Origin of the sequence: Moraxella bovoculi 237 (assembly GCF_000696305.2) — a bacterium.
Taxonomy (GTDB): domain Bacteria; phylum Pseudomonadota; class Gammaproteobacteria; order Pseudomonadales; family Moraxellaceae; genus Moraxella; species Moraxella bovoculi.
On sequence record NZ_AOMT01000021.1, the window covers coordinates 1 to 54,554 of the forward strand.

General features: G+C 44.4%; 76 protein-coding genes (1 of these 76 running past the window's edge). 16 read left to right on the forward strand and 60 right to left on the reverse strand.

All coding sequences use genetic code 11. From position 1 onward, the window contains the following. Window positions 1-60: FAD-linked oxidase C-terminal domain-containing protein (locus tag MBO_RS10315; RefSeq protein WP_152545101.1), on the forward strand; the 60-nt coding region annotated here is incomplete at its 5' end. Window positions 61-155: 95 nt separating this feature from the next. Here the strand turns inward: MBO_RS10315 and groL are convergent. The 5 genes from groL to MBO_RS04190 all read right to left on the reverse strand — a co-directional run bounded on the left by groL (window position 156) and on the right by MBO_RS04190 (window position 3,029). After that, the gene (groL, locus tag MBO_RS04170; protein ID WP_036364132.1) at window positions 156-1,793 is read right to left on the reverse strand and encodes a chaperonin GroEL; all 1,638 of its coding nucleotides are present in this window, start codon (window positions 1,791-1,793) and stop codon (window positions 156-158) included. 50 nt (window positions 1,794-1,843) lie between these two features. After that, a complete protein-coding gene (locus MBO_RS04175) occupies window positions 1,844-2,128 on the reverse strand; it encodes a co-chaperone GroES (protein WP_036364135.1) in 285 nt (94 codons plus the stop codon). A gap of 101 nt (window positions 2,129-2,229) precedes the next feature. Then, entirely contained in the window at window positions 2,230-2,385 is a 156-nt protein-coding gene (locus tag MBO_RS04180; RefSeq protein ID WP_080702187.1) for a hypothetical protein, read from the reverse strand. Between the two features lies 1 nt (window position 2,386). Then, window positions 2,387-2,671: a hypothetical protein gene (locus tag MBO_RS04185; protein WP_152545100.1), complete on the reverse strand. Its 285-nt coding sequence runs from the start codon at window positions 2,669-2,671 to the stop codon at window positions 2,387-2,389. After that, window positions 2,655-3,029: a hypothetical protein gene (locus MBO_RS04190; protein ID WP_036364141.1), complete on the reverse strand. Its 375-nt coding sequence runs from the start codon at window positions 3,027-3,029 to the stop codon at window positions 2,655-2,657. Before MBO_RS04190 ends, MBO_RS04185 begins: the two co-directional genes overlap by 17 nt. Before the next feature lie 292 nt (window positions 3,030-3,321). On the opposite strand from MBO_RS04190, the gene MBO_RS04195 reads away from it, so the two are divergent. Beyond that, complete coding sequence (locus tag MBO_RS04195) at window positions 3,322-3,963, forward strand: DUF3108 domain-containing protein (RefSeq protein WP_036364403.1); 642 nt, start codon at window positions 3,322-3,324, stop codon at window positions 3,961-3,963. Between the two features lie 70 nt (window positions 3,964-4,033). On the opposite strand, the gene MBO_RS04200 is transcribed toward MBO_RS04195, so the two are convergent. Both MBO_RS04200 and wrbA read right to left on the reverse strand, forming a co-directional pair. Continuing rightward, window positions 4,034-4,438, reverse strand: a complete 405-nt coding sequence (locus tag MBO_RS04200) for a hypothetical protein (RefSeq protein WP_036364146.1) — start codon at window positions 4,436-4,438, stop codon at window positions 4,034-4,036. A gap of 12 nt (window positions 4,439-4,450) precedes the next feature. Further along, complete coding sequence (gene wrbA, locus MBO_RS04205) at window positions 4,451-5,047, reverse strand: NAD(P)H:quinone oxidoreductase (protein WP_036364150.1); 597 nt, start codon at window positions 5,045-5,047, stop codon at window positions 4,451-4,453. Between the two features lie 176 nt (window positions 5,048-5,223). Between wrbA and MBO_RS04210 the strand changes: the two genes are divergently transcribed. After that, entirely contained in the window at window positions 5,224-6,723 is a 1,500-nt protein-coding gene (locus MBO_RS04210; RefSeq protein ID WP_036364155.1) for a YihY family inner membrane protein, read from the forward strand. 61 nt (window positions 6,724-6,784) lie between these two features. On the opposite strand, the gene MBO_RS04215 is transcribed toward MBO_RS04210, so the two are convergent. From MBO_RS04215 to MBO_RS04225, 3 genes are all read right to left on the reverse strand, one after another. After that, window positions 6,785-7,939, reverse strand: coding sequence for a dihydroorotase (locus MBO_RS04215; RefSeq protein WP_036364161.1), 1,155 nt, complete (start codon window positions 7,937-7,939; stop codon window positions 6,785-6,787). Window positions 7,940-7,968: 29 nt separating this feature from the next. Further along, window positions 7,969-8,646, reverse strand: a complete 678-nt coding sequence (locus MBO_RS04220) for a tetratricopeptide repeat protein (protein WP_046698559.1) — start codon at window positions 8,644-8,646, stop codon at window positions 7,969-7,971. A 76-nt stretch (window positions 8,647-8,722) separates the two neighbouring features. Beyond that, a complete protein-coding gene (locus tag MBO_RS04225) occupies window positions 8,723-9,733 on the reverse strand; it encodes an aspartate carbamoyltransferase catalytic subunit (protein ID WP_036364170.1) in 1,011 nt (336 codons plus the stop codon). Between the two features lie 202 nt (window positions 9,734-9,935). Between MBO_RS04225 and MBO_RS04230 the strand changes: the two genes are divergently transcribed. From MBO_RS04230 to MBO_RS04240, 3 genes are all read left to right on the forward strand, one after another. Continuing rightward, complete coding sequence (locus tag MBO_RS04230; RefSeq protein WP_036364174.1) at window positions 9,936-10,940, forward strand: class 1 fructose-bisphosphatase; 1,005 nt, start codon at window positions 9,936-9,938, stop codon at window positions 10,938-10,940. Between the two features lie 93 nt (window positions 10,941-11,033). Further along, entirely contained in the window at window positions 11,034-11,831 is a 798-nt protein-coding gene (locus MBO_RS04235) for a TrmH family RNA methyltransferase (RefSeq protein ID WP_036364177.1), read from the forward strand. Further along, complete coding sequence (locus MBO_RS04240; protein WP_036364182.1) at window positions 11,828-12,694, forward strand: metallophosphoesterase; 867 nt, start codon at window positions 11,828-11,830, stop codon at window positions 12,692-12,694. Before MBO_RS04235 ends, MBO_RS04240 begins: the two co-directional genes overlap by 4 nt. 56 nt (window positions 12,695-12,750) lie before the next feature. On the opposite strand, the gene MBO_RS04245 is transcribed toward MBO_RS04240, so the two are convergent. From MBO_RS04245 to MBO_RS04295, 11 genes are all read right to left on the reverse strand, one after another. After that, window positions 12,751-13,683, reverse strand: coding sequence for an electron transfer flavoprotein subunit alpha/FixB family protein (locus MBO_RS04245; RefSeq protein WP_036364186.1), 933 nt, complete (start codon window positions 13,681-13,683; stop codon window positions 12,751-12,753). 122 nt (window positions 13,684-13,805) lie between these two features. Next, on the reverse strand, window positions 13,806-14,555 hold the full coding sequence (locus MBO_RS04250; RefSeq protein WP_036364191.1) for an electron transfer flavoprotein subunit beta/FixA family protein: 750 nt from the start codon (window positions 14,553-14,555) through the stop codon (window positions 13,806-13,808). 244 nt (window positions 14,556-14,799) lie between these two features. Next, on the reverse strand, window positions 14,800-15,012 hold the full coding sequence (locus MBO_RS04255; RefSeq protein ID WP_036364195.1) for a cold-shock protein: 213 nt from the start codon (window positions 15,010-15,012) through the stop codon (window positions 14,800-14,802). Between the two features lie 319 nt (window positions 15,013-15,331). Further along, window positions 15,332-15,763, reverse strand: a complete 432-nt coding sequence (locus tag MBO_RS04260) for a hypothetical protein (RefSeq protein ID WP_046698565.1) — start codon at window positions 15,761-15,763, stop codon at window positions 15,332-15,334. Window positions 15,764-15,939: 176 nt separating this feature from the next. Beyond that, entirely contained in the window at window positions 15,940-16,962 is a 1,023-nt protein-coding gene (gene ilvC / locus MBO_RS04265) for a ketol-acid reductoisomerase (RefSeq protein ID WP_036364200.1), read from the reverse strand. 57 nt (window positions 16,963-17,019) lie between these two features. After that, on the reverse strand, window positions 17,020-17,391 hold the full coding sequence (locus MBO_RS04270) for a type II toxin-antitoxin system VapC family toxin (protein WP_052585300.1): 372 nt from the start codon (window positions 17,389-17,391) through the stop codon (window positions 17,020-17,022). Window positions 17,392-17,403: 12 nt separating this feature from the next. Then, window positions 17,404-17,571: a hypothetical protein gene (locus MBO_RS04275; RefSeq protein WP_155399902.1), complete on the reverse strand. Its 168-nt coding sequence runs from the start codon at window positions 17,569-17,571 to the stop codon at window positions 17,404-17,406. Between the two features lie 105 nt (window positions 17,572-17,676). After that, window positions 17,677-17,961, reverse strand: coding sequence for a putative quinol monooxygenase (locus MBO_RS04280; RefSeq protein ID WP_036364205.1), 285 nt, complete (start codon window positions 17,959-17,961; stop codon window positions 17,677-17,679). Further along, entirely contained in the window at window positions 17,961-18,473 is a 513-nt protein-coding gene (gene ilvN, locus MBO_RS04285) for an acetolactate synthase small subunit (protein WP_036364209.1), read from the reverse strand. Before ilvN ends, MBO_RS04280 begins: the two co-directional genes overlap by 1 nt. Beyond that, on the reverse strand, window positions 18,473-20,191 hold the full coding sequence (locus tag MBO_RS04290; protein ID WP_227712669.1) for an acetolactate synthase 3 large subunit: 1,719 nt from the start codon (window positions 20,189-20,191) through the stop codon (window positions 18,473-18,475). Before MBO_RS04290 ends, ilvN begins: the two co-directional genes overlap by 1 nt. Window positions 20,192-20,605: 414 nt before the next feature. Beyond that, window positions 20,606-20,767, reverse strand: coding sequence for a hypothetical protein (locus tag MBO_RS04295; protein ID WP_160169663.1), 162 nt, complete (start codon window positions 20,765-20,767; stop codon window positions 20,606-20,608). Between MBO_RS04295 and MBO_RS04300 the strand changes: the two genes are divergently transcribed. Further along, window positions 20,766-21,131, forward strand: coding sequence for a hypothetical protein (locus MBO_RS04300; RefSeq protein ID WP_036364218.1), 366 nt, complete (start codon window positions 20,766-20,768; stop codon window positions 21,129-21,131). The genes MBO_RS04295 and MBO_RS04300 overlap by 2 nt on opposite strands. Before the next feature lie 65 nt (window positions 21,132-21,196). Here MBO_RS04300 and lysM read toward each other — a convergent pair whose 3' ends face one another. The 6 genes from lysM to MBO_RS04330 form a co-directional block, all read right to left on the reverse strand. Then, entirely contained in the window at window positions 21,197-21,688 is a 492-nt protein-coding gene (gene lysM, locus MBO_RS04305) for a peptidoglycan-binding protein LysM (RefSeq protein WP_036364223.1), read from the reverse strand. Between the two features lie 259 nt (window positions 21,689-21,947). Next, window positions 21,948-22,181 carry an acyl carrier protein gene (gene acpP / locus MBO_RS04310; RefSeq protein ID WP_036364227.1) on the reverse strand — a complete coding sequence of 78 codons (234 nt, stop codon included), beginning with the start codon at window positions 22,179-22,181 and terminating at the stop codon, window positions 21,948-21,950. A gap of 195 nt (window positions 22,182-22,376) precedes the next feature. Continuing rightward, a complete protein-coding gene (fabG, locus tag MBO_RS04315) occupies window positions 22,377-23,105 on the reverse strand; it encodes a 3-oxoacyl-ACP reductase FabG (protein ID WP_036364230.1) in 729 nt (242 codons plus the stop codon). Next, window positions 23,102-24,055: an ACP S-malonyltransferase gene (gene fabD, locus MBO_RS04320; protein ID WP_036364233.1), complete on the reverse strand. Its 954-nt coding sequence runs from the start codon at window positions 24,053-24,055 to the stop codon at window positions 23,102-23,104. The genes fabG and fabD overlap by 4 nt, the downstream gene beginning before the upstream one ends. Window positions 24,056-24,244: 189 nt before the next feature. Next, window positions 24,245-24,427: a 50S ribosomal protein L32 gene (gene rpmF / locus MBO_RS04325; protein WP_036364236.1), complete on the reverse strand. Its 183-nt coding sequence runs from the start codon at window positions 24,425-24,427 to the stop codon at window positions 24,245-24,247. Between the two features lie 237 nt (window positions 24,428-24,664). Beyond that, the gene (locus tag MBO_RS04330; protein WP_227712667.1) at window positions 24,665-25,225 is read right to left on the reverse strand and encodes a YceD family protein; all 561 of its coding nucleotides are present in this window, start codon (window positions 25,223-25,225) and stop codon (window positions 24,665-24,667) included. Window positions 25,226-25,375: 150 nt separating this feature from the next. Here MBO_RS04330 and MBO_RS04335 point away from each other — a divergent pair, with 150 nt between their 5' ends. Beyond that, window positions 25,376-26,119 (forward strand): elongation factor P hydroxylase, encoded by a 744-nt coding sequence (locus tag MBO_RS04335; RefSeq protein ID WP_052585301.1) that lies wholly within the window; start codon window positions 25,376-25,378, stop codon window positions 26,117-26,119. Then, a complete protein-coding gene (locus tag MBO_RS04340; RefSeq protein ID WP_036364245.1) occupies window positions 26,116-26,676 on the forward strand; it encodes a Sua5/YciO/YrdC/YwlC family protein in 561 nt (186 codons plus the stop codon). The genes MBO_RS04335 and MBO_RS04340 overlap by 4 nt, the downstream gene beginning before the upstream one ends. Before the next feature lie 63 nt (window positions 26,677-26,739). Here MBO_RS04340 and rplQ read toward each other — a convergent pair whose 3' ends face one another. From rplQ to MBO_RS04490, 30 genes are all read right to left on the reverse strand, one after another. Further along, entirely contained in the window at window positions 26,740-27,099 is a 360-nt protein-coding gene (gene rplQ / locus MBO_RS04345) for a 50S ribosomal protein L17 (protein ID WP_036364248.1), read from the reverse strand. Window positions 27,100-27,116: 17 nt separating this feature from the next. Next, window positions 27,117-28,121: a DNA-directed RNA polymerase subunit alpha gene (locus tag MBO_RS04350; protein WP_036364251.1), complete on the reverse strand. Its 1,005-nt coding sequence runs from the start codon at window positions 28,119-28,121 to the stop codon at window positions 27,117-27,119. 26 nt (window positions 28,122-28,147) lie between these two features. Then, a complete protein-coding gene (gene rpsD / locus MBO_RS04355; RefSeq protein WP_036364254.1) occupies window positions 28,148-28,789 on the reverse strand; it encodes a 30S ribosomal protein S4 in 642 nt (213 codons plus the stop codon). Between the two features lie 12 nt (window positions 28,790-28,801). Then, window positions 28,802-29,194: a 30S ribosomal protein S11 gene (gene rpsK, locus MBO_RS04360; RefSeq protein WP_036364258.1), complete on the reverse strand. Its 393-nt coding sequence runs from the start codon at window positions 29,192-29,194 to the stop codon at window positions 28,802-28,804. A gap of 20 nt (window positions 29,195-29,214) precedes the next feature. After that, window positions 29,215-29,571 carry a 30S ribosomal protein S13 gene (gene rpsM / locus MBO_RS04365; protein WP_036364261.1) on the reverse strand — a complete coding sequence of 119 codons (357 nt, stop codon included), beginning with the start codon at window positions 29,569-29,571 and terminating at the stop codon, window positions 29,215-29,217. Window positions 29,572-29,700: 129 nt separating this feature from the next. Beyond that, the gene (rpmJ, locus tag MBO_RS04370; protein ID WP_036364264.1) at window positions 29,701-29,817 is read right to left on the reverse strand and encodes a 50S ribosomal protein L36; all 117 of its coding nucleotides are present in this window, start codon (window positions 29,815-29,817) and stop codon (window positions 29,701-29,703) included. Between the two features lie 22 nt (window positions 29,818-29,839). Further along, complete coding sequence (gene secY, locus MBO_RS04375; RefSeq protein ID WP_036364267.1) at window positions 29,840-31,186, reverse strand: preprotein translocase subunit SecY; 1,347 nt, start codon at window positions 31,184-31,186, stop codon at window positions 29,840-29,842. A 4-nt stretch (window positions 31,187-31,190) separates the two neighbouring features. Next, window positions 31,191-31,631: a 50S ribosomal protein L15 gene (rplO, locus tag MBO_RS04380; protein ID WP_036364270.1), complete on the reverse strand. Its 441-nt coding sequence runs from the start codon at window positions 31,629-31,631 to the stop codon at window positions 31,191-31,193. Further along, a complete protein-coding gene (gene rpmD, locus MBO_RS04385; protein ID WP_036364273.1) occupies window positions 31,631-31,810 on the reverse strand; it encodes a 50S ribosomal protein L30 in 180 nt (59 codons plus the stop codon). The genes rplO and rpmD overlap by 1 nt, the downstream gene beginning before the upstream one ends. Before the next feature lie 17 nt (window positions 31,811-31,827). Next, the gene (gene rpsE, locus MBO_RS04390; protein ID WP_036364276.1) at window positions 31,828-32,325 is read right to left on the reverse strand and encodes a 30S ribosomal protein S5; all 498 of its coding nucleotides are present in this window, start codon (window positions 32,323-32,325) and stop codon (window positions 31,828-31,830) included. 2 nt (window positions 32,326-32,327) lie between these two features. After that, window positions 32,328-32,678 (reverse strand): 50S ribosomal protein L18, encoded by a 351-nt coding sequence (gene rplR / locus MBO_RS04395; protein ID WP_036364279.1) that lies wholly within the window; start codon window positions 32,676-32,678, stop codon window positions 32,328-32,330. A 15-nt stretch (window positions 32,679-32,693) separates the two neighbouring features. Then, on the reverse strand, window positions 32,694-33,227 hold the full coding sequence (gene rplF, locus MBO_RS04400) for a 50S ribosomal protein L6 (RefSeq protein ID WP_036364284.1): 534 nt from the start codon (window positions 33,225-33,227) through the stop codon (window positions 32,694-32,696). Between the two features lie 165 nt (window positions 33,228-33,392). Beyond that, the gene (gene rpsH / locus MBO_RS04405) at window positions 33,393-33,791 is read right to left on the reverse strand and encodes a 30S ribosomal protein S8 (RefSeq protein ID WP_036364288.1); all 399 of its coding nucleotides are present in this window, start codon (window positions 33,789-33,791) and stop codon (window positions 33,393-33,395) included. Window positions 33,792-33,802: 11 nt separating this feature from the next. Beyond that, window positions 33,803-34,108, reverse strand: coding sequence for a 30S ribosomal protein S14 (rpsN, locus tag MBO_RS04410; RefSeq protein ID WP_036364291.1), 306 nt, complete (start codon window positions 34,106-34,108; stop codon window positions 33,803-33,805). 10 nt (window positions 34,109-34,118) lie between these two features. Beyond that, window positions 34,119-34,655, reverse strand: a complete 537-nt coding sequence (gene rplE, locus MBO_RS04415; RefSeq protein WP_036364294.1) for a 50S ribosomal protein L5 — start codon at window positions 34,653-34,655, stop codon at window positions 34,119-34,121. A 20-nt stretch (window positions 34,656-34,675) separates the two neighbouring features. After that, entirely contained in the window at window positions 34,676-34,993 is a 318-nt protein-coding gene (gene rplX / locus MBO_RS04420; protein ID WP_036364296.1) for a 50S ribosomal protein L24, read from the reverse strand. 17 nt (window positions 34,994-35,010) lie between these two features. After that, window positions 35,011-35,379 (reverse strand): 50S ribosomal protein L14, encoded by a 369-nt coding sequence (gene rplN, locus MBO_RS04425; protein WP_029102638.1) that lies wholly within the window; start codon window positions 35,377-35,379, stop codon window positions 35,011-35,013. A 133-nt stretch (window positions 35,380-35,512) separates the two neighbouring features. Beyond that, a complete protein-coding gene (rpsQ, locus tag MBO_RS04430; protein ID WP_036364304.1) occupies window positions 35,513-35,785 on the reverse strand; it encodes a 30S ribosomal protein S17 in 273 nt (90 codons plus the stop codon). Continuing rightward, entirely contained in the window at window positions 35,782-35,979 is a 198-nt protein-coding gene (gene rpmC, locus MBO_RS04435) for a 50S ribosomal protein L29 (RefSeq protein ID WP_036364307.1), read from the reverse strand. Before rpmC ends, rpsQ begins: the two co-directional genes overlap by 4 nt. Continuing rightward, window positions 35,979-36,392 carry a 50S ribosomal protein L16 gene (gene rplP, locus MBO_RS04440; RefSeq protein ID WP_029102635.1) on the reverse strand — a complete coding sequence of 138 codons (414 nt, stop codon included), beginning with the start codon at window positions 36,390-36,392 and terminating at the stop codon, window positions 35,979-35,981. The genes rpmC and rplP overlap by 1 nt, the downstream gene beginning before the upstream one ends. Before the next feature lie 3 nt (window positions 36,393-36,395). Continuing rightward, the gene (rpsC, locus tag MBO_RS04445) at window positions 36,396-37,121 is read right to left on the reverse strand and encodes a 30S ribosomal protein S3 (RefSeq protein ID WP_036364310.1); all 726 of its coding nucleotides are present in this window, start codon (window positions 37,119-37,121) and stop codon (window positions 36,396-36,398) included. Window positions 37,122-37,123: 2 nt separating this feature from the next. Next, window positions 37,124-37,453 carry a 50S ribosomal protein L22 gene (gene rplV, locus MBO_RS04450; RefSeq protein ID WP_036364312.1) on the reverse strand — a complete coding sequence of 110 codons (330 nt, stop codon included), beginning with the start codon at window positions 37,451-37,453 and terminating at the stop codon, window positions 37,124-37,126. Window positions 37,454-37,462: 9 nt separating this feature from the next. Further along, window positions 37,463-37,738, reverse strand: a complete 276-nt coding sequence (rpsS, locus tag MBO_RS04455; protein WP_036364316.1) for a 30S ribosomal protein S19 — start codon at window positions 37,736-37,738, stop codon at window positions 37,463-37,465. A 12-nt stretch (window positions 37,739-37,750) separates the two neighbouring features. Continuing rightward, entirely contained in the window at window positions 37,751-38,578 is an 828-nt protein-coding gene (rplB, locus tag MBO_RS04460) for a 50S ribosomal protein L2 (protein ID WP_036364321.1), read from the reverse strand. Window positions 38,579-38,589: 11 nt separating this feature from the next. After that, window positions 38,590-38,919, reverse strand: coding sequence for a 50S ribosomal protein L23 (gene rplW, locus MBO_RS04465; protein ID WP_036364324.1), 330 nt, complete (start codon window positions 38,917-38,919; stop codon window positions 38,590-38,592). Then, a complete protein-coding gene (rplD, locus tag MBO_RS04470) occupies window positions 38,916-39,518 on the reverse strand; it encodes a 50S ribosomal protein L4 (protein WP_036364327.1) in 603 nt (200 codons plus the stop codon). Before rplD ends, rplW begins: the two co-directional genes overlap by 4 nt. Window positions 39,519-39,532: 14 nt before the next feature. After that, the gene (rplC, locus tag MBO_RS04475; RefSeq protein WP_036364330.1) at window positions 39,533-40,171 is read right to left on the reverse strand and encodes a 50S ribosomal protein L3; all 639 of its coding nucleotides are present in this window, start codon (window positions 40,169-40,171) and stop codon (window positions 39,533-39,535) included. A 48-nt stretch (window positions 40,172-40,219) separates the two neighbouring features. Further along, window positions 40,220-40,531, reverse strand: a complete 312-nt coding sequence (rpsJ, locus tag MBO_RS04480; protein ID WP_003656991.1) for a 30S ribosomal protein S10 — start codon at window positions 40,529-40,531, stop codon at window positions 40,220-40,222. A gap of 499 nt (window positions 40,532-41,030) precedes the next feature. Then, window positions 41,031-42,533, reverse strand: a complete 1,503-nt coding sequence (locus MBO_RS04485; protein ID WP_036364333.1) for an Rne/Rng family ribonuclease — start codon at window positions 42,531-42,533, stop codon at window positions 41,031-41,033. A 75-nt stretch (window positions 42,534-42,608) separates the two neighbouring features. After that, complete coding sequence (locus MBO_RS04490; protein WP_036364411.1) at window positions 42,609-43,217, reverse strand: Maf family protein; 609 nt, start codon at window positions 43,215-43,217, stop codon at window positions 42,609-42,611. A gap of 133 nt (window positions 43,218-43,350) precedes the next feature. Between MBO_RS04490 and gatC the strand changes: the two genes are divergently transcribed. The 6 genes from gatC (at window position 43,351) to MBO_RS04520 (ending at window position 49,916) form a co-directional block, all read left to right on the forward strand. Continuing rightward, window positions 43,351-43,644, forward strand: coding sequence for an Asp-tRNA(Asn)/Glu-tRNA(Gln) amidotransferase subunit GatC (gene gatC / locus MBO_RS04495; RefSeq protein ID WP_036364336.1), 294 nt, complete (start codon window positions 43,351-43,353; stop codon window positions 43,642-43,644). A gap of 75 nt (window positions 43,645-43,719) precedes the next feature. Continuing rightward, window positions 43,720-45,198 carry an Asp-tRNA(Asn)/Glu-tRNA(Gln) amidotransferase subunit GatA gene (gatA, locus tag MBO_RS04500; RefSeq protein ID WP_036364339.1) on the forward strand — a complete coding sequence of 493 codons (1,479 nt, stop codon included), beginning with the start codon at window positions 43,720-43,722 and terminating at the stop codon, window positions 45,196-45,198. A gap of 54 nt (window positions 45,199-45,252) precedes the next feature. After that, window positions 45,253-46,194, forward strand: coding sequence for a class A beta-lactamase (bla, locus tag MBO_RS04505; protein ID WP_036364342.1), 942 nt, complete (start codon window positions 45,253-45,255; stop codon window positions 46,192-46,194). Window positions 46,195-46,227: 33 nt separating this feature from the next. Further along, a complete protein-coding gene (gene gatB / locus MBO_RS04510) occupies window positions 46,228-47,697 on the forward strand; it encodes an Asp-tRNA(Asn)/Glu-tRNA(Gln) amidotransferase subunit GatB (protein ID WP_036364345.1) in 1,470 nt (489 codons plus the stop codon). Between the two features lie 633 nt (window positions 47,698-48,330). Beyond that, window positions 48,331-48,876: a hypothetical protein gene (locus tag MBO_RS04515; RefSeq protein WP_036364348.1), complete on the forward strand. Its 546-nt coding sequence runs from the start codon at window positions 48,331-48,333 to the stop codon at window positions 48,874-48,876. 233 nt (window positions 48,877-49,109) lie between these two features. Further along, window positions 49,110-49,916 carry an SIR2 family NAD-dependent protein deacylase gene (locus MBO_RS04520; protein WP_036364351.1) on the forward strand — a complete coding sequence of 269 codons (807 nt, stop codon included), beginning with the start codon at window positions 49,110-49,112 and terminating at the stop codon, window positions 49,914-49,916. Window positions 49,917-50,048: 132 nt separating this feature from the next. Here MBO_RS04520 and MBO_RS04525 read toward each other — a convergent pair whose 3' ends face one another. Continuing rightward, window positions 50,049-50,534, reverse strand: a complete 486-nt coding sequence (locus tag MBO_RS04525; RefSeq protein ID WP_036364354.1) for an FKBP-type peptidyl-prolyl cis-trans isomerase — start codon at window positions 50,532-50,534, stop codon at window positions 50,049-50,051. Between the two features lie 216 nt (window positions 50,535-50,750). On the opposite strand from MBO_RS04525, the gene MBO_RS04530 reads away from it, so the two are divergent. Beyond that, window positions 50,751-52,511, forward strand: a complete 1,761-nt coding sequence (locus MBO_RS04530) for a M61 family metallopeptidase (protein WP_036364356.1) — start codon at window positions 50,751-50,753, stop codon at window positions 52,509-52,511. Window positions 52,512-52,540: 29 nt separating this feature from the next. On the opposite strand, the gene MBO_RS04535 is transcribed toward MBO_RS04530, so the two are convergent. Both MBO_RS04535 and MBO_RS04540 read right to left on the reverse strand, forming a co-directional pair. Further along, complete coding sequence (locus MBO_RS04535) at window positions 52,541-53,284, reverse strand: pseudouridine synthase (protein ID WP_052585303.1); 744 nt, start codon at window positions 53,282-53,284, stop codon at window positions 52,541-52,543. Window positions 53,285-53,379: 95 nt separating this feature from the next. Next, on the reverse strand, window positions 53,380-54,554 hold the 3' portion of the coding sequence (locus MBO_RS04540) for an OmpA family protein (protein ID WP_080702188.1). It continues 484 nt past the right edge of the window; only the last 1,175 of its 1,659 coding nucleotides appear in the window; its start codon lies beyond the right edge, outside the window — the gene reads right to left on this strand; it ends in the stop codon at window positions 53,380-53,382.

Here is a 54,554-nt window from a genome sequence, read left to right on the forward strand (position 1 = left end):
AAGGCGGTGTTTGACCCTAATGGGATTATGAATCCCGGCAAAGTCTTTGACATGGATTAATCTTAACGCCATTATCATAAATTCAAATTAATAAAAAATCCTGCCATAACGACAGGATTTTTTTGTTGGGTAGTCAATAGCTGACAGCTAGGCGATTACATCATTCCGCCCATGCCACCCATACCGCCCATGCCAGCACCCATATTAGGGGCTTCTGGGGCAGGTTTGTCGGTAATCATCACTTCGGTAGTGAGCATAAGACCTGCCACGCTGGCGGCGTGTTCTAGGGCAGAGCGAGTTACCTTGGCAGGGTCAAGAATACCCATTTCTAGCATATCGCCATACTGACCTGTGGCAGCGTTGTAGCCGTAGTTGCCAGAGCCGTTTTTGACTTCATTGACAATCACAGATGCTTCATCGCCAGCGTTGGTTACGATTTGGCGAAGTGGGGCTTCCATGGCACGACGTAGGATATTAATACCTGCGTTTTGGTCGTCATTGTCGCCTTTGAGCTCGGCCAATGCAGACAACGCACGTACTAGGGCAACGCCGCCCCCTGGTACGATACCTTCTTCTACCGCCGCACGGGTGGCGTGTAGAGCATCATCAACACGGTCTTTTTTCTCTTTCATTTCGGTTTCGGTGGCAGCACCGACTTTGATGACCGCCACACCGCCAGAGAGTTTGGCAACACGTTCTTGCAGTTTTTCTTTGTCGTAATCAGACGTGGATTCTTCGATTTGACGTTTAATAGATTCAACACGGCTGTCAATTTGAGCCTTGTCGCCTGCTCCGTCCACAATCACGGTGTTTTCTTTGCCAACGGTGGTTTTCTTAGCTGTGCCTAGGTGCTCAAGTGTGGCAGTTTCAAGAGACAGACCCACTTCTTCTGAAATCACGATACCACCTGTCAAAATGGCAATATCTTGGAGCATGGCTTTACGTCTGTCGCCAAAGCCAGGGGCTTTAACAGCACAGGTTTTTAGACCGCCACGCAAGTTGTTTACCACCAAAGTTGCCAACGCTTCATTTTCCACGTCTTCGGCGATGATAAGTAGCGGGCGACTGGTTTGCATGACTTGTTCTAGTAGTGGCACAATCTCACGGATATTGGCAATCTTTTTGTCCACTAGCAGGATGTAAGGATTGTCAAATTCACACGTCAAGCTGTCTTGTTTATTGGCAAAGTAGGGGCTGATATAGCCACGATCAAACTGCATACCCTCAACCACTTCTAGGGTGTCTTCAAAGCCTGAACCCTCTTCTACGGTAATCACGCCTTGCTTACCCACAGTTTTCATCGCCTCACTGATAAGCTCGCCAATCTTGGTATCGGAGTTGGCTGAAATTGAACCCACCTGAGCAATCGCTTTAAAGTCATCGGCAGGGGTGGATAAGGCGTGGATTTGCTCAACCGCAACACGGGTCGCCTTGTCAATACCACGTTTTAAATCCATAGGATTCATGCCAGCAGCGACAGTTTTCATGCCCTCGGTTAGGATAGCTTGGGCAAGTACGGTGGCAGTGGTGGTGCCATCCCCTGCCACGTCATTGGTTTTTGAAGCTACTTCACGGACAAGCTGAGCACCCATGTTTTCAAATTTGTCTTCAAGCTCAATCTCTTTTGCCACACTCACACCGTCTTTAGTGATGGTTGGCGCGCCGAATGACTTATCGATGACTACGTTACGACCTTTTGGGCCTAGGGTAACTTTAACAGCGTTCGCTAGGATGTTTACGCCGTCAATCATTTTTTCGCGGGCGGTTGTGCCAAAACTTACGTCTTTTGCCATGTTTATTCTCTCTTTTAATGTGATTTAATGTAATTTAAGATGGGTTTAATTTATTCCAATACACCCAATACGTCAGCTTCTTTCATAATCAAAAGCTCTTCGCCGTCCACTTTGACGGTTTGACCTGCGTATTGACCAAATAGAACCTTGTCACCAACTTTCACATCCAGCGGACGCACGCCATTGTCAGTCACTTGACCATTGCCCACAGCGATGATTTCGCCTTGTTGTGGTTTTTCTTGGGCAGATCCTGGCAGCAGGATTCCGCCTGCCGTTTTTTGCTCTTCTTCGGTACGGCGTACCACAATACGATCATGTAGAGGACGAATTGACATAAACTTCTCCATTAACTTGTTAGGGATACTGGCAAAACCAGATTGTTTATAAAAATGGTGTTTAGGGGCAAATTTTTCAAGATAATTTTTTTAAAAATTTATCACTCACACAATATCACTTTTTTATCAAACTTGACTTTTGGGTTAAGCGAGTACGGCACCACATAGCCGTTCACGCACGCATTCATGCCCGATAAACTCACGGTATGCCCGTGATAAGGGGTGTAGATGAGCGTATCATCAAAGCGTTTTGCCATATTAACGGCATTGGCAAGCGGTGTGGCAAGGTCTTATTTTTTGGGCGACAAAGAGCAGGTTTGGCGTGTTATCCGTGATAAGCTTTTCATTTAAATCATCGGTCGCTTGCCATTGCCAATAGTAGCAAGCGTCCAGATAGTCATCAGAACGCTCTTTAATATCATCATAACGAGCCTCGTTATCGATGATTTTGGCTTGTTTGATGTAGTCGTCTCGGCTAAGTTTGGGGGCGGAGTCGGCAAAGTTTACAAGGGATAAAGCATCTTTACTAAACCCTTTTTTCACCAAATTCGGACAATCGTAGCTGAGTGTTAAACTCGCCCGTCTCACCCCTGTTAAGCTCGCCAAGCATTGTCATCATGTCCACCCCTGTGTGCTGTATGCAAGCGTCCATATAGGCTTTGGTACTCGTGTTGCCCTGCTCGTCCGTATCTTCCACGCCACCGTAGTCTATGGCAGGGGCAGACAGGGCAACGTCACGGGACATAGCCCAATACGTTAAAATTGAAGAATGCCAAGTAATATCGCCTTGTTTGGCAGACCCACTAATGAGATACAGATAAAAGCACAGTAAAATGGCGATAAGTGCGACGATAAAAATAGTGATATATTTTAAAAATGATTTTAATAATTTTAAAGTCATACAAAACCTACAAACTAACAAAATTTTTAAAAGTTATATGACAACATAAAATGTAACAAAATATGTATAATGATTAGTTTGCTTTATGATAATGGCAAATAAAATATGGTTTGAGAAATTTTTCTCACAAAATGCTACAAATTATCACGCCATCGCCCTTGTAGTTGTAACAAAAAATGTCAATAATAAGCTCATGTTTTAAATTAATTTGCAAAGCAAGAGAGTGATTATGCCTGTATTAAATAAATTTTTCAAAACTGCCACCACTGCCACTGTTGCCACAGGCATTGCCATGGGGGCAACCTTATCTGCCAATGCGACGGATTTATCGGGCTTTTCTGCCACTTATGTGGTCAAAGCAGACGGCAGATCAGGCACAGCGACTCGCACCCTGACTAAATCGGGCAATAACTACAACTATACCGTAAAGGCGTCGGCTGCTCGCATCGCAAGTGTCGATCAGTCGTCTAAGTTTGGTCTGTCAGGCGGCAGAATTCTACCATCGAGCTCATCAATGTCTGTGCGTCTATTTGGCGTGGGTAACACACACAGCATCAAATTTAATAACTCTGCCAAGACAGCTGTTTCAACTTATAAAGGCAAATCGACCACCCTAAAAATGAGCTCTCAGGCCTACGACGATCTAAGCCTAGAAGCCCAAATCCGCCAAGAATTGATTAACGGCAGATTCTCTGGCAACTATCATTTGGTGCGCAAAACCAACATCGATACCGCCAAATTCAAACGCTCAGGCACAAGTAAGCTGACCGTCCCTGCAGGTACTTATAATGTGGTTCGTATTGACCGAGTACATGACGATCGTGACCGTGCGACGAGTTTTTGGTTAGCGCCTAGTCTAAACTACCTACCCGTCAAAGTCAGCCAGACTAACGACGGCAAGACCATCTCTATGGAGCTAACCAAGACGAACTGATCTGATGGGTCAGCTACCAATAAAAACAGCAGGTTTGTCGCCATGCTGTCTTTATTATGTCTGCCTAAGATTATTTGTGCATCGGTGGTAGGCGTTTTAGTAGAATGAACAGATAATAATTAATAAATAACAAGACAATAAACTCTACCAATCGCATCCCCCAGATGCCAGCACTCACCCCTTCGTAATAGCGAATCAGCGCAAGCACGCCTGCCACGCTCAGATATACCAACGTAACAATACTGGCAAAAATCAGCACGTAAGGTGAATTGCCACGCATGATCGCAGGCGTAAATAATAACGCAGGCAACATCGCCAGAATCTGCACAACCACACCATTCATGACATTAACATCTGTTAGCATCATGATAGACAGCGGATAAATGATGATAGCAAGCACCACCCACAGCCACCAGAACAGCTTTAGGCGTTGATGGATGGGCTGGATGGGTTTTTCAACAAATGGTTTTTTCATGAGTGTGTTTTATTAATTGGCTAATTTTTTGGCGATATTGGCAAGGCGTACCCCCTGAGCGATGGCAAGCGCTCGCTCATCTGCCGTCATGGCGAATTCATGAGTCGCGCCTGCGACACTACTCACCCCATAAGGCGTACCGCCGCGATTGGTGCGATTAAGTTCCGCATGCGCATAAGGCAGACCCACCATGAGCATGCCATGATGCAGTAGCGGCACCATCATGGTTAATAACGTCACCTCATTACCTCCATGCATGGTACCACTGCTGGTGAACACACAGGCAGGCTTGCCCTGTAGATCACCCGCCAACCATGACGTCACCGTATTATCCCAAAAATACTTCATGCTGGCGGACATATTTCCAAAATGTGTCGGGCTACCCACCGCCAGGCCTGCACAGCTCGACAGCTCCTCAGCCGTACAATATAAATCTCCCTCATCAGGAATGACAGGTGCCATCTGCTCGGTGACGCTTGAGACCTTAGGCACGCGGCGTATCTTAACCGCTGCACCTGTATTCATCACCCCCTCTGCGATGGCATAGGCGAGTTCTTTGGTGCGGTTGTGATTGGTGTCGTATAGCACTAGGATGTATGAATCAGTCATTATTTATCTTTTTGGGTTATTAAATCTTGAACATTATAGCTTAATTTTAGCAAAATCCACGCATCAAATTTTTAAACCTGCTTAATTTATCTATTTTTTTGCCAAAAACACTTTAAAAATGCGTGATATTTGTTACACTAAGATTCATGAATTTTATTGGATGATTAGCTGAGATTATGATGAATTTTTTAAATAAACTGCCTTTTGCCCATTTTGGATGGTTCATGTATTTACGCCTTTTGGTGCGTCACTTTATTGAAGATGAATGCCAACAAAAAGCCGCCAGCCTAACCTACACCACATTACTTTCCTTAGTGCCGATCTTGACTGTAATCTTAGTGGTGTTCTCTAGCGTGCCTGCACTGTCCGACATGCGCGAACAATTACAGTCGGTCATCTACAGCAACCTCATGCCGTCATCGAGCGAGCAAATCAGCCAATATTTTGATAGCTTCGCCCAAAAATCCAGCAACCTTGGCGTAGTGGGTGTGGTGGGTTTATTCGTCACCACGATGATGACCTTGATGACCATCGAGACCGCATTTAATAAAATTTGGCGCGTCAAAGAACGTTCTGGCGGTGCTTCAAGCATCATTCGTTATTGGGCGCTGATCACGCTAGGGCCCATCGTTCTTGGCGTGGCGTTCGGTGCATCGAGCGCGATTCAGAGCGCGGATTTTTTGAATCGTCAGATTGCAGGCTATGGGATTGATTGGTCGATCTGGGCGTATGTGATTTCTGTGCTGTTTACGATTGCTGGCTTTATTGGCATGTATTGGTTCATCCCAAAAGCACAAGTTCCCTTCAAGAATGCCGCCATCGCAGGCATTGTCTCTGCCATTTTATTTGAGATTCTAAAGGCAGTATTTGGAACCGTCATGTCTAACTTCACCAGTTATGAAGCGATTTATGGTGCGTTTGCCGCCTTGCCTATTTTTCTATTATGGATCTTCTTGTCTTGGAACATCATTCTGCTGGGCGTGGAGATTAGCTACACGCTGACGATTTTTGATAACAAAGAAGTGCCTGTACGCCACCCATTATTAAGCCTGCTTGACATGCTTAACCTAACTTATAAGCGCTACCAAGAAGGCAAAACCGTCAGCGAACACGATCTTCGTCAGGTGCTAGGGCGCAAAGAGCTGCCAAAGTGGAGTCTCTACCTTGATCAGCTAATCGATGCCAAACTCATCACCCGCACCAAGGATGATGAATACCTGCTACAGACAGATCTTAGCAGCATGAGCCTATGGCAGTTCTACAAAACCCTGCCCTACCCGCTCCCAATCAAAGATGAGCTTGACGCCCTAAAAGCAGCAGACTACGACCCTTGGTTCGTTGAGATCTATAAGAACCTTACCAAGATCGAACGTACTGCCAAAGGCGAGCTTGACATGCGACTGTCTGAACTGTTTGATAGCGCGCCCGTACGCAAAAAAGAGGAAATCGTACGCATCACTGATGAAGATGCCAAAGACAAGAGCGATGCGGATGGATTCAAAAAAACCGCCCGCCGCGAAATTAATGAAAATGGCGAATCGTTCATCATCCCAGATGGCAAAGCTGCCTTTACAGAAAGCCGCCTGACTCAAGTCATTCGCCTACTCAAAAAAGCGCGCCATCTGTTTGGCAAAAGCAAGAAAGTCGCCAATGACTTCAAAAACGGCCTAAAATAAATACCCATACACCAATAATAAAGCCCGACCTAAAAATTGGCGGCTTTATTATTGGGTAAAATCAGTCAAAAAAAACTTGCTCTACTTTACCTGTCAATACCTGCCCCAAAAATGGTGTATTTTTACCTGCCGATAGTATGGTGTCTTTACCCACCGTCCAAGACTGATTTGGGTCAATCAGCACCGCCCCGCCAATGGTTTCATAATCTGTAATCCCTGCGATTTTGGCAGGGTTGGTGCAGATTTTCTCAACCAATTGCTCTGCGGTCAAAATACCATCCGCCACGAGTTTACAACCCAATGACACAAAGGTATCAAAGTTACTAATCCCTGCTGCACTCTCGGCAAAGGGGGCTTGTTTGCTACTGCTTGATAGTGGCTCATGATGCGAGCAAATCGCATCAATGGTGCCGTCTCGTAGTCCCTTGATAAGGGCTTGTTGGTCGGTATTGGAGCGAAGTGGGGGTAGGACATAGGCATGGGCGTTATAGCCTTCAATGTCGTCATCGGTCAGGTGCAACTGGTGCATGGCGACATCGCAAGTAATCGGCAAGCCCTTTTGTTTTGCCCAGCGGATGAGTTCCACAGATGTACGGCAGGTGATTTGACTAAAATGAGCAGACAGCCCCGTCTCTTCCACCATAAGGATTTGCTTGGATAAGGCAATGGTCTCGGCAAGCCACGGAATGCCCTGCAAACCATGAAAAGACGCAATGTAGCCGTCATGAGCCACGCCCCCTGCCGACAGGCTCGGCTCGTCAGGATAAAAAAACACTTTCAAATCAAAGGTAGATGCGTATTCTAGTGTACGCAGCATGACTAGGTCATTTTCAAAGCCTTTGGTGGCATTGGTTACGCCAATCGCTCCGCCTTGTTTTAGCCCTGCAAGGTTGGCAGGTTGTTTGCCGTCAAGCCCTGCGGTCAATGCCCCCAAAATGTGCAGATGAATGCCACCGTCCGCCCATGCTTTTTGTTTTAAGCCCTTGAGCAATGAGCCATTTTCTAGCACAGGGTTGGTGTCGGGCGGTAAGACAACGTGCAAAATGCCGTTCATGCGAGCGGTCTTGCCTTCGCTTGATAGCGTGCCATGCGGCTGATGCCCTGGTTCACGCAAACGTCCGCACAAATCTACAATGGGTGGTATCAGCCATTTGCCGTCTGTCGGAACATTATCTAGGTTTGGCGATTGCCAAGTGGGGGGAAGTAGGGTTTTCATAAATTTCTCTTTCACTGATGTTTTTAAAATTAGTAGCCTTGACTTTCTAAAATCTCGTATTGCTCACAGGCATCTTGTTTGCTATTTTTACAGGATTTACTAAACCACTCTTTGGCTTTGATCCGGTTTTTGGCAACACCATCTCCGTTTGCATACATACTTGCCAAATTAAATTGCGCTTTTGGATTACCTTGCAGTGCTGATTTTTGATATAATTCAAAAGCCTTATTCAAATCCTTCTCAACGCTTTCACCCCTTAAATACATTCCTGCAAGATTGTATTGGGCTTTTTCAAAGTCTTGTTGAGCAGATTTAGACCACCATTCTATTGCCTTATTATCATCTTTTTCTACACCACGACCATTTCTATACATATTTCCCAAATTAAACTGAGCCAGCACAAAATTCTGGCTCGCTGATTTGGTATGCCATTCTACCGCTTTGGCATCATCTTGGTGTACACCCAAACCATTATTGTACATCACACCAAGATTAAATTGAGATGTTGCAAACCCTTGATTTGCAAGTTTTTCCGTCCAATAAAATTCATTGATATAATCCTGTTGGTTATGATAATAATCCGCCAAATTTGCCTGAGCCACCACATCGCCATTCTCTGCGTTTTGAATTAAATCCTGTACATCACTGGCAAATACCGATACAGATAATAAAAATCCTGCGGTTAATATTGAAATTTTTTTAAACATAATTTTTCTCTTATTAAATGGTTAAAATGCGGTGCGTATTACACAACCAACAATTTAACCAAATTAAGCCAATGATTTATGCCAAATTTCTCAAACTCTCCTGCCCACGCATTGCCATTGCCATGACCGCCATACGCACCGCAATGCCGTTATTGACCTGCTTTAAAATCACCGATTGACTGCCGTCCGCCACGCCAGACGCTATCTCCACACCACGGTTCATGGGGCCGGGGTGCATGACCAGAGCATTTGGTTTGGCAAGAGCAACACGAGCCTCGGTAATGCCATACATCTTGTAATACTCAGACGTGGACGGCAACAGAGGCGAGCCGATACGCTCATTTTGGATACGCAAGCCGATAATCACATCAGCGTCCGCCACGCCTTTATCAATGTTCTCAAATACCGAGACGTTATACCGCTCAATACCTTTTGGCAAAAGGGTCTTAGGGGCAATCACACGAATATCACGCGCCCCCAAAGTCGTCAATGCCGAGATATCGGAGCGAGCCACACGGCTGTGCTTGATGTCGCCAACAATCGCCACAGACAGCTCATCAAAAGGCTTGTCCGCCTCACGGTAAATCGTGAGCATATCCAGCATGGCTTGGGTGGGGTGGGCGTGCCAGCCGTCCCCTGCATTGATGATGGCAACATTTGGGGTAACTTCGGTCGCCATAAAATGAGCCGCCCCACTTGATGAATGACGCACCACAAACATATCAGCACTCATCGCCTCCAAGTTCCACAGCGTATCACGCAAAGTCTCGCCTTTGGAAGTGGAGGATTTGGCGATGTCAAGATTTAGCACGTTCGCCCCAAGGCGTTTTTGAGCCGCCTCAAAGGTCGTGCGGGTGCGGGTGGAGTTTTCAAAAAACAGATTCATCACCGTCTTACCCGACAGCTCGTCAGTGTTAATAAGCCGTCCATTATCATCAAAATAACTCATCGCCTTATCAATAATCCCTTCAAGCTGTGGGCGTGTCAGCCCCTCAACGCCGATAAAATGGCGAATGGCGGTGTCGTCATTGGGGGTAAGCTGTGGACGGGCAAGGGTTTGGTTTAGGCGGGCGGTGATGTCAGTCATGGATTTTCCTTAGGTGCGTGGTCTTTGGCGAATTAAAAACAAATTAGGTTATTTTATCAAAATTCCATCCCAAACAGCAATGTAAATTTCACGAATCAATCTTACTTAGCATTAAAATATTGCTCATTTGCAACATGAAATTTGGGGTGTTTCATGATAGAATATTTTACATCATATTTATCATCATTATTAAGGAAAAATCATGTCACAGACCACCCTAGCCCAATACCTAGAATCGCACACCACGCCTGCTCTTGCCAGCACCATGACGACACTTGCTACCGCCAGCGTGGCAATCAGCCATCTGCTTGATAGGGGGGCATTGGCAGGCATTCATGGCGAGGCAGGTGGTCAAAACGTACAAGGCGAAGCCCAAAAAAAGCTGGACGTCATCTCTAACGACCTACTGCTAAACGCCCTAATCCATAACCCTAACTGCGCAGGCGTCGCCTCAGAAGAGCTTGACAAGATCAGCCCTGCCAATGATGACGGCACTCTACTGGTTACCTTTGATCCACTTGATGGCTCATCTAACATTGACATCAACATGACAGTGGGGACGATTTTTTCTATTTTGCCTTATCACAGTCAAGGTCAAAAAGCCACCGAAGCCGATTTCCTGCAAAAAGGTGAAAACCAGGTCGCGGCCGGCTACTTCATCTATGGCACATCCACCATGCTTGCGGTTACCTTTGGCAAGGGCGTTGCCATGTTTAGCTTTGATCCCATGACACAGACCTATATCCTGATCAATGATAACGTGCGCATCGGCGAAACCACCGCTGAATATGCCATCAACGCCTCGAATCGCCGTTACTGGCTTGAACCGATTCAGACATACATTGAAGAGCTAACCCAAGGAGACACAGGCGTACGAGCCAAAGACTACAACATGCGCTGGGTGGCAGCGATGATTGCTGATGTGCATCGTATTTTGATTCGCGGCGGGGTGTTTATGTATCCGTTTGACACCAAAATCGCGGGCAAGGCGGGCAAACTTCGTCTGATGTACGAAGCCAACCCGATGAGCTTTATCATCGAGCAAACTGGCGGCGCCAGCACAGACGGCGTACAGCGCATCATGGAAATTACCCCAAGCGAAATTCACCAACGTGTGCCTGTGGTCTTGGGCGCAAAAGAAGAAGTGACCTACGTTAAAGCCTTGCATGAAAAAGCAGGAATCTTAGCAAACGGGGATAAAGCTTAATAAAAAGAACAAAAACCGTAAATTTGGCGGTTTTTTTACCCTATCATGACAAGATCAAATATCCTATTTTGTTTAAATCAAAATTGCCCGCCCATGAATCTAATCACCTCAAAAAATAACCCCACCATCAAACACGCCCATGCTCTACTAACCCACCACCGCACCCGTAAAAAAAGCGGACAGACGGTCATTGAAGGCGTGCATTTGTTTGACGCACTCTTAAAGCAAGGCTTAACCCCCTCAAAGGTCATTCTGTCAGAATCTGCCTTTAAGAATGATGAGGTCACCCCATTGCTCGCTAACATCGCCAAAAAAGACATCATCATGACAAGCAATGCCCTGTATAAAGACATTCGCACGCTCGGGGATGGTGTGGACATCATGGCAATTATTGACACGCCCACACCCACACTTGGCGATGTGGTGGGCGACTGCCTGATTTTAGACGGCTTACAAGACGCTGGCAACATCGGCACGCTCCTACGCACCGCATCAGCAGTCGGAATCACCACCATCATCACCACACCACATACCGCCCATCTGTGGTCGCCTAAATGTTTGCGTGCTGGCATGGGGGCAAACTTCGCCTTAGATATTCATGAGCACATCAGCATTGATGACATCTTAAGTCAAGTCAAAACCCCTTTATATGCCACCAGCAGTCATACCAACAAAGTTATCTACAATCACGATTTGACATCACACATCGCTTGGGTATTGGGGCATGAGGGACAGGGGGTGTCTGATGTTTTTTTACAAAACGCCACGCCCATCGCCCTACCCCAGCCAAATGGTCAAGAGAGTCTGAATGTTGGTGTGGCAGGCTCAATATGTTTTTATGAGATGTTGCGTCAGCGTCAGTTTAACCAAACATTGGATTGTCCATCATGAAACATTTGTCAGTACACAAAATCTTAATGCTGCTCGCCATCTTAGCATCATTGACCGCCATCACACTCATTGCCATTGATGACAGACTCATCAATCAAGATTACACTGCCAGCCATGTCAACAGCCAACATGAAATTACCATAGCTATCATCACTGACCTGCACAGTTGTTTTTATGGCGATGAACAAAAAGAAATCATCACCCCTTTGAAGAATCGTCGTCCCGATATGATTTTGTTAGGTGGCGACATTTATGATGATGATTTGCCCCCGACGCATACGGACATACTGCTTCGCCAACTTACCAAAATTACGCCAAATGTATACTATGTCAATGGCAATCATGAACTGTATCTGCCTGCTGCTGACTATGCCAACATAGAAAATAAAATCAAAAGTTACGGCATTAAGATTTTACACGGTGAAAGCACTGTCCTATCGATTGATGGCAAACCCAGCAACATTCACATTCATGGCGTATCCGATCCTGTTTTTGTCGATAAATTCAACCAAGACTTACGCACCGTCGGAAATCTTGCCAACTCAGATCACATTAATATCCTACTGACTCACCGACCAGAGTACATTAACGATTATCTACAATACCCTTTCGACTTTGTCGTCAGTGGGCATGCACACGGCGGTCAATGGCGCATTCCCCACATACTCAATGGACTGTTTGCTCCAGATCAAGGACTATTTCCAAAATATGCCGGAGGAAGCTACCATTTTGATAATCAACAATCACACAGCCATCACACTCAATTCATCGTCAGTCGTGGACTGGCCAAAGAATCCACACGCTTGATACCCAGAATATTTAATCGTCCAGAGTTGGTATTCTTAACCATTCCCAACGGTTAGGTTAAATAAAATCCCCATTGAGTCATGGGGATTTTTATTCAGATGCTCAATGCCCATCATAGTTTTGCAGTCAGCTCTGGCAATGCCGTGAAGATGTCCGCTTCTAGGAAATAATCGGCCACTTGAGCGATTGGCGCTTCTGGGTCGTTATTAATAGCAACGATGGTCTTAGAGTCTTTCATGCCTGCCAGATGTTGAATCGCACCTGAGATACCCGCTGCGATATATAAGCTTGGCGCGACGATTTTACCAGTCTGACCAACTTGTAGATCATTTGGTACGAAGCCTGCATCCACAGCTGCACGGCTAGCACCAACCGCAGCACCCAGCTTGTCCGCCAAAGGCTCGATGTATTTGGTAAAATTCTCACCACTTGCCAATGCACGACCACCAGAGACGACGATATTAGCAGAAGTCAGCTCTGGACGGTCAGACTTAGCCAGCTCTTCTTTAACGAAGGTTGATTTGCCCGCATCACTGCCTGCGCTCACGCTCTCAACCGCTGCACTGCCGCCAGTCGCTGCCGCTGCATCAAAAGCAGTGCCACGCACGCTAAGCACAACTTTATCTTCAGAAGTCTGCACAGTTGCGATCGCATTACCTGCGTAAATCGGACGCTCAAAGGTCTTCGCATCGATCACAGCCGTGATGTCAGATACCATGCTAACATCTAATAGCGCTGCCACACGTGGCAAGAAATTCTTGCCTGTCGTAGTTGCAGGGGCGATGATGTGTGTATAGCCACCCGCCAACTCAACAACCAATGGCGCAACGTTCTCTGCCAATTGATGGGCAAAGGCAGCATTATCAGCAAGCAAAACTTTGCTCACGCCTGCCACTTGAGCTGCGCTGTCCGCGACAGCTCGGGCATTGGCGCCTGCCACCAATACATGCACATCACTATCAATCTTGGTAGCGGCAGTAATGGTTGATAAAGTAGCAGATTTTAATTCGGTATTATCATGTTCAGCATAAACTAGTACGGTCATGGTTTTATCCTTTTAGCAATTTTATAATACAATTTTGTCAAAGTTGATTGCTGACTTGTGAGACTCTGACAATTAAGATGGTTAATTTATCAGAGCTTAGATGCACAAGCCATGCTTTGGCATTAGATTACTTTCGCTTCATTACGAAGTTTATCGATCAGCTCATCAACGCTACCCACTTTCACGCCCGCACCACGCTCAGCTGGCACTTTGACTTTCAGTGTAGTTAGCTTGGACGTCATGTCCACGCCAAAATCAGCTGGCGTCTTATTGTCCAATGGCTTCTTCTTAGCTGCCATGATGTTCGGTAGTTTCGGAAAACGAGGCTCGTTCAGACGTAGGTCAGTCGTGATGATTGCAGGCAGTGCCAATTCAACCGTCTGCAAGCCACCATCGATCTCACGGGTTACTTGTACTTTATCGCCGCTCACCACAACCTCGGACGCAAACGTACCTTGTGATGCATTCATTAGCGCCGATAGCATTTGACCTGTTTGGTTATTGTCATCATCGATGGCTTGCTTACCCAGTAGAATCAGCTGTGCACCCTCTGCTTCAGCCACGCCTTTTAGAATCTTGGCGACTTGTAGCGGATAAGGCCTCTCATCAGTCTCTACCAGAATGCCGCGATCAACGCCCAATGCCAACGCCGAACGGATCTGCTCTGCAGCTTGTGCTGTGCCGATAGATACCGCCACAACCTCGGTAGCCACACCTTTTTCTTTTAGACGAACCGCTTCTTCAATGGCGATTTCACAAAATGGGTTTACACTCATTTTGGTGTTAGTCAATTCCACACCCGACTCATCCGCTTTAACGCGAACTTTTACATTATGGTCAACAACGCGCTTTACCGCTACTAATACTTTCATGATAGCTCCGTGATTTGTTATGGATACGCCCTTCTTTATATCATTTGCAGGCAGATTTGTAAATATCAATTTGCAAATAAAGGCTTGGCACCAATTACTTTGGTGTGCTTGGTATTTTGATTATCAGAAAAATCACCCAATTGGGTCAAATCATTTTTGTGAATCATCAGTCACTTATTTGTTTTGGCAATAAAAAACACCGCTGGATAAGCAGTGTTTTTAATCATAGGCTTAATTCTGTGAATTAAAGCGCTTCGATTTCTTCAGCTTGTGGACCTTTTTTGCCTTCGCCTAAGATGAAAGATACTTTTTGACCTTCGGCTAAGGTTTTGAAGCCAGAACCGGTGATTGCGCTGTAGTGAGCGAATACGTCTTGACCGCCGTTGTCTTGAGCGATGAAACCAAAACCTTTAGCTTCGTTGAACCACTTAACAGTGCCTTGAACTTTGTTTGACATGGGAAAATTCCTGTATGATCGAAAAAATGGCAAAATTGCCTGTTTAAAATATTTATGTTGCCAAAACGTGCAAAATAAGTCTTAATGTAAAAAGACGTCTAAATTTCAACCAATACAATAAACAACGTTCAAAGATAGTTCAAATACGCCCTAAAACCCACTTGTCCGCAAGTTTCAAAGTCGTTTTAACACTCGCCCAGAGGCGTCTTGCAAAAACTTACTACTGGTACATAAATACCATGGATGCCAGTATAACAGACTTTAGCCACAAAAGGGGGATTATTTTGGCACGTTGGAGATTTATTTGTAACCAAGGCAATTAAATGGGTAAATATGGCTTGGCAAGCACAAAGCCACACAGTAACGCAAAGACAAGAGCAAAAGAACGACAAAAATTTAGATAATTTGCAGGTAGTATGATGTCCTTTGGGTCGTCGATGTCCTTAGTAGAGATCAAACGTGCGCCATAAATCCACCCCATCAATGAATAGATCCCATAAGCCACAGGCACGCTCATCGAAAGCCCGTTAAAATCCAAGAAAAACAGCGCAAGCCCAGACACCACAAGCCATGATGAGGTCGCAAGACTGACCAGTGCAAAGATACTGGACTCAGGGAGCTTACCGTCATTATTCAGCACCCACGTTGATTCAAGCCAAATGAAAACGGCGATGATGTAGCTCGCCACAATATACAAAGTCTCAAACTCTGATAAAGCACTCAAAAGATTCGTAAAATTAATATCAACCATGTTTCGCTTATTTTGTATTTTCAGATGAAATTTAATGAGATAGGCAGCTATTGTACACCAGATTTGATTTTTATGTGCTTATTTGGGGGTTTTTAGAAAATGATTTAAACCACAAACAAACACCCAAACAAAACAGCCGCCCAAAAGGACAGCTGTTTTTATCTTTAAAAAGAAAATTAGTTTTTCTCTTTGTCGATGATTTTGCTCTCGGTAATCCAAGGCATCATGGCACGTAGTTTTGCACCAGTTTTTTCGATTTCGTGCTCAGCAGTTTGACGGCGACGAGCGGTCATTGATGGATAGTTCAACTGACCTTCAGAGATGAACATTTTCGCGTATTCGCCAGATTGGATGCGTTTTAGCGCGTTACGCATGGCCGCGCGGGACTGATCATTGATCACTTCAAGACCAGTCACGTATTCGCCGTATTCAGCGTTATTCGAGATTGAATAGTTCATGTCCGCGATGCCACCTTGATACATCAAATCAACGATCAGCTTAAGCTCGTGCAAGCACTCAAAATAAGCCATTTCAGGGGCGTAACCTGCTTCTACTAGGGTCTCAAAGCCCATTTTAACAAGCTCAACCGCACCACCACATAGAACGGCTTGCTCACCGAACAAGTCAGTTTCAGTTTCGTCTTTGAATGTCGTCTCGATGATGCCAGAGCGACCGCCACCCACGCCTGATGCGTAAGATAGCGCTACTTGCTTAGCTTGACCTGATGCGTCTTGGTAGACAGCAATTAGATCAGGAATACCGCCGCCATTCACGAATTCAGAACGTACAGTATGACCTGGTGCTTTTGGTGCAACCATAATCACATCAAGGTCAGCACGTGGCACAACTTGGTTGTAGTGGATGGCAAAACCATGAGCAAAGGCAAGCGTCGCGCCTTGTTTAATGTTTGGCTCGATCACTTCTGCGTATAGCTGCTTTTGGAATTCATCAGGTGTTAGGATCATTACCAGATCAGCACCTTTTACCGCATCACTAGTTTCAGCGACTTTTAGGCCCGAATTTTCAGCTTTTTTCCAAGATGCAGAGCCGGCACGCAAGCCCACAGTCACATCAACACCGCTGTCTTTTAGGTTTAGGGCGTGGGCATGACCTTGTGAGCCGTAACCGATGATGGCAACTTTTTTGCCTTGGATGATTGATAGATCACAATCTTTGTCATAAAAAATATTTAAGCTCATACGAGTTTCCTTAAAATAATGCCCATAGATAAATATCAGGGGCGGGGGTTGAATTATTTACCAAAGTAAATTTATATTAAACTTGGTTAATTTACTGTCTTTGCTAATCAAAGTTAAATTTTCACTCATTGCTTGAGCAACAAGCATTCTATCAAAAGGGTCGGCATGGCTTTCTTGAAATTGTCCTGCTAGGCGTGCGTGTTGTAATTTAATAGGCATTACTTCAAACTCATTTACCTGCACCAATTTTTCAAAATCACGAATTACCAATTTTGTTTCATCCCATTTACCTTTATGGTATTTAATGCTCATCTCCCAAAGGTTAATAGGACTAACAAAAATTTGATTGTATGGACCAATAATGGTTTGCAAAGCAATTTTTTGACAAACTATCTTGCTGTGTCCACTACCAAACCAGCGTGTGCGCATCCAACAAATATCTCATAAACTAATGCCATATTTATCGGTTTTATCGCCATTCCACCAAGCCAATTCTTCTTCACTCATTGGCTCAAACCAAAAATCATCATCGCTATGAATGTTCAAATGAGCAAGCAAACCTGGGGTTCTTGGCTTTGATGCAAATTGATGTAAGGGCGTTAAATGCACCTGTTCGCCTTGCACAACGAGCTGTACTTTTTGCTCATTTTAAATATAAGTCTGCACCGCAAGTGGTAGGCTTGCCTATTCTACAATCGTATTTTTCTCACAAAATCAATCAACAACAATCAAAGGCTCATAATATCTCTGTACACCACAAGAAACACGCCCCCAATCTGACAAATGCACACGAGCTTGATGCAAATCGAAGGCTTCTTTATTCACAAATTCTTCATAAACCCAAAACTTATCGGCATCGCTGTTGTCTTGTGTGATTTGAAATATCAAACAACCACTTTCTTGACGTGTTAAGTCAATGTGTTTTTTAAGTTCATCTAAAATAACTTGCCGATTGGTTTTAGGAATGATGATATGACCTTTTAGGACAACTTTTGCCATCACAAAGAAAGCGTGCGCTCGCCCCTTGCAATACCAATCACGCCAGAACGTACCACTTCTAGGATTTTATCTCGTCCAATGACTTCAATAAAGCCGTCTAGCTTGCCTGCATCGCCTGTAATAAGAATGGTGTAAAGGTTTGCCGACACGTCCACGATTTGGGCACGGAATATGTCCGCCGTGCGACACACTTCTTCACGGTATGCCCCTGTCGCTCGCACTTTGATAAGCATCAGCTCACGCTCAATCTGACTACCGCCAGAGACTTCGGACAGATTTTGGACTTTAACCACTTCAATGAGTTTATGCAGTTGTTTGGTAATCTGCTCAATCTTATCGGCGGTCGTAATCGTGGTTAGGGTAAGTCGTGACAACGTGGGGTCTTCGGTGGCGGCAACGTTTAGCGTATCAATGTTGTAGCCACGCTGACTGAACAGCCCAACCACACGAGACAGCGAGCCTGCTTCGTTTTCCATAAGTACCGAAATCAGATGTTTTTGTAACTGTGCCATTAGGTACGCTCCCCTTTTGATAACCACATATCACGCATGGACTGCCCTGCCACTTGCATGGGATAGACGTGCTCACTTCTGTCCACATATACATCAATAAATACCAAACCGTCCAGTTCTAGGGCTTCTTTTAGCTCTTGTTCCATGGTGGCAGGATTGGTGATTTTTACGCCTTTATGCCCATAGCTTTCGGCAAGTTTGACAAAATCAGGCAACGATTTCATATAGCTTTGGGCGTGGCGACCTTCGTACAGCATGTCTTGCCATTGCTTGACCATACCGAGCTGGGCGTTATTTAAATTCAAAATCTTAACGGGCAGATTATACTGAAAGCACGTTGATAGCTCCTGGATATTCATCTGAATGGAGCCCTCACCCGTAATACAAACCACCGTTTTTTCAGGACAGGCAAGCTTTGCCGCCGTGGCATAAGGCAAGCCCACGCCCATGGTGCCAAGTCCGCCAGAGTTTAGCCATTGGCGCGGCTCGTCATATTTATAATATAAAGCGGCGAACATTTGGTGCTGACCAACATCGGAGGTGATAATCGCCTTACCGTCTGTCAATTTGCACAGTGTTTCAACGACACGTTGTGGCATGATCGCATGGACGTCGGCGTCCGTGTCATCACTGTAGCGCAGACCATGACGCTTACGCCATTCGCCTATTTGCGTCCACCAATCAGCAAGAGCGTGTTCGTCTAAACGTTTATCACTCGACTTGATAAGCGCAACCATTTCGGTCAAGACAGGCTTGACATCACCTACGATAGGGATATGGGCACTGATGGTTTTTGAGATAGACGTTGGGTCAATGTCAATGTGAATAATGGTAGCGTTCGGGCAGAATTTTTTGACGTTGTTGGTAACCCGATCATCAAACCTTGCCCCCACCGCTAGGATAACGTCCGCATGGTGCATGGTCATGTTGGCTTCATAAGTGCCGTGCATGCCAAGCATGCCCACAAACTGCTCGCTCGTGGCAGGATACGCCCCTAGCCCCATGAGTGTATTGGTTACGGGCAGATTTAACAAATTGGCAAGTTCACGCAGTTCATCGGACGCACCACCTTGCACTACGCCACCACCTGAGTATAGCACTGGGCGTTTGGCAGAAAGTAGTACGTCTAGAGCTTTTTTGATTTGGCCGCCATGCCCCTTGGAAGTTGGCTGATATGAGCGAATGTTAATCTCACTTGGCATGACATAGTCAAATTTATCGGCAGGGTTCGTCATGTCCTTAGGAATGTCCACCACCACAGGGCCAGGACGGCCTGAGCTTGCGATAAAGAAAGCTTTTTTGATGATTTCAGGAATGTCAGCTGGGTTGCGCACGACAAAGCTGTGCTTGACCACTGGGCGAGAGATACCGATCATGTCGCACTCTTGGAATGCATCATCACCAATCAAGGTGCTTGGCACCTGTCCTGCCAGCACCACCATAGGAATGGAGTCCATGAACGCTGTGGCAATGGCGGTTACGGTATTAGTAACGCCAGGCCCTGACGTGGCTAGTACCACACCCGTACGTCCTGTAACACGGCTATAAGCGTCCGCCATATGTCCTGCCGCCTGCTCGTGGCGAACCAGGATATGCTCAATCTTGTCTTGCTTAAATAGGGCATCATAGATATGCAGCACCGCACCGCCAGGATAGCCAAAGATATGGGTCACACCTTCATCAACTAAGGCTTGCACAAGCAGCTCTGCCCCGCTCATGGCGACAGTTTCGCCACGGGCAAGTTTTTCTTGATTTTCACGGAAATGTTTGGCGGCGTCTGCCGTCTGAGTATGGCCCGTCATGTTGGGGGCTTGGGTGGTTTGCTCTGTCATTGTCAATCCTTTTTACCAGATGGGTAAATTAAACAAACACAATAAAGTTGCTACAGACAAAAGGCAGGTGCAAGTATGAACCGACAAAGACAAAAGAGTATTGACATGATGTTCGTCTTGCAGACCGATAAGTCTAAAGCAATGTCAGATCAGCATGAACAAACGGTAATTTGTTAAATTTAATCTGACAAACGCAATTTTGGATAAAAATCACGCCGACTTTAAATTCATTTATAACTAATTTTTATGATAAGTATGAATAAATACGAAATTAGTTATCAAAAATACTACGCGACTATATTAACCCAAAAGCCATCTTTTGCCAAGCCCATTTTGCACATATGTTCGGATTTTTTGTAATTTATCATCTTTCCAACCTTTAACCATGAAATAACCCGTCAAATCCGAACATTCTGATCGCATCAATGCTACAATACCCCAAATCCTAATGATGACACTCATGCGAACATCCCTTCATTACACCCTATCGTCTATCGCGCTGATGATGGCATCAGCCAATGCTCAAGCTGTCACTGTTTATCAAAGTATCGGTAAATATGGCGAGCCGCGTTATAGCCAGCTACCACCTCAAGGCAGTCACACAGCTCTTAATTTTTATCAACCAAAATCAGCAGCGCCACCAATAGACGCCACAAGGCAAAAACAATGCCAAATCCTGCGAGATAATCTAGCAACACTAAACGCAGGTGGCGACGTCCATGAGATTAGCGATGATGGCTCCCAAAAAGCCTTAACCGCCGATGAAGTTAGACATCGCATTCGCCAAACTCAAGATGCACTCAACCTCCACTGCCAAAATAGCTAAAACAGCAAAAAAAGACCGCACGATGACGGTCTTTTTAACTAACTTTTTAATCAATCTGGGTAAGATTATGCAGGGATTCGCAATACTTGACCTGGATAGATTTTGTCTGGATGTGAAAGCATAGGCTTGTTCGCATCGAAGATCTTCATGTAGTCATTGGCGTTGCCATACATTTCTTTAGCGATTTTTGATAGGTTGTCGCCTGATTTTACGGTGTAGAAACGAGACTCAGACTCTTGAGATTCTACTGTGATGTTATCAACAACCGTCTCAACGTGTTGGACATTACCCACCGCCAAGCGTGCGCGCTCGCGATCTTCTTGGTTCTTGGCTGCACCCGATAGTGTTACGGTGTCCGTATCGCTGTTATAGTTTACTGACAGATTGCTAATCTGAACGTTCTGAGCTTGTACGCGAGCCAATAGCAAGTTTGCAATTTCTTGTGCAGTTGGCTCAGCGGGTGCTGCTGTGTTTGCAGCTGGTGCTGGCGCTGCATCTTTCTTGTTACGATTAAAGATTTTATCGCCGATGTCTTTGGCAAAACTAAAAATACTCATAATAGACTCCTGTTTGTTTATTGACTGCCCTACACTTAACATTTAGTGGGCAAATTATTTGGATAACTCATCATAATGAGCTTAATACAAAATCGCTCATTAATTAAGATCATCCTACCAAAAACCAACCCGCAGAATCGCTAAGTTTTGCTATGAAATTGTTATCAATTGTAGTTTAGATTGCTACTTAGTATCAATTAATGGTAATAAAAAAACCACCCAAAATGGGTGGTTTTGTGATTTAACTTTAATCAATCAATTAAAGCTTAGCAGTCACGTAGTCGATTGCTTTTTGAACAGTAGTAAGTTCAGCAGAATCTTCATCAGGGATGGTGATGCCGAAGTTGCTTTCAAATGCCATTACAAGCTCAACTAGGTCTAGAGAATCTGCACCTAAATCGTCCATGAATGACGCGTCATTATTGATGTCAGCAACGTTTAGACCAAGTTGTTCAGCCACTGCGTCTTTTACTTTAGCTTCGATATCGCTCATAGGTATTTCCTTTAAATCGATGGATAAATGCTACTTATCAGCACCATACTGATTTTAACTATTTATCAGAAATTTAGCGTATCATAAAACATTTTCACGGATAGTGCAAGTTTTATGAATACAGTTGTACACAATTTAAGATAAATAATAATCAAAAATCAAAAATTTGTCAATTTTTTTATAAAAAATATTTGATTACATGTACATGCCGCCATTGACAGCCAACACCTCGCCTGTGATGTAACTAGCCTCGTCGCTCGCCAAGAAAGTCACCGCCGCAGCAATCTCTTCAGGCTGCGCCATGCGTCCTAGCGGCACAGCGTCTAGCATGGAATTGATTAAACGCTCATCAAGCTCTTCGGTCATGTCGGTCTCTACAAAACCAGGTGCAACGCAGTTTACAGTCACGCCACGCGATCCGATCTCACGAGCCAATGCGCGGGTAAAGCCCTCAGCACCTGCTTTACTGGCAGCGTAGTTAGCCTGACCAGCATTACCCATCTGCCCTACCACCGACGTGATGTTAATTATACGTCCAGAGCGAGCCTTCATCATGCCTTTAATGGCGCGACGAGAGGTGCGGTAAATAGAAGTTAGGTTGGTGTCAATAACATCGGACCAGTCTTCATTTTTCATGCGCATTAAAAGACCGTCTTTGGTGATGCCGGCATTATTAACAAGCACATTGACGTTACCATAAACGCTGTCGATCTCTTCAAATAGGTTATCGATCGCTTCTTCATCGCAAACATCTAACACGCGGCCGATACCACCAGCTTCACTTAAATATTCTTCGATAGCTTCAGCGCCCTTTTCACTGGTCGCTGTGCCGATAACAAAATGGCCTTCTGCTGCAAATTTTTGCGCAATGGCACGGCCGATACCTCGGCTAGCGCCCGTTACTAATACAATCTTTCTGCTCATGCTAAATTCTCCAATTTCTCAAGGCGCGCCAATTTATCAGTAGGCAGAGCTGTGATTGGCTCGGCCTGGCGCTTGGCAAGATTTGATAGGACATTACCAGGACCGCATTCGATGATAATATCGATATGTTTATCAGCCAGTTTTCGCATGGTTTTAGCCCATTGAACAGGCATAGACAGCTGCTCAATCAATGAAGTCTTAATGTCATTAATGTTATCATGGACGACAGCGTGGCGGTTCTGAATGACAGGGATCTCTGCTTGTTTGAATGCCGTGTCGCTCAGCAGTGCTGCCAACTTATCTGTTGCAGGATTCATCAGCTGACAATGTGATGGCACGGATACCTTTAGTGGTACGGCTTTTTTACCTAGGTTTTCAACCGATGTCAACACATGCCTAACACCCACTTCTGTGCCTGCGATCACTACTTGACCTGGGCTATTAAAGTTAGCGGGGTTCACGATGCCAGCATTCTGAGTTGCGTCCTCACACAGGCTGGATACTTGTTCATCATCAAGACCGAGCACGGCTGCCATTTGAGTGTCAATACCTGCAACCGCTTGTGTCATGTATTTGCCACGCTCGTGAACCAATTTAACAGCATCCGCCAAGCTTAATACACCGCCTGCTACCAAGGCACTATATTCGCCCAATGAGTGACCGGCCAGACATACGGGCTTAACGCCTTGAGCGCCTAATTTATCCTTAACAATATGCCAAATCGCAACACTCGCCGCTAATAATGCAGGCTGCGTGTATTCTGTCTTATGTAGGCGTGACTCATCCTGAGTGATTTCCCAAAGGTCAAATCCAAGCGCTGAACTCACCTCATCAAAGGTTGACTTTACAATAGGAAAATGCTCTGCCAGCTCATTCATCATGCCAACCGCTTGCGAACCTTGACCAGGGAAAACTACCGCAATGCGTTTCATGGTATTATTCTCTGCCATACGATACCTACTTTGTGCTTACGACTATTTATTTTATTGGATAATGAATCCAAATTAGGTGCATTCTAACATAAAAAGTAAAAATTTGTTTGCTAATTTTAGCACCTCAAGCTTAGTGAACTTGCCAAAATAAAAAGCCAAGCGCATTGAACAAACAACACGGCTTGGCTTATTGGTATTATCTACCGATTAGCTGTCTTGGCTTACCTTGAACAGCTGACGACCACGGTAAAAACCGTCTTTGGTCGCGTGGTGGCGAAGATGTTTTTCGCCAGTAGTAGAATCAATGCCTAGAGTGTTCACTACCATACGGTCGTGTGAACGACGCATGTCGCGGCGTGAACGGCTTTTGCGGTTTTGTTGAACTGCCATGATAGCTCCTAAAATTCGTCAGATCAAGACAATCATAATCGTCCCGATCGCCAAAATAAAGTGAAAATTGGTTTGCTTAGGATGATATTGTAAAAATACAGCCAAGACATAGCACCTTTTGTCTTGCTCATCTAACTTAAGCACAATAAACGCTGTATTATACCGAAAAATTTTTGATTTTTCAAAGCCTAAACATAAAAAATTACAAAACTTTTTCTAAACCAATCAAACATTAAGTTAATTTAATTGTCCTTTTAGTGCAGCCAATGCTGCAAATGGGTTATCGGTCACCTCCTCTTCATCTTCTACCATCTCAATTGGCATATCACAGTCGTCATGGCGTGGAGATAATGGTAGCACAAGCAAAAGCTCATCCTCTAGCAGATCCTTGATAGGCAGCATTTTACGAGAGTCAGAAGGGTTTAGTTCATCAACCAACACATATTCAGCGTCCTGCACTTGATCAGCCTGAGATTCATTGAATAAAATCGCCAATCGATAATCCCCCGTGACATCCACGGTCGTCGGTTCAAGGCATCGCTGACACGGGGTAATAAGCTTACCTACAACTTCATAGTTCAGCCACAGGGTGCCGTCTATTTTTTGCAGATTTACTTTAAGATTAAGATTCTTAACCTGTTGGTTTTGCTCTTGTAGAATTAAATTTTTTGAAAGTCGCTCGAAACTCTCTACAGCCACCTCGCCAGACCAAGAAAAACCAATATCAGCCCATCTCTCAAGCAGAATATTGGCAGGCAGCTCTTGGCTGGGATTAGATTGATTGATTGATTGCGTCATCATAGATTTCCTATTTTAATATTAGGTATATTATTTCATAAATTAGGAATATTTTCACGGCTATTTTGTATGAGCTTATTAACCCATCATCAGATTTCTCTTACAGGGACAAATAATGCTATAATACAAAAAATTTGCAATTCAATAATCATGACTTTCATTTCATTTTACGACCTCTCACCAGACCTTGCACTTAATCAGAATGACAACAAAAATCACGTTTTCAATCTTTGGCAAAATCTATTCAAGTTACTGTCAGATCAAGATGACATCAAAAAAATCACCCAAAATTTCACCGTCAGAGACTTAGGTAATTTTCGTGACACATGGCAGAATATCGATCATAACGATGATGATGCACTGACAGATTGGCTCATGAAACTATTCAACCAAATGTTTAATCAAAAAAACATTGATATCATGCCGACGATACTGGTGCGAGGCGAAAACGAACCCGAATATTTCCCAAGCGAAGCAGGAAGCCCTGCACGCATTGAATTTGCCCATGGATTCTTTGCCAGCGCCTTGCATGAGGTCAGCCATTGGTGTATCGCAGGCAAGCATCGACGCACACTTAATGATTTTGGCTATTGGTATGAATCTGACGGCCGTGATGAGCAGACTCAAGCCATCTTTGAACAAGTAGAAATCAAACCGCAGGCGATAGAATGCCTACTCAACCAAGCCTGTGGGCGATATTTTTATGTGTCGCAGGATAATCTAAACGCTGATTTTGATACAACAAAAAGTACTTTTGCCCATGATGTGTATGAGCGGGCCAATCAATATCTTAACCATCCTGACAAGCTACCAAGAGATGCTCGTCGGCTTATATGGATGTTTTTAATAATCTGTCAAAAATTTCAATTACCCAATCAAAAAGGACAGCCATGAATACAATTTATCTACATCCAAAAAACCCTCAGCCAAGACTACTAGAGCAAATTAAACAAGCACTCCAAAACGGGCAGATCGTCGCATACCCTACCGAAATCGGCTACATGCTATTAACGCACATCTCTGCTAAAGATGCATTGGCAAAGGTTTCAAAAATACCCGCCGTTAAACAAAAAGATCAGTATGTGATTGTTTGCCGAAGTATCAGCAATGCGTCAGCCCATGCCGACATTAACGATGAACAGTTCCGCATCATCAAAAACAGCAGTCAAGGGAATCAATTCATCCTACCGTCTAGCAAACAAACACCCAAATACCTTATAAATCCAAAAAATAAAAACATCGGTATTCATATCACGGCATATGAGCCATTGCTGGCATTGCTTGAATTACTTGACGATACAGTGGTCATTCATAAACTTGATGATGAAACCATAGAAGTAAGCTCACCTTATGACATTGAGGATCTACCAGATGGTCAAATTGATGTGTTGGTTAATGTTGATGTCATTAATACAATAGATCATGAGGTATTAGATCTTTCTGACTTGTAGGTTTTAGAAAAATAAAAAACCCCGATAGGAATCGGGGTTTTATTGAGTCTAAATCACCATAAATTATGGGCGATCCACCAACTCAACATAAGCCATCGGCGCGTTATCGCCATCGCGATAGCCACACTTAATGATGCGCAGGTAGCCACCTGGGCGAGTTTGGTAACGAGGGCCAAGTTCGTTGAATAATTTACCAACGATAGCCTTGTTACGAGTGCGGTCAAACGCCAAACGGCGGTTGGCAACGCTGTCTTCTTTTGCCAAAGTGATCAAAGGCTCAGCTACACGGCGTAGCTCTTTTGCTTTAACCAAAGTGGTCTTTATTAGCTCATGTTCAAACAGAGAGTTAGTCATGTTTTGGAACATTGCCTTACGATGGCTGCTGGTGCGACCCAGCTTAACGCCACTGTTACGATGTCGCATGGTCAGTATCCTTTAAATTAACGGCTACGATAAGAAAAGCGATCATCAACTCGTAGGTCGCTTGGTGGCCAAGTTTCTAAGCGCATTCCAAGTTCAAGACCTTTAGATGCAAGAACATCTTTAATTTCAGTCAATGATTTCTTACCAAGATTTGGGGTCTTAAGCAGTTCAGTTTCAGAACGCTGTACCAAATCGCCAATATAATAAATGTTTTCAGCTTTCAAGCAGTTTGCTGAGCGAACCGTTAGTTCAAGATCATCCACTGGACGTAGCAGCACAGGATCAATCTCTTCTTTTTCTTTGACAGGCTCAACGACTTCCTCAGCTTCCAAATCAACAAAGATTGCGATTTGCTGTTGAAGAATAGTTGCTGCTTTACGAATCGCTTCTTCAGGGTCAATCGTACCGTTAGTTTCAAGCTCAATAATTAGCTTGTCAAGATCAGTACGTTGCTCAACACGAGCATTCTCAACATCATATGCCACACGTAGAATTGGGCTAAAGCTTGCATCAAGCTTTAGACGACCAATTGTTTTTGAGCTAGCATCTTCACGACGTTGATTGGCAGGCTCGTAGCCACGACCAGTTACAACACGTAGGCGCATTTTTAGATGGCCGCGCTCACTTAATGTACCAAGCACCAATTCAGGATTAGCGATTTCTACATTATGTGGCAACTCTAGGTCAGAAGCAGTAACAATACCTGCGCCCTGCTTATCCAAAGTCAAATATGCTTCATTCTGATCGTGCAAAGTGATTGCTAAACCCTTCAGGTTTAATAGCAAATCCATCACGTCTTCTTGCAGACCTTCAAGTGTTGAATACTCATGATCAACACCTTCAATCTCTGCTTCGATGACGGCAGCGCCAGACAATGAAGAAAGCAAGATGCGGCGAAGAGCATTGCCTAGCGTATGCCCAAAGCCACGTTCTAACGGCTCGAGCGTGACCTTAGCAGTCGTTTCATTAACCGCATCAACGTGAATGGCGCTAGGTGTTAGAAACTCAGTTGCATTTGTCATAGTGTCACCTCGATGATTAATTCGGATTATTTAGAATATAGCTCAACAATCAAGCTTTCGTTGATTTCAGCAGGTAATTCACTACGTTCTGGAGCAGTCTTGAAAGTACCTTGAAGTTTGCTGTGATCAACTTCTAGCCATTCTGGAATACCACGTTGTGTCGCTAGCTCAACAGCGTTTTTAATACGTAGTTGTTCCTTAGATTTCTCATGAACAGCAATTACGTCGCCATCTTGAACTTGGATTGAAGGAATGTTCACACGAACAAACTCATCACGACCTGCTTTTTTTAGCAGAATTGCACGATGGCTGACCAACTGGCGAGCTTCTGCACGAGTAGCACCAAAACCCATACGATAAACAACGTTATCCAAACGACGCTCTAGCATACCAAGCAGGTTTTCACCTGTTGCGCCACGCATACGAGCAGCTTCTTTATAGTAGTTAGAGAATTGACGCTCAAGTACACCGTACATACGTTTTACTTTTTGCTTTTCACGAAGCTGTGAAGCGTATTCAGAAGTTTTGTTTTGGCTGTTGCCATGCTGACCAGGCGCACGACTTGCTTTTTTAGTTTTCACATCATAAGGCTTAACGCCTGATTTTAGTTGCAGGTCAGTACCTTCACGACGTGACAATTTTAGTTTTGGACCAATATAACGGGCCATGTGTCTTTCTCCTTAAACGCGGCGCTTCTTAGGTGGGCGGCAGCCGTTGTGTGGAATTGGTGTTACATCGCTGATGCTGTTAATTTTATAACCCAATGCACCTAATGCACGAACCGCAGACTCACGACCTGGTCCTGGACCTTTAACCAAGACATCAACATTTTTTACACCATAGGTTTCTTGAGCTGCTTTACCAGCAACTTCAGCAGCAACCTGTGCAGCGAAAGGCGTTGATTTACGTGAACCACGGAAGCCTTGTCCACCTGAGGTGGCCCAAGCCAATGCATTACCTTGACGATCGGTAATGGTTACAATGGTGTTATTAAAAGACGCATGAATATGGGCGATACCTTCAGATACCGAACGACGTGCCACTTTTTTGCGGCTACGAGTGTCTTTTGCCATCTTTTAGCTTCCTAAATTAGTTACTTTTTAATTGCTTTGCGTGGACCTTTACGGGTACGCGCGTTAGTTTTTGTACGTTGACCATTTACAGGTAGACCACGACGGTGGCGAAGACCACGGTAGCAACCCAAATCGACCAAACGCTTGATGTTCATTGAAATTTCGCGGCGAAGGTCACCTTCGGTAGCGTAATTTGCAACTTCTGCACGGACAGCATCTAGCTGTGCATCATCTAACTGACCAATTTTGGTAGTTTCGTTGATACCAACAGCAGCAAGAATTTGCTTAGCGGTAGTACGACCGATACCAAAAATATAAGTTAGTGAAATCACTGCGTGTTTGTTGTCCGGAATGTTTACACCGGCAATACGAGCCATTGATTTCTCTCCATTAGCACAAATGCATGGCATTTGCTAAGTTTACTCTACTGTTGTAAATAACAACAGCATGGCAAGTAGCGGATAATACATTATCCGCTACTAATTTGCAAGTATTAATTTGTAAAATTAACCTTGACGTTGTTTGTGGCGTGGTTCTGAACTGCAGATTACAAGAACTTTGCCTTTGCGACGAACGATTTTACAGCTGCCGCAAATCTTTTTAACTGATGCTTGAACTTTCATGTCATGCTCCTATGATGCACCATTAGTTATTTGGTGCTTTAATTAACGTTTGATCATGATATTGATGGGTCATCAAATGTGCTTGAATTTGTGCAATGAAGTCCATCAATACAACCACCATGATCAACAAAGAGGTACCACCTAAAGGCAAGGCTTGATTACCAAACCATGACTGTACAACCATTGGCATCAAGCAGATGATCGCCATGTACATGGCACCAATGAAAGTTAGGCGATTTAAAACAAAGTCTAAGTAACGTTTTGTCTGTTGTCCAGGGCGAATGCCAGGGATGTAAGCGCCGCTACGCTTTAGGTTCTCAGCCACTTCTTTTGGGTTAAACATTAAAGCTGTATAGAAATAACAGAAGAAAATGATTAGTGCACCAAAAATTAAAAGATACAACGGCTGACCTGGCTGCAATACCAAAGTCATATTTTGAATGATGCTTTGGAAAGTCGTTGGATTCTCAGTTGGTACCGATAAATGACCAAGACTGGCTGGCAGCATAAGCAAAGAGCTGGCAAAAATAGCTGGAATAACACCTGCCATATTAATTTTTAACGGCAAGTGAGATTGCTGCTGCGCATAAACTTTACGACCCTCTTGCTGCTTTTGAGCATAGTTGACAGGCACACGACGCTGAGCTCGCTCAATGAATACAATCGCTGCAGTAACAGCAACACCCAGAAGGATAAAGATAAATGCAGTTAATAGCTCTTTACTACCACCTGTACTGCTGGCAAACATACCACCAATCATTCCTGGCGCACTCGCTACAATACTCGCAAGGATTAGCATTGAGATGCCATTACCAATGCCACGCTCAGTAATTTGCTCACCAAGCCACATTAAGAACATGGCACCAGCGACTAAGGAAGTAACTGCAGGAATATAAAAACTTAATCCTGTAGAAAGGGTTAGGTTTTGTGAAATAAGACCTGCAGACATACCAATCGCTTGCACAAATGCAAGGGCTAAAGCACCTTGACGAGTGTACTTATTAAGCGTTCTACGCCCTGCCTCGCCCTCTTTTTTGAGCGCCTCTAAGGATGGAACCACCACCGACATCATCTGCACCACAATCGATGCTGAAATGTATGGCATGATACCTAAAGCCATGATCGACATACGCTCAAGTGAACCACCTGAGAACATGTTAAACATACCTAAAAAGGTATTCTCGCCAGCTTTAAAGAATTCTGCCAAACGGATCGGGTTCATCCCAGGCACAGGAATGTGCGACCCTAGACGGTAAACAATCAACGCCCCAATTAAAAAGAGCATACGATTCCATAATTCATCATATTTTCGAATAAATACAAACGGATTTAATGGAATGCCTGATTTAGACGCTGATTGCTTTGACACGACACTACTCCTCGACGCTACCGCCGGCAGCTTCGATTGCTTGTTTTGCACCTTTAGTTACTTTTACGCCTTTGAAAGTAAGGGCACGAGTAATTTCACCAGATAGGATGATACGAGCACGCTTCATGTCACCACGAATGATGTTAGCTGCCTTTAGAGACTCAACACTGACAACATCGCCATCAATCTTGTTCAATTCAGAAAGACGTACTTCAGCAGTAGTAAGCGCCATCTGACTGGTAAAACCAAATTTTGGCAAACGGCGATAGATAGGCATTTGACCGCCTTCAAAACCTGCTGGGATGCTTGAGCCTGAACGTGAAGTTTGACCTTTAACACCACGGCCACCAGTCTTACCTAGACCAGAACCGATACCACGGCCGCGACGCTGAGCTGTCTTTTTTGCACCCAATGCTGGTGCAAGTTCATTTAAACGAAGACCCATTACGCTTCCTCCACTTTAACCATGTAATTTACACGATTTACCATACCGCGAACTGAAGGAGTATCTTCAACTTCTACGGTATGACCGATACGACGTAGCCCTAGGCCTTTTAGGCAAGCTTTATGGCTTGCTAAGCGATGGCTACTCGATTTTACTTGAGTAACTTTGATTGTTTTCATCGTAACTTACCTACTTCTTAGCCCAAAATTTCTTCTACAGATTTGCCACGTTTCGCTGCAACTTGCTCAGGAGAAACCATATCACGCAAACCTTTAAAAGTTGCTTGTACAACATTAGCTGCATTGGTTGAGCCGTAGCATTTTGCCAATACGTTTTGAACGCCAGCAACTTCAAGAACAGCACGCATTGCACCACCAGCAATTACACCAGTACCTTCTGAGGCAGGTTGCATATATACTTTTGATGCACCGTGACGAGCATTAATAGGGTGTTGTAGTGTTGTGCCAGCAAGCTCAACAGTAATCATATTACGCTTAGCAGCTTCAAGAGCTTTTTGGATAGCAGCAGGCACTTCACGTGCTTTACCACGACCAAAACCTACACGACCATTACCATCACCAACAACTGTCAATGCGGTGAAAGAGAAGATACGACCGCCTTTAACAACTTTTGCAACACGGTCAACGGCAACCAATTTTTCCACCAAACCGTCAGTTTGTTCAACTTTTGCCATGATTAGAACTCCAATCCATTTTCACGAGCAGCGTCAGCTAGTGCTTTAACACGGCCATGATATTTAAAACCACTACGGTCAAATGCAACCTTAGTGATACCCGCAGCTTTCGCACGCTCTGCAATCAACGCACCAACAGCTTTTGCTGCTTCAACGTTACCAGTAGCGCCAGAACGTAGGCTAGCATCAAGAGTTGAAGCTTGAGCAACAACAACACCGCCTGTTGGCGAGATAACTTGAGCATAGATATGACGTGGAGTGCGAGTCACGGTCAAACGGTTTACACCTAGGTGACGGATGTGTGCACGGGTTTTTTTCGCTCGGCGAAGACGAGCTGATTTTTTATCGAACATGTTTGCTCACCTTACTTATTTTTTCTTAGCTTCTTTACGAAGAACCACTTCATCGCTGTAGCGAACACCTTTACCTTTGTAAGGCTCTGGTGGACGGAAACTACGAATTTTCGCAGCTGCTTGACCAAGTTTCTGCTTATCGCTTGATTTTAGAACGATTTCAGTTTGGCTTGGGCTTTCTGCGGTTACACCTTCAGGTAGCGTATATTCGATTGGGTGTGAAAAACCTAGGTTTAGGTTTACTTTATTACCTGCAACTTGTGCACGATAACCAACACCGATAAGTTGTAGGCGACGCTCAAAACCGTTGCTCACACCTTGAACCATGTTATTGATCAATGCGCGAACTGTGCCGGTATGCATCCACGCTTCTTTGGTATCAGCAACAGGAGAAAGCGTAACAACACCTTCTTCTTGTTTTAGCTCGACCAAATCATGCAGGCGTAAAGACAAAGAACCATTCTTGCCTTTAACTTCAACCTGCTGACCGTTCAAAGTAACGCTAGTGCCAGCTGGCAACGCTACTGGGGCTTTAGCCACACGAGACATAGGAATTTCCTTTAATGATAATAAAAACCATCGAATTGATGGCAGTGAAACAATGATTTTCTAATCAGTATTTGATAGCTAATTAGAAAAGCACGCTATTATAACAGAAAAAATCCCTGGCGTAAACCAAGGATTTCATCTTTTTGTAATTTAACTAGTTGGATCTTAAGCAACTAGCGCAATTACTTCACCACCGATACCAGCGGCACGAGCGGCACGGTCACTCATGATACCCTTACTAGTAGAGATGATAGCAACACCTAAGCCTTTTTGTACGCTTGGAAGTTCATCTTTACCACGGTATTGACGTAGACCAGGACGGCTATAGCGTTTCAATTCTTCGATAACGCCTTTACCTTGGTAGTATTTCAACTCAATAGTCAAAACTTTTTTACCATTCTCAACTTCGCTTACTTCTGCGCTAATCACATAACCTTCGTCAACCAAAAGGTCAGCGATAGATTTACGTAGCTTAGAGGCAGGCATTGATACTGATGGTTTGTTTCTTGATTGTGCGTTGCGGATGCGGGTTAGCATATCGGCAACAGGATCTTGCATACTCATTGCGATACTCCTTACCAGCTTGCTTTACGAACGCCAGGTACATCACCTTGCATTACGCGCTCACGTAGTTTATTACGTGATAAACCAAATTTGCGGAAATAACCATGCGGACGACCAGTTAGGCCACAGCGGTTACGCAGGCGCACTGGAGAAGAGTTGCGTGGTAGTGATTGAAGTGCTAGCATTGCATCTAGACGATCTTCATCACTCGCATTGATGTCGCTGATTATTGCTTTTAGCTCTGCACGCTTTTCGGCGTACTTAGCAACTGTTTTTTCGCGCTTTAATTCGCGATTAATCATGCTTTTCTTAGCCATAACGTTTACCTTATCTGAATGGGAAGCCGAATGCTTTTAGCAATGCACGACCTTGATCATCGTCAGCAGCAGTGGTAGTGATGGTAATGTCCAAACCACGGATACGATCGATTTTATCAAAATCAACTTCTGGGAAAACGATCTGCTCTTTGATGCCTAGCGAATAGTTGCCACGGCCATCAAATGCTTTTGCTGAAAAACCACGGAAGTCACGAATACGAGGAATCGCAATGGCAATAAGACGATCTAGGAATTCGTACATCTGTTCGCCACGTAGTGTAACTTTGCAACCAATTGGCCATTCTTCACGGATTTTGAAGCCTGCCACTGATTTGCGTGCTTTGGTTACTACTGGTTTTTGACCAGCGATTGCAGTCATGTCTGCTAATGCGCCTTCAAGTAGTTTTTTATCTTGTGCTGCGCCGCCAACACCCATATTTAGGGTGATTTTGGTGATTCTTGGCACTTGCATAACATTTTCCAAGCCAAGCTCATCTTTGATTTTTTGCTTTAGCTGGTCATTGTATAAAGATTTTAATCTTGCCATTACTATATACCCTTAGTCTCTTATGCAGTCGCCACTACTTCACCAGTAGAACGATAGATACGGACTTTTTTGCCCTCTTCGTTTACTTGGTAAGCAATACGATCTGCCTTTTGGGTTGCTGCGTTATAAATCGCAACGTTTGAAATATGTAAAAATGCTTCTTGCTTAACGATGCCACCTTCTTTACCTAGCATTTGATTAGGTTTTTGGTGTTTAGTTACAATGTTAATGCCTTCAACTTTTACACGGTCTGCTTTAACCGCCAAAATTGCGCCTTGCTTGCCTTTATCTTTGCCAGCAATCACAACCACGGTATCGCCTTTGCGTAACTTTGCCATAGGATGCCTCTAAAAGGTTACAGTACTTCTGGTGCTAGTGAAACAATTTTCATGAATTGTTCACCACGTAGTTCACGGGTAACAGGTCCAAAAATACGAGTTGCAATCGGGGCTTTGTTATTGTTTAGAATAACTGCCGCATTGTCATCAAAACGTAGTACAGAACCATCTGGACGACGTACGCCTTTTTTGGTACGTACAACGACCGCATTCATCACGTCGCCTTTTTTAACACGACCACGAGGAATGGCTTCTTTAACCGTTACCTTGATAATGTCGCCAACTGATGCGTAACGACGATGCGAGCCACCCAGTACTTTAATGCACTGTACACGTCTTGCACCACTGTTATCTGCAACTTCCAGCATTGTTTCAGTCTGAATCATCGCATTACTCCATAATAAATAAAGCAATAAAAGCCATTCGCCACTAAATATGCGCCATATTTGCACATATTTAGTGGATGAACATCTAAAAAGACGTACATTATACTAGCAAACGACTTTTAATGCAAATAACTTAAATTTTTACCGCAGTCTCAACCACGTCTACTAAAGTCCAAGTTTTGGTCTTTGAGATAGGACGAGTTTCTTTGATACGAACGATATCGCCTTCTTGACAAACATTGTTCTCGTCATGAGCTTTAAGCTTAGTAGAACGGCGAATTTGTTTGCCATACACTGGGTGGCGAATTTGGCGCTCAACCAGAACGGTGATAGACTTGTCCATCTTGTTGCTGATTACTTTACCAGTTACAACGCCAACTTCTTGAGTTTGGGTGTTCTCGCTCATGCGTCGCCTCTTTGTTTTTCGTTAATCAAAGTTAAGATTTTTGCAATCGTACGACGATTTGCTTTAACTTCGTGAGTGTTGCCTAGCTGACCCGTAGCTTTTGCCATACGCAGACGGAATGCATCAAGCTGCTTTTCGTCAAGCAATTGAGCCAACTCTTCTACTGATTTTTCGCGTAATTCGTTGGTTTTCATTACATAACCGTCCGTTTAACAATAGTCGTTTTGAAAGGTAGCTTCGCTGACGCTAGAGTTAGAGCTTCACGCGCCAATTCTTCGCTAACACCTTGGATTTCGTAAAGCATTTTGCCTGGCTTGATTTCAGCTACCCAGTATTCTACTGGACCTTTACCTTTACCCATACGAACTTCCAATGGTTTTTCGGTAATAGGTTTATCTGGGAAAACACGAATCCAGATCTTACCGCCACGCTTAATGCGACGAGTGATAGTACGACGAGCTGCTTCAATTTGACGAGCAGTCATACGACCACGACCGATAGATTTTAGACCAATTTCGCCAAATGCAACAGTGTTACCACGTTGGGCAAGGCCAGTGTTACGACCTTTGTGCATTTTACGGAATTTGGTACGTTTTGGTTGCAACATAGCTTACCCCTTGTCTGAATTACGACGGTTGTTGGTACGGCCACGGCGTTTTGGTGCACGAGCCTTCTCTTCAACCACTGGGTTATAGGCGCTGTTCATGCCGTCTAGAATCTCACCACGGAAAATCCAAACTTTAACACCGATAGTACCGTAAGTAGTTTCTGCACGCACTTCTGCGTAATCGATGTCAGCACGAAGCGTATGTAGAGGTACACGACCTTCACGATACCACTCAGTACGAGCGATTTCAGCACCGCCTAGACGACCAGATAGCTCAACTTTAATACCTTGAGCGCCTGAACGCATGCTGTTTTGCACAGCACGTTTCATCGCACGACGGAACATCACACGACGCTCTAGCTGGTTAGCGATGCCAACAGCTACTAGACGAGCATCTAGGTCAGGTTGAGTGATCTCTTGAATGTTCACTTGTGCAGGAACACCCATGATTTTGGTAAGTTCTTTTTGAAGTGCTTCGATGTCAGCGCCTTGCTTACCAATGATCACACCAGGACGTGCTGAATAGATGGTAATTTTAGCTGCGCCAGTAGGACGCTCGATACTGATGTTGCTTACCATTGCTTCTTTTAGCTTATTGCGCAAGAAGTCACGTACTTTAAAGTCGTTTAGCAAATACTCTGAGTATTGCTTTGGGTTTGCATACCAGTTTGCATTGTGCTTTTTGATAACGCCCAAGCGAATACCAATAGGATGAACTTTTTGACCCATGATTATGCTCCTACTTTAACAGTGATGTGACAAGTGCGCTTGCTGATACGGTCAGCACGACCCTTGGCACGGGGCATAATACGCTTCAAAGTGATGCCTTCATCAACGTAGATGGTAGATACACGTAGTGTGTCAATATCTAGACCGTTGTTGTGCTCAGCGTTAGCGATTGCTGATTGTAGGCATTTTTTGACTAATTTAGCACCTTTTTTGTTGCTGAAAGTCAAGATGTCTAAAGCGCGCTCAATTGGCTTACCACGAACTTCGTCCGCAACCAATCTTACTTTTTGTGCCGAAATGGCGGCACCACGTAATTTTGCAGTTACTTCCATGGTAGCACCTTATCTCTTAGATTTCTTATCAACGCCGTGACCACGGTATGAACGGGTCGGAGCGAATTCACCAAGTTTATGGCCAACCATTTGCTCATTCACGATAACTGGCACGTGAGTACGGCCATTGTGAACTGAGATGGTTAGACCTACCATTTGTGGTAGAATCATCGAGCGACGAGACCAAGTTTTGATCGGCTTGCGGTTGTTGCTTTCTAGAGCGTCTTCAACCTTAGCAAACAAATGCGCATCGATAAATGGACCTTTTTTCAATGAACGAGGCATGAAACTTTTCCTTTATTTCTTGGCACGACGGCGACGGATGATCATACTGTCAGTACGCTTGTTAGAACGAGTCTTAAGACCCTTAGCTTTCTGACCCCAAGGACTGGTTGGATGTTTACCAAAGTTACGTCCTTCACCACCACCATGCGGGTGATCAATCGGGTTCATCGCGGTACCACGAACGGTAGGACGAACGCCACGCCAGCGCGCTGCACCTGCTTTACCAAGTGATTTTAGGTTATTTTCAGTGTTAGAAACTTCACCAATAACCGCGCGGCAGTTTGCGTGGATACGACGAGTTTCGCCAGAACGCAAACGAACGATCACATAAGCACCGTCACGACCCAACAATTGAACCGCTGCACCAGCAGAACGAGCGATTTGCGCGCCTTTGCCAATTTTTAGTTCGATGTTGTGAATAACAGTACCCACTGGGATATTTTTAAGTGGCAAGCAGTTACCTGGGCGAATTGGAGAACCCTCACCAGATTGAACCTGATCGCCTACAGCCAATTTTTTAGGTGCAATGATATAGCGACGCTCACCATCTGCGTACTTCAATAGTGCGATGTGCGCGGTACGGTTTGGATCGTATTCAATGCGTTCAACAGTTGCAATGATGCCGTCTTTATTGCGTTTGAAGTCAATCAGACGATAGTGTTGCTTGTGACCACCACCGATATGACGGGTAGTGATACGGCCGTTGTTGTTACGACCACCAGTTTTAGCTTTTGATTCAACAAGCGGTGCATAGGGACGACCTTTATAAAGGTGTGGATGCACTACTTTTTCAACAAAGCGGCGACCTGGTGACGTAGGTTTTGCTTTTACGATAGGCATGATTCTAGTCCTTATTCGTTAGTCGCTGTTTCACTAGTGACTTCTTCACCAGCACCGATTTGTACGTCTGAACCTGCTTTTAGGGTTACATACGCTTTTTTCACGTCTGAACGCTTACCAACTACGCGACCAAAACGCTTAGTTTTACCTTTAGTATTCAAAGTGTTTACTTTAACAACTTCAACACCTTCAAACATTAGTTCAACTGCTTGTTTGATCTCACGCTTAGTAGCATTGCTGTCAACTTTGAAAACTTGTACACCAAGGCTATCGCCTAGACGTTGAGATTTTTCAGAGAATACAGGTGCTTTTAGCACTTGATACAATCTTGCGTTACTCATGCTAGTGTCTCCTCAAATTGTTTGGCAGCTTCAACAGTCATGATAACTTTATCAAAAGAAACCAAGCTAACTGGATCAACTTCACGAGTACCAAGTACATTCACATGTGGAATGTTACGTGCAGCCAAGTACAAGTTTTCGTCAACTTCATGAGTTACGATAAGTGCACGTGGTGCATTTAGTTCAGCCAGTTTTGCAACTAGGCCTTTAGTTTTGGGGCTATCTACAGCAATATCATCAACCAATACTAGACGCTCTTGACGTACTAGCTCAGCTAGGATACACTGCATTGCACCGCGGTACATTTTACGGTTTACTTTTTGAGACCAGTCTTGTGGTTTTGCTGCGAATGCACGACCACCACCAACCCAAATCGGGCTACGGATAGAGCCAGCACGAGCGCGACCAGTACCTTTTTGACGCCATGGTTTTTTACCACCGCCTGATACTTCGCCACGAGTTTTTTGTGCACGAGTACCTTGACGAGCGCCAGCTAGGTAAGCAGTTACTACTTGGTGTACCAAGGCTTCATTGAACTCACGACCAAATGTGATCTCTGAAAGTTCAACCGCCGCACCTGTAACAGTTTTTAAATTCACGTTAATCCCCTTTACTAGGCTTTGACTGACGGACGTACGATAACATCGCCACCATTAGCACCTGGAAGCGCGCCTTTGATGACCAGTACACCTTTTTCAGCATCAACAGACACGATTTCAAGGCCTTGAACAGTAACACGCTTGTTACCCATTTGACCTGGCATCTTTTTGCCTTTAAATACTTTACCTGGTGTCTGGTTTTGACCAGTAGAACCAAGTACACGATGCGATACAGAGTTACCGTGAGTTGCGTCTTGAGTACGGAAGTTGTGACGCTTAACACCACCTTGGAAACCTTTACCTTTAGATTGACCAGTTACATCAACTAACTGACCAACTTCGAATAGGTCTGCCAAAATGTTTGCGCCAACTTCGCGACCTTCTAGTTCGCTCTCGTCTGCACGGAATTCCCAAACACCACGACCAGCGGCTACGCCAGCTTTTGCGAAGTGTCCTTTTTGAGCAGCAGTCACACGGCTGTCACGACGCACGCCAGTGGTTACTTGGATTGCGCTATAGCCATCGGTGTCTACTGTTTTGATTTGCGAGATGCGGTTTGCGTCAACCTCAACCACTGTTACAGGGATAGATACGCCTGCTTCAGTGAAGACTCGGGTCATGCCGCATTTTTTACCGACTAAACCAATCGCCATTTTAGACCTCTTACTTTAATAATCGTTTATATTAAACCAGTCGTTCAATTAGCCTAGGGCGATTTGAACATCAACACCGGCCGCTAGATCAAGCTTCATCAGCGCATCGACAGTTTTGTCGGTAGGCTGTACGATGTCAATCATGCGCTTGTGGGTGCGAATTTCGTACTGGTCGCGAGCGTCTTTGTTGACGTGTGGTGATGTCAATACGTTGAACCGCTCAATACGAGTCGGCAAGGGAACAGGTCCACAAACTTGTGCGCCTGTGCGCTTTGCAGTATCGACAATCTCTTGTGCCGACTGGTCAATCAGACGATGGTCAAAAGACTTTAGTCGGATACGGATTCTCTGGTTAGCCATGCCAACAAGCTCCTAAATTAAGTGCTTTATAAAACTTCCATCATCAAAAGATGACTTCAGCTATACCATTTTCATAATCTTTTGCCGAAAGCTAGGCTTTAGACAAAATAATCCAATCCCTGCCCGTCATGCAAAAATAGCTAGACAGCAGGGGTGTTGTTATAGTGCCAAAAACGATGCTTCGGCTGTGGCGTTGTCCTTTTTAAATTCTCTATCGTTATTGTAGAGAACCAATTTTTATCAAATTTTGTTCTTTTCAATCACGACACAGCGGATTAAAAAGCGCAACGCTAAAACATAATGAGCCCATATTATACATCAAAATAGGATGAATGCAAGGCTTTTATTAAGTTTTTATGAATAAATTACAATATTTTTACAAAATATTCTTCGGCGCAATTTTGCTCAAAAAACGTGCTATTTTTATGCACCGTCGTGGGATAATTTATTCATCTCTTATCAATTTATTTAAATATAATAACATTTTTTATTGATAAAATCAATCAAAAATGACCTCATACTGTTCTTGGTGGTAATGCTGACTAATTTTAAATTGTATCGTAGCATTGGTTAGTTTAATGATATCGTTTATTGTGTCTATTTGATTATCCTTTAGATAGTCCGTCATGACCTGACTAGCAATGATTGTAAAGTTATTGACTTTCGTAGTTTGGCTTGCTAGCTGCAATAATCGTCTGATGATATCAAATGCAATGGTATCTTTGCTTTTAATTATGCCTTTTCCTGCGCACACCGGGCAAGGCTCACACAGCTGCTGAGATAAGCTTTCGCGTGTGCGCTTTCGCGTCATCTCAACCAATCCAAGCTCACTGACACCTGTGATTTTAATGCGCGCAGGGTCATTCTCTAGCGCACTCTGCAGAGCTTCTAATACCGCATCTCGGTGAGATGACTTATCCATGTCGATGAAGTCTAGAATAATGATACCGCCCAGATTACGCAGACGAACCTGATGAGCAATGGACTGTGCCGCTTCTAGGTTTGTCTTATATACCGTCTCTTCTAATGATCGCTTACCTACGTAGGAGCCTGTATTGACATCAATGGTCGTCATCGCTTCGGTCTGTTCAATGATGAGATAGCCACCTGATAACAAATCAACACGCTTTATCAGCGCGTCATTTAAGGCACTCTCTACGCCGCGTACATGAAATAACGGCGTATTATCCGTGTAGTGATGAATCTTATCAGCGATGGCTGGCATGAATTCATCTGCAAATGCACGTAGCTCCCTATAAACCATCTCACAATCAACCACAATGCTGGCAGTATGTTCATTCGCCAAGTCACGAATGCAGCGAAGTGGTAGCGATGGCTCTTGATAAACAAGCTCATGCTTGGCTTTACGAAGCTTGGCAGATGATGTACGCGCTAGTATGGTGCGCCACAACTGAAGCAGATAATAAACATCTTCTTCTAGCTTAGCCTGTGCGATATGCTCAGCCGCGGTGCGGGCAATCAAGCCGCCTTTAAAATTAAGTGCCTGTATCAATATAGCCAACTCACCTCTAAGGCGATTGCGCTCCTTCTGATCACTGAGACGAGTGGAGACACCGACATAGTTATCATCATCAGGCAAGTACACCAAATAACGACTCGGCAGCGAGATATTCGTGGTTAGGCGTGCACCTTTAGTGCCCAGCTCATCTTTGATAACCTGAACCAAGATTCGCTCACCTTGATACAGTCTGCGCTCAATCAAATCATCTGGACTTGCTTTTGGTTTGGGCTGATTTGGCTTGTCCATCGGTGCAGCTTTTTGCATGTCATCTATGTGCAAAAACGCCGTGCGCTCACGTCCAATCTCCACAAATGCCGCCTGCATCCCTGGCAACACTCGCACCACCGTGCCTAGATAAATATTACCAACCAAGCTCACATCTTGGCATCTTTCAATAAAAATCTCACTCACCACGTCATCAATGATGAGCGCCACACGCGACTCTAGCGAGCAATGATTAATTAAAATCTCATTAGCCATAATAATTTAACAGCGCAAATCTATCATAGTAAGTTAAATTCCTTATAGATGCAAGCCTCATCATATCAAAGACAATCATTCAACATGAGATTGCATCTCATTCATCAATGCCAGAGTCTGTGGCAATGGCAAGCCCACCACATTCGTATAGCTTCCATCAATACGTTCAACCCATGCCATCGCGCCGCCTTGGATGGCATATGCACCCGCCTTATCAGCTGGTTCACCTGTCTGCCAATAGCGCTCTTTCATCTCGTCTGTCAGCGGTATAAAATGTACTTGCGTTGAACAAATAACATGCTTTTGATGTCTGATTGCGCCATCTTCAACGATGCTAACACAGACGGCTGTCCATACCTCGTGCGCCCTGCCTGACATTTTTTGCCACATGTCGAAGGCATCTGCCTTATTGATGGGCTTGGTTAGCACCTCATCATCGATGACACCAATGGTATCTGCTGTGATGGTCATGGCAGGATTCTGAGTTCGATTACCGTCATCACTTAATATCGAAGCTGCGCGCACTGCCTTATTCTGCACCATTCTAATAATGTACTCTTTGGCGCTCTCACCAGTCTGCCAAGTCTCATCAATGTCCGCCGCCATCACCTCAAATTCCACGCCTACAACCGATAACAACTCTCGACGACGCGGCGAAGTTGATGCCAAGATTACCTGTATCATGCCAAAACCCTCATTCTTTAACAAAAACACCTAACTTATCCTTGATTAGTGATTTTGTCAATTACTAAGATATGCTACAATTAACACCATTTATGATTTCAATTTTTTATTCATTGTAAGATAAGGGCAATCTATGAGCGATACATTATCCAGTAGCGACATTCTAAATGCCGCCAAGCTATCACGTCTGGCGATCGATGAAAACCTAGCATCTGACTATGCCAGCGACATCGGCAAAATTCTGGCCATGATGGACACACTATCAGCCGTTAATACTGATGACATCAAGCCCTTGGCAAATATTCATGAAGCCTGCCAAGAACTGCGTGCCGATGTTGCCAACCCCAACATCGATAGAGACGCATTCCAAGCCGTCGCGCCCAATGCACAAGACGGTCTGTACCTCGTACCACAAGTAATCGAGTGATCTTAATCTACACCAAATTAACCCCAAACCACCTAACTATAAAATAGCTAGAAAGCTTATAAAATAGAGTAACTCATGACACAACTACACGAATTAAGCGTTGACGCCATCGTCAAAGGCTTGGCAAATAAAGATTTTAGCAGTGTTGATATTACCACACACCTATTATCACGCATCGAGAAGCTAGATGGACAAATTAACAGCTTTGTTACCGCCACTCAAGAACAAGCGTTAAACGCCGCCAAAGCTGCCGACAAACTGCGCGCAGATGGCGACACTCGCCCCCTGCTTGGCGTGCCAATGGCTCACAAAGACAACCTATGCACCAAAGGCGTGCTGACATCGGCAGGCTCAAAAATCCTATCCAATTTCGTCTCGCCTTATGACGCAACTGTAGTGGAAAACATCGCCAACGCTGGATTTATCAGCCTAGGCAAGCTCAACATGGACGAATTTGCCATGGGTTCGGACAACGAAAGCTCGTATTTTGGGGCGGTACACAACCCTTGGGACGCCGCTCGCGTACCAGGTGGTTCATCAGGCGGATCTGCGGCAGCGGTCGCCAGTGGGTTCATCCCTGTGGCGACAGGCTCGGATACAGGTGGCTCTATTCGCCAACCTGCCAGCTTTTGTGGCATCACGGGCATTAAGCCTACCTATGGGCGTGTGTCTCGCTATGGCATGATTGCTTATGCGTCAAGCCTTGATCAAGCAGGCACATTTGGCAAATCCGCCCTAGACTGTGCCTACCTGCTTTCCCCGATGACAGGACACGACCCCAAAGACGCAACATCCATCAACCGCCCCACCGAAGATTATGTGGCGGACATTTTGGTGGCAAAAACAGACGGCAAACCCCTAGCAGGCAAAAAAATCGGCGTGGCAAAGGCGTATTTTGGGGCAGGTCTTGATAGTGAAGTAGAAAAATCCATTCGCACCGCCCTAGCCAAATATGAAGAGCTGGGGGCCCAAATCGTGGAAGTGGACATCACCGACCCTGCCGTAACGCTTGCCACTTATTATCTGCTCGCCCCTGCCGAAGCCAGCTCAAACCTGTCTCGCTATGACGGTGTGCGCTTTGGTTATCGCTGCGAAGATCCAAAAGATCTGATCGATCTATATACGCGCAGCCGCTCTGAAGGCTTTGGTACTGAAGTTCAGCGCCGTATCATCATGGGAACGTATGCCCTATCGGCAGGGTACTTTGACGCTTATTATACCAAAGCCCAGAAGGTTCGCCGTCTTATCGTGGACGACTTTAAAAAGGCGTTTGAAAAATGCGACATCATCGCAAGCCCTACTGCACCGACCACCGCCTATAAGCTGGGTGAGAACTTAGACCCTGCCAGCATCTATCTTGGTGACGTATATACCATTGGCGTGAACTTGGCAGGTCTGCCCGCCCTATCGCACCCTGTGGGACAAGCGAACGGCTTGCCTGTGGGCTTGCAACTAATTGGCAAACATTGGGCGGAAAGCGAACTTCTAAAAACCGCTCATGTGTATCAGGCGAATACCAAGTTTCATCAAGAGATGGCGGATTTGGTGAAGTGATTTTGGATTTGGGATAAATGATAAATTTATCCCAAGCAATAAAAGGGGATAATGATGCAACGCCGTCATTTTTTACAAAAAACCTTATTGGCACTACCTATTATTTTTTCTGGCAATTTATTAACTGGATGCAAAACGAGTTTATCCAATAACCATTTACCTAATGACAAGATAACAAAAAATCCAAATTTATTACAAAATAAATTAAAAGAAATATTGCCAATTTGGGAAAATAAATTTAATGCCAAAATTGGTATGACGATTATTGCTGACAGTGGTGAAATATCCAGCCATCGTGGTGATGAATATTTTCCTGTTAATAGCACCATTAAAGCCTTTATCGCAAGCCATATATTATTACTTGTAGATAAAGGAAAATTGGATTTAAATGAAAAAATCATCATTAAAGAAAGCGATTTGATAGAATATTCTCCTGTCTGCAAAAAATACTTTAATGAAAATAAACCAATTTCTATTAGTGAATTGTGCGAAGCTACCATAACACTGAGTGATAATGGCTCTGCCAATATCTTGTTGGATAGAGCTGGGGGCTTGACTGCATTCAATCAATTTTTGAAAGAGATTGGGGCGGATATGGTGTTAGCAAATAATGAACCTTTACTAAATCGCTCACATTATGGTGAAACCAGTGATACCGCAAAACCAATTCCTTATACAAGAAGCCTAAAAGCATTGATTACAGACAATATCCTATCCAATCAAAGCAAAGAACAGTTGATAACTTGGCTTATCAATGATAAAGTTGCTGATAATTTATTGAGAAAATATTTACCAAAAAATTGGCGAATTGGCGACAAAACAGGCACAGGTAGTGAATCAAAAAATATCATTGCTGTGATTTGGAATGAAAATAATAAATCTTATTTTGTCAGCTTATTTATCACTCAGCCACATGATGGTAAATCCCTTGATTTTAAAAATCAAAAAGATGAAATAATGGCACAAATTGGTAAAGAAATTTATCCATTTTTATAACCCATTAAATTTTTATAGTTAATAGGAAAATTTATGACTAACCAAGCCCCCCTAATTGACGGCTATGAAGTTGTCATCGGCATTGAAATCCATTGCCAATTAAACACCGCCACCAAAATTTTCTCGCCCGCCAGTACCGAATTTGGGCAAGAACCCAACACCCAAGCCACCATTGTGGATTTGGGCTTTCCAGGGGCATTGCCTGTGCTAAATGAAGGCGTGATTGAGCGTGCCTTAAAATTTGGCATGGGTGTCAATGCCGAGCTTGGCACATACAACACCTTTGACCGCAAAAACTACTTCTACCCCGACCTACCCAAAGGCTATCAAATCACGCAAATGGCAAACCCCATTGTCGGACGTGGCTACATTGACATCCTTGTAAACGCAGGGCAAAAAGACGAATACACCAAACGTATCGGTATCACACGAGCCCACCTAGAAGAAGACGCTGGCAAATCCGTCCACGATGCTGTGCCACAGATGACAGGCGTGGATTTAAACCGTGCTGGTACGCCACTCATCGAAATCGTCTCTGAACCTGATATGCGTTCGGTGGGCGAAGCGGTTGCCTATGTCAAGACCATTCACGAACTGGTTACATGGCTTGGCATCTCGGACGCTATCATGGCAGAAGGCTCTTTCCGTGCCGACATCAACGTGTCTGTACACAAGCCAAACACGCCTCTTGGCACTCGCTGTGAGCTCAAAAACCTAAACTCGTTCCGCTTTATTGAGCGAGCCATAAAAAGTGAAATTGAACGCCAAATTGACGTCATCGAAGACGGCGGAAAAGTCGTGCAAGCTACACGCCTATACGACCCTGAAAAAGACGAAACCCGTGCCATGCGTACCAAAGAAGAAGCCAACGATTACCGCTACTTCCCAGACCCCGACCTGTTGCCTGTCGTTATCTCTGATGAGACGCTTGCCAAAGTGCGTGCCGACATGCCAGAGCTACCGAGCGTGCGTAAAGAGCGATTTGCCAATGAATTTGGCTTGACCGCTTATGATGCTAACGTGCTAAATGGTAGCCGTGAGCTGTCGGATTATTTCTTGCAAGTGGTTGAAATCATTGGCAAAAATAATGCCAAAATCGGGGCAAACTGGGTCATGGGCGAGCTGTCAGGTTCACTCAATAAAAATGAGCTAACCATTGACAAATCACCAATCTCTGCCGAACGCCTGGCGGGGCTGATTGCTCGCATATTGGATAATACCATTAGCGGTAAAATCGCCAAAGAAGTGTTTGGCTATCTGTGGGAGTCCGACAAATCTGCCGATGAGATTATCGCCGAGAAAGGGCTAAAACAAGAAACCGATACAGGGGCGATTGAAGCCATTATTAAAGAAGTGCTTGCTAATAATCAAGCAATGGTTGATGAATATAAAGGCGGAAAAGAAAAAGCCTTTAATGGACTGGTCGGACAAGTAATGAAAGCAAGTCGTGGTAAGGCAAATCCTGCACAAGTCAATGAACTGTTGAAGAAGTTGATTGGGTAGGATAATAAGCCCCAAATATCGGTCGGTGTTTGGGGTTTTATTTATGGGAATAACGATGATTGATATTACAAATTTACTCAGAATTTTAAGAAACCAGAACTCCATCTTTCAGAAAGTTTTTTAAAAATATATCGCTCCAATGAGATAACAAATTATAACGATAGTGGCTAAATTGTCTATTGCCAAATGAATTGCTATCGTTTTGATTTAGAAACCAACATTTATCTTATTCTTAAATCTTGTGAAAAATTTTTACAATCATCACCCATTTGGTTTGATTATTATAGATTTAAGGAAGGTTTCCATTAAAATTAAGCAATTATATCAATGAAGCCATTCAAGAAATTCAAAATTCAGAAAATCAAACCAATAACCATCATTCATTACAACAAATTTTAAACGGGCAACTAGAAAAACTAAATGAAGTTGATAAAATTTACACCTTTGAATTAAACCAAGAAAAATTTAGAAGTGCTATTTTAGACCAAATACAAGACCCGATTGACGAGTTATCCAAATTGATATTTTGGATAGATAAAGGCGAAAATATTCATTTTTTATGGGTGCGAGAAAGTAGGTAGTAAAACTGGTGCGTAATACATACCTTACTACCAAAAATATAAGGACAAAAAAATGAGTTATGGTGCTTTTGTACATTGTCGCTGTTTTCAAGACGATAAAATTCCAAAACCCTATTTTGCCGATTTTATAAAATATGATGAATGTGGTTTATATATTTATTTACCAAAAGAATTAGAAAACAACCAAGAAAAATCGCAAGACATTTTTATTGATTTCTATGATTGGGTAGAAATAGCGTGTACTCATAGAAATATGTACTTATCCAATCAAGATGTAGCCAATATTCCTACAATGAATAAATTTAAAAACTTTATTAAAACTTATAAAGATGATTATCCGATATTATACCAATATTTACCAACAGTAAATGAAGGCATTATACCGCCAAAATTAGCAGAACCACTATTAAAAGAATTATGCAAATTAGAGAATGTCCCAGAAAGACAGGGGGATTGTGATTGTATCTTACAATCATTAACCCAAGTCGCCAAAGCGTCCATTGAAACAGGAAATCCTATTCATTGGTCGTTGATAAATGCAATCAAACCACACCCAATTATTAACCCTTACCAATACCCATTTAACCCATTTATTTAAACAAAATGGTAATGATAAATGGTTTATGGCGGAATTTCCTTATAAATTTGACCAAGTAGAAAAAGATTGGCAAATTGTGAATATCATATTAATCCCACCTTAAATTCAGCACCAACGATCTTAACAAATTGTCAAATCACTTACCAAAATTTAGCGGTGGCGGATTATCGCTTGTATTTTGATAAAAACGAGCGGTTGATTGATGAATTTTTTACCATAAAAGAGGATGAAAAATGCCCACCATCAAAACCCTGCTCCACTCCGCCGATAGCCTACTCATCACCGCAGGAGCAGGCATGGGCGTGGATTCTGGCTTGCCTGATTTTCGGGGCAATACTGGTATGTGGCAAGCCTATCCCGAGCTTGGCAGACGGCAGATGGACTTTGCCACCATCGCCAACCCCCAAGCCTTCGCCCAAAATCCACGCCTTGCTTGGGGATTTTATGGACACCGTTTGGCACTGTACAAAGCCACCACGCCCCACGCAGGCTTTGGTGAGTTATTGGCACTTGCTGACCGCCTTGATTTGCCTTATTTTGTCTTTACCAGCAACGTGGATGGGCAATTTATCAAGGCAGGGTTTGACGCTGACAAGGTTTATGAATGTCACGGCTCTATTCATCATCTGCAATGTGTCATACCCTGCTCTGATAAAATTTGGACGGCGGACGACTTAACGCCTGTGATTGACAATGACAAATGCGAGTGGCTTGGGGAGCTACCCACTTGTCCTGACTGTGGCGGGTTGGCGCGTCCTAATATTTTGATGTTTGGCGACTTTGCTTGGCAATCTTATCGCACGGACAAGCAAGAAACCCGCCTGCACAAGTTTTTGACAACCCACCAAAATCCTGTTGTCATTGAGATTGGAGCAGGAACAGCAATCCCGACGGTTAGACGCTTTGGCGATGGCTTTGCCCCACGTCTGATTCGCATTAACCTGCGAGAACCTGCCACGCCCCAAGGCGGTATTGGGCTTGGTATGGCGGGCATACATGGGGTAGATGAGATTTGGCGGGCGTTGAATGCCAATGATTGATATTGTGTAAAATGTACGTATGACTTTGACAGTTCACAAAATTGTGAAGATATAATAACCCAGATCAAATCCTTTGAATTAAATTAATAAAAAAGACCCCAATAAATCAGGGTCTTTTTTATTAATCATCAATCAGTGATGATGACCGCCTTCGCCGTGTGCGTGGCCGTGTGCGATCTCATCAGCGGTCGCTGCGCGCACTTCTACGATCTCAACATCAAAAGTCAATGCCTGACCTGCCAATGGGTGGTTACCATCAACCACAACTTCTTCGTCAGTCACTTCTTTAACAGTAACCAACATCACATGACCATCATCAGTCTGTGATTGAAATTGCATGCCCACTTCGATATTATCCACACCTTGGAAGTTCGCGCGTGGCACAGATTGCACCGCTTCTGCGATGTATTCACCGTACGCATCTTCTGGCGCGATGGTCGCAACGAATTTATCGCCAGCAGACTTGCCTTCCATTTGAGCTTCTAGGCCTGGGATAATGTTATGGTGACCGTGTAGATATGCAAGTGGCGTGCCACGAGATTGATCCAATGTCTCGCCTTGATCGTTGGTTAGTGTGTAGTTAAATTGAACCACAGAATCTTTTGTGATGGTTGTCATAAGAGCATTCCTATTTTTGATGAATGAATGTACGCGTTGGCACTCCAATCGCGATAACATGAGTTTCATTATAACAGAATTTTTGGCTGATGTTGCTGATGTTACAAAAAACATTCAAATCCATCATAACGGTCCAATCATCTGTTATTTGGTTAAATGATGGATTAATGATATGATAATGGCGCCGATAAATTAATAAACGTGCACAGGAAAAATATGAAATATATTGTTGATTTTACTAGATTTAACGAACATCTTGTCGATATTCATCTTAACTTTAAGGCGCGGGTAGGCGCACCAACATTATGGCTGCCGACATGGATTGCAGGCAGCTATCTGATTCGCGAGTTTAGCAAAAACATCACACTCGTACAGTACGATCATGATGATACACGACTCGATGCCGTTAAGCGCTCAAAGAATACTTATGAACTCACCCACATTAAGGCAGGCGATGTCGTCGATGTACATTATGAAGTGTATTGTCACGATCTGTCGGTGCGCACAGCATTCTTGGATAATACGCGCTTGTTTGGGAACTTTAGTTCGCTGCTCGTCGTTCCAACAGGACAAGAGAGCGATGGCGCGAACATCTCACTGCATGTGCCAAATGCTTTTTATGCACTCAATCCCAACGCGACACTCGCCTGCGGTCTAAAGCATACTTGCGCTGATGATGCTTTTGGCAAGACCTACCATTTAGAGCCTGTAGCCGCCTTTGATAGCTATGATTATCCATTTGAAATCAGTATTCAGGATGAATTTGCCTTTACGATCACAGACAGTGACGGTAAAGACCTGCCACATCGTTTTTTTATCGCGGGCAAGCATCATGGGCACCTGCCACGCCTACAAAAAGACATTCAAAGAATTTGCCAAGCCTACCTAGACGAACTGGGCAGCGCGCCATTTAAAGATTATACCTTCATGACCATGGTGACAGGTTCAGATTATGGCGGTCTTGAGCACATCAATTCTACCGCGTTGGTTAGTCCACGTACCGACCTGCCGAGCACTCATGAGGGCACAGTCCCAAGTGGTGATTATCAGCGCTATCTAGGGCTGTGCAGCCATGAGTATTTTCACGCATGGTGGGTAAAAACAGTACGCCCTGACGTGATGATGGATTCACAATTACAAACCGAAGCGCCTTCGCCATTATTATGGGTCTTTGAAGGATTTACCAGCTATATCGATGATCTGGTGCTGCTGCGTTCGGGCGTGATTGATAAAGCGTCCTACCTAAAACTGCTCGCTGCACAGATTAATCGCTACTATCAGACCGCTGGTCGCGATTTACAAAGCGTCGCTGAATCCAGCTTTGATGCATGGATTAAGCTCTATCGACCCGACGAGAACTCCACCAACCAAGGCGTAAGCTACTACAATAAAGGCGCGCTCATCGCCCTACTGCTGGATCTTACCCTACTAAAACACTCCGATGGCAAATATCGCTTATTCGATGTCGTTAGAGCCTTCTACGCCAAGGCACTCGAGCAGGACAATCGTCGCTTTGGCATGACACATGAGAATCTTGGTAAGGTGGTTGGCGATATGATCGGGTATGATGCGTGGCAGGTGTTTTTTGATAATTATGTCATCGGTCGCCAACCACTACCCATTGAAGAGATGCTGGCAGAGTTTGGCATTGAAATCACCGCCAAAGCTCAACACAGAGCCTGGGGTATGACGACAGAAGAGCTGCCAAGCGGTATCAAAATCAAGCATCTCATCCGCCAAAGCCCAGCCAGTAAGGCAGGTCTATCCGCCAATGATGTCATCGTCGCCATCGACGGCTTAAAAGCAAGTCAAAAACTCATCGAATCCACCACGAAGCGTCAAAATCATGATGACAAGCCCGTCGTCGTTCATGCATTCCGCCGAGATGAGCTCATGACATTTAATGTGCATGGTGGATCATTTGAATACCGACAGGTAAGCTTGGTTGATAACACCGATAGCATCTGGCTAAACTAATTTAAAGCTTATCATGAATAAAAAACGCCCTAAAATTTTGGGCGTTTTTTATTATTTGCTTGATGGTGGCGATTCTTTGGGTGATTAGACTTTGTTGATTTGGGTGAGAATTTAGATGTCTTTGGTGGCTTGGATTTTGATGGCTTGAGTGGGTTATTTTTGCTCACGCCAAGCTTGTTAAGCTCATCATCGGATAGCTGAATACGCAATTGTTCACCCACACCGAGCTTTTGCACCTTATCACCCAACGACCACTGACCGACCTGATAGCGTATCAACCTTAGACATGGCAAGCCAACGTGTGCAACCATTCGACGAACCTGACGATTCTTACCCTCAAAAATCGTCATAGACAGCCACGATGTCGGGATAGATTTGCGTTCGCGGATGGGTGGATCACGCCGCCACAGCTCGATCGGCAGCTCATCTTCGGACAGATGCCTGACTATAGCAGGTAAAGTTTTACCATCTTTTAATGGCACACCTGCTGATAATTGATGCAGCTGCTCAGCGGTGGGTATATTCTCCACCTGTACCAGATAAGTCTTGCCGTGTTCTTTGGCATTGCCTTTATTCGGTGGCGTGGTGATGGCATGATTGAGCGCACCATCATCAGTTAATATCAACAGCCCTTCGCTGTCTTTATCAAGCCTGCCCGCCACACGCAGCGTCTTATCAGCAAAAAAATCTGCCAACGTCGCCATGTCATCATTATCTTTACGAAATTGACTATGAACACCATATGGCTTATTAAATAAAATCACATTTGCCATGTCGTTATTTGAGCTTATCCAATAAAAAACCAGATGATATGGTAACATCATCTGGTTTTGAATACTAACTTTGATTATTCAAAGATAGGATTTTATTATTTGCTCTCAGCAGCTGCAGGTGCTTCAGCAGGTTGTGCTGCTTCGGCTTGATTTGCTTCTACTTGAGTAGCTTTGCTGGTTGGTGCATTACCAACTGCGGCAACTTGCTCACCAGCTTGAGACAGAGTGAACTCAATACGACGGTTTTGGAAGCGACCTTGTTCAGTTGCGTTGGATGCTACTGGGTGGTCATAACTTGCACCTTGAACACTTAGACGCTCAGCAGGTACACCTTTTGATACTAGGTAATCACGAACAGCGACAGCACGCTCCTCAGATAGCTGCTGGTTGTACTCGTGAGACGCTTGGTTATCGGTGTGACCGATGATTTTTAGTGTTGCTTCTGGTAGTGCGCTTAGCTTCGCTGCAGCAAGATCAAGAATCTCTTGGTTCTCAGCAGGGATTTCGCTTGAGTCAGTTGCAAAGTTGATGATTTGTAGATTTAGAGCGCGTACTAGATCATCAGCAGTTGTGTTGTCGCCAAGATCTGAGATGGCTTGCTTAGCAGAATTGATGCTACCTGCAACAGCAGCGGCTACGTCAAGCTGTGGCTCTGCTTCTACAGTGAAGTCTGCTGGTAGGATGCCTTTAGCACCTTCGATTAGCTTAGCCACATCAGCTTCGTCACCTGCATTGAAGCGAACAGCTTTATCTGCGATGCTCACACTAGAGCTAGGTACGCCTTTCATCAGACCTAAGATTGCAGGTAGGTGGTCTGCCGCTGGCATGGTGTCAGAGTAGCCAGTCGCTATCTCTAATGAACACTTATCAGTGCCGAATACGCCCGCGATCACAGTACGGATAGAACCAAGCACACTTTCAGAACCTGCTTGACCACGGCAAGAATAAACCGCATTACCAGTCTCATCTACAGCGATGTTTAGAGTAGCAGGCGTTGCGTCAGCAGCGGTCGTTGATGCTGGTGCTGTAGCTGTTTCGTCAGCATTTTGAGCAGGTGCTGCAACAGGCGCTGGCTTGTCTTGACAGCCACGTAGCAATAGCCATGCAAGACCACCTAGGATGATCAGACCGATGATTGGCAAGATGCTCTTTAAGAAACCACCTTTCTTCTCTTCTTCGCGTACCACGTGAGTGTTTGCTGCAGCTGGCTCAACGCGTGCATGAGCAGCAGGAGCGGCTTGTGTCTTAACAGCAGTAGCAGCGGCGGGCT

Bases quoted from the DNA above. Each gene is read 5' to 3' on its own strand.
- MBO_RS04520 (WP_036364351.1), top strand. From the start codon at position 49,110: ATGCCCACCATCAAAACCCTGCTCCACTCCGCCGATAGCCTACTCATC.
- rpmC (WP_036364307.1), bottom strand. From the start codon at position 35,979: ATGAAAACCAACGAATTACGCGAAAAATCAGTAGAAGAGTTGGCTCAA.
- MBO_RS04270 (WP_052585300.1), bottom strand. From the start codon at position 17,391: ATGCGCACACGCTGGTTTGGTAGTGGACACAGCAAGATAGTTTGTCAA.
- MBO_RS04195 (WP_036364403.1), top strand. From the start codon at position 3,322: ATGGGGGCAACCTTATCTGCCAATGCGACGGATTTATCGGGCTTTTCT.
- acpP (WP_036364227.1), bottom strand. From the start codon at position 22,181: ATGAGCGATATCGAAGCTAAAGTAAAAGACGCAGTGGCTGAACAACTT.
- MBO_RS04280 (WP_036364205.1), bottom strand. From the start codon at position 17,961: ATGGCAAAAGTTGTCCTAAAAGGTCATATCATCATTCCTAAAACCAAT.
- MBO_RS04535 (WP_052585303.1), bottom strand. From the start codon at position 53,284: ATGGCAAATGTGATTTTATTTAATAAGCCATATGGTGTTCATAGTCAA.
- MBO_RS04340 (WP_036364245.1), top strand. From the start codon at position 26,116: ATGAATACAATTTATCTACATCCAAAAAACCCTCAGCCAAGACTACTA.
- rpsS (WP_036364316.1), bottom strand. From the start codon at position 37,738: ATGCCTCGTTCATTGAAAAAAGGTCCATTTATCGATGCGCATTTGTTT.
- MBO_RS04330 (WP_227712667.1), bottom strand. From the start codon at position 25,225: ATGACGCAATCAATCAATCAATCTAATCCCAGCCAAGAGCTGCCTGCC.
- rpsN (WP_036364291.1), bottom strand. From the start codon at position 34,108: ATGGCTAAGAAAAGCATGATTAATCGCGAATTAAAGCGCGAAAAAACA.
- MBO_RS04220 (WP_046698559.1), bottom strand. From the start codon at position 8,646: ATGTTTAAAAAAATTTCAATATTAACCGCAGGATTTTTATTATCTGTA.
- rpsE (WP_036364276.1), bottom strand. From the start codon at position 32,325: ATGGCAAAAGTTGAACAAACTGACGGTTTGGTGGAAAAATTGGTTGCC.
- MBO_RS04245 (WP_036364186.1), bottom strand. From the start codon at position 13,683: ATGACCGTACTAGTTTATGCTGAACATGATAATACCGAATTAAAATCT.
- MBO_RS04490 (WP_036364411.1), bottom strand. From the start codon at position 43,217: ATGATACAGGTAATCTTGGCATCAACTTCGCCGCGTCGTCGAGAGTTG.
- rpsJ (WP_003656991.1), bottom strand. From the start codon at position 40,531: ATGGCTAACCAGAGAATCCGTATCCGACTAAAGTCTTTTGACCATCGT.
- MBO_RS04225 (WP_036364170.1), bottom strand. From the start codon at position 9,733: ATGACTGACATCACCGCCCGCCTAAACCAAACCCTTGCCCGTCCACAG.
- rpsD (WP_036364254.1), bottom strand. From the start codon at position 28,789: ATGGCCCGTTATATTGGTCCAAAACTAAAATTGTCACGTCGTGAAGGT.
- rpmD (WP_036364273.1), bottom strand. From the start codon at position 31,810: ATGAAAACAATCAAAGTTACTCAAGTAAAATCGAGTAGCCATCGCTTA.
- rplE (WP_036364294.1), bottom strand. From the start codon at position 34,655: ATGGCAAGATTAAAATCTTTATACAATGACCAGCTAAAGCAAAAAATC.
- gatB (WP_036364345.1), top strand. From the start codon at position 46,228: ATGACTAACCAAGCCCCCCTAATTGACGGCTATGAAGTTGTCATCGGC.
- MBO_RS04235 (WP_036364177.1), top strand. From the start codon at position 11,034: ATGAATCTAATCACCTCAAAAAATAACCCCACCATCAAACACGCCCAT.
- MBO_RS04335 (WP_052585301.1), top strand. From the start codon at position 25,376: ATGACTTTCATTTCATTTTACGACCTCTCACCAGACCTTGCACTTAAT.
- rpmJ (WP_036364264.1), bottom strand. From the start codon at position 29,817: ATGAAAGTTCAAGCATCAGTTAAAAAGATTTGCGGCAGCTGTAAAATC.
- rpsH (WP_036364288.1), bottom strand. From the start codon at position 33,791: ATGAGTATGCAAGATCCTGTTGCCGATATGCTAACCCGCATCCGCAAC.
- MBO_RS04350 (WP_036364251.1), bottom strand. From the start codon at position 28,121: ATGACAAATGCAACTGAGTTTCTAACACCTAGCGCCATTCACGTTGAT.
- rplV (WP_036364312.1), bottom strand. From the start codon at position 37,453: ATGGAAGTAACTGCAAAATTACGTGGTGCCGCCATTTCGGCACAAAAA.
- rpsQ (WP_036364304.1), bottom strand. From the start codon at position 35,785: ATGAGCGAGAACACCCAAACTCAAGAAGTTGGCGTTGTAACTGGTAAA.
- MBO_RS04515 (WP_036364348.1), top strand. From the start codon at position 48,331: ATGAGTTATGGTGCTTTTGTACATTGTCGCTGTTTTCAAGACGATAAA.
- rplW (WP_036364324.1), bottom strand. From the start codon at position 38,919: ATGAGTAACGCAAGATTGTATCAAGTGCTAAAAGCACCTGTATTCTCT.
- rplP (WP_029102635.1), bottom strand. From the start codon at position 36,392: ATGTTGCAACCAAAACGTACCAAATTCCGTAAAATGCACAAAGGTCGT.
- rpsC (WP_036364310.1), bottom strand. From the start codon at position 37,121: ATGGGTCAAAAAGTTCATCCTATTGGTATTCGCTTGGGCGTTATCAAA.
- MBO_RS04200 (WP_036364146.1), bottom strand. From the start codon at position 4,438: ATGAAAAAACCATTTGTTGAAAAACCCATCCAGCCCATCCATCAACGC.
- MBO_RS04180 (WP_080702187.1), bottom strand. From the start codon at position 2,385: ATGGCAAAACGCTTTGATGATACGCTCATCTACACCCCTTATCACGGG.
- rplR (WP_036364279.1), bottom strand. From the start codon at position 32,678: ATGTTCGATAAAAAATCAGCTCGTCTTCGCCGAGCGAAAAAAACCCGT.
- rplB (WP_036364321.1), bottom strand. From the start codon at position 38,578: ATGCCTATCGTAAAAGCAAAACCTACGTCACCAGGTCGCCGCTTTGTT.
- lysM (WP_036364223.1), bottom strand. From the start codon at position 21,688: ATGAGTATTTTTAGTTTTGCCAAAGACATCGGCGATAAAATCTTTAAT.
- rpsM (WP_036364261.1), bottom strand. From the start codon at position 29,571: ATGGCTCGTATTGCCGGTGTAAACATTCCGGACAACAAACACGCAGTG.
- MBO_RS04525 (WP_036364354.1), bottom strand. From the start codon at position 50,534: ATGACAACCATCACAAAAGATTCTGTGGTTCAATTTAACTACACACTA.
- MBO_RS04175 (WP_036364135.1), bottom strand. From the start codon at position 2,128: ATGTCAATTCGTCCTCTACATGATCGTATTGTGGTACGCCGTACCGAA.
- rplC (WP_036364330.1), bottom strand. From the start codon at position 40,171: ATGGCGATTGGTTTAGTCGGTAAAAAATGCGGCATGACCCGAGTCTTC.
- rplN (WP_029102638.1), bottom strand. From the start codon at position 35,379: ATGATTCAGACTGAAACAATGCTGGAAGTTGCAGATAACAGTGGTGCA.
- MBO_RS04230 (WP_036364174.1), top strand. From the start codon at position 9,936: ATGTCACAGACCACCCTAGCCCAATACCTAGAATCGCACACCACGCCT.
- rplQ (WP_036364248.1), bottom strand. From the start codon at position 27,099: ATGCGACATCGTAACAGTGGCGTTAAGCTGGGTCGCACCAGCAGCCAT.
- groL (WP_036364132.1), bottom strand. From the start codon at position 1,793: ATGGCAAAAGACGTAAGTTTTGGCACAACCGCCCGCGAAAAAATGATT.
- MBO_RS04295 (WP_160169663.1), bottom strand. From the start codon at position 20,767: ATGAGTGTCATCATTAGGATTTGGGGTATTGTAGCATTGATGCGATCA.
- MBO_RS04485 (WP_036364333.1), bottom strand. From the start codon at position 42,533: ATGGCTAATGAGATTTTAATTAATCATTGCTCGCTAGAGTCGCGTGTG.
- bla (WP_036364342.1), top strand. From the start codon at position 45,253: ATGCAACGCCGTCATTTTTTACAAAAAACCTTATTGGCACTACCTATT.
- MBO_RS04300 (WP_036364218.1), top strand. From the start codon at position 20,766: ATGCGAACATCCCTTCATTACACCCTATCGTCTATCGCGCTGATGATG.
- MBO_RS04250 (WP_036364191.1), bottom strand. From the start codon at position 14,555: ATGAAAGTATTAGTAGCGGTAAAGCGCGTTGTTGACCATAATGTAAAA.
- wrbA (WP_036364150.1), bottom strand. From the start codon at position 5,047: ATGACTGATTCATACATCCTAGTGCTATACGACACCAATCACAACCGC.
- fabD (WP_036364233.1), bottom strand. From the start codon at position 24,055: ATGGCAGAGAATAATACCATGAAACGCATTGCGGTAGTTTTCCCTGGT.
- ilvC (WP_036364200.1), bottom strand. From the start codon at position 16,962: ATGAGCTTAAATATTTTTTATGACAAAGATTGTGATCTATCAATCATC.
- MBO_RS04290 (WP_227712669.1), bottom strand. From the start codon at position 20,191: ATGAGCGGGGCAGAGCTGCTTGTGCAAGCCTTAGTTGATGAAGGTGTG.
- gatC (WP_036364336.1), top strand. From the start codon at position 43,351: ATGAGCGATACATTATCCAGTAGCGACATTCTAAATGCCGCCAAGCTA.
- ilvN (WP_036364209.1), bottom strand. From the start codon at position 18,473: ATGGCACAGTTACAAAAACATCTGATTTCGGTACTTATGGAAAACGAA.
- MBO_RS04240 (WP_036364182.1), top strand. From the start codon at position 11,828: ATGAAACATTTGTCAGTACACAAAATCTTAATGCTGCTCGCCATCTTA.
- rpsK (WP_036364258.1), bottom strand. From the start codon at position 29,194: ATGGCAAAAGACACTCGTAGCCGCAAAAAAGTGGCACGTCGTTCGGTA.
- MBO_RS04190 (WP_036364141.1), bottom strand. From the start codon at position 3,029: ATGACTTTAAAATTATTAAAATCATTTTTAAAATATATCACTATTTTT.
- MBO_RS04260 (WP_046698565.1), bottom strand. From the start codon at position 15,763: ATGGTTGATATTAATTTTACGAATCTTTTGAGTGCTTTATCAGAGTTT.
- MBO_RS04215 (WP_036364161.1), bottom strand. From the start codon at position 7,939: ATGAAAACCCTACTTCCCCCCACTTGGCAATCGCCAAACCTAGATAAT.
- MBO_RS04255 (WP_036364195.1), bottom strand. From the start codon at position 15,012: ATGTCAAACAAAGTTCAAGGCACTGTTAAGTGGTTCAACGAAGCTAAA.
- rplF (WP_036364284.1), bottom strand. From the start codon at position 33,227: ATGTCTCGTGTGGCTAAAGCCCCAGTAGCGTTGCCAGCTGGCACTAGC.
- fabG (WP_036364230.1), bottom strand. From the start codon at position 23,105: ATGAGCAGAAAGATTGTATTAGTAACGGGCGCTAGCCGAGGTATCGGC.
- gatA (WP_036364339.1), top strand. From the start codon at position 43,720: ATGACACAACTACACGAATTAAGCGTTGACGCCATCGTCAAAGGCTTG.
- rplX (WP_036364296.1), bottom strand. From the start codon at position 34,993: ATGGCAAAGTTACGCAAAGGCGATACCGTGGTTGTGATTGCTGGCAAA.
- MBO_RS04530 (WP_036364356.1), top strand. From the start codon at position 50,751: ATGAAATATATTGTTGATTTTACTAGATTTAACGAACATCTTGTCGAT.
- rpmF (WP_036364236.1), bottom strand. From the start codon at position 24,427: ATGGCAGTTCAACAAAACCGCAAAAGCCGTTCACGCCGCGACATGCGT.
- rplO (WP_036364270.1), bottom strand. From the start codon at position 31,631: ATGGGTCTTCGTTTAAATGAACTTGCACCAGCATTGGGTGCAAAAAAG.
- MBO_RS04210 (WP_036364155.1), top strand. From the start codon at position 5,224: ATGATGAATTTTTTAAATAAACTGCCTTTTGCCCATTTTGGATGGTTC.